Annotated in this window: 55 protein-coding genes and 3 pseudogenes (1 of these 58 running past the window's edge); 44 read left to right on the top strand and 14 right to left on the bottom strand. The window is 51.0% G+C overall.

Annotated elements, in window-relative coordinates; genetic code table 11:
• Positions 1-154 precede the first annotated feature (154 nt).
• The 5 genes and pseudogenes from ACTRXD_RS11175 (at position 155) to ACTRXD_RS11155 (ending at position 4808) form a co-directional block, all read left to right on the top strand.
• Positions 155-1132 carry a sugar phosphate nucleotidyltransferase gene (locus ACTRXD_RS11175; RefSeq protein ID WP_442431886.1) on the top strand — a complete coding sequence of 326 codons (978 nt, stop codon included), beginning with the start codon at positions 155-157 and terminating at the stop codon, positions 1130-1132.
• 439 nt (positions 1133-1571) lie between these two features.
• Positions 1572-1676 (top strand): annotated as a pseudogene (locus ACTRXD_RS11170) (DUF2934 domain-containing protein); the annotation flags it as partial.
• A gap of 722 nt (positions 1677-2398) precedes the next feature.
• On the top strand, positions 2399-2755 hold the full coding sequence (locus tag ACTRXD_RS11165; protein WP_442431885.1) for an STAS/SEC14 domain-containing protein: 357 nt from the start codon (positions 2399-2401) through the stop codon (positions 2753-2755).
• 369 nt (positions 2756-3124) lie between these two features.
• On the top strand, positions 3125-4105 hold the full coding sequence (locus ACTRXD_RS11160; protein WP_442431884.1) for a sugar phosphate nucleotidyltransferase: 981 nt from the start codon (positions 3125-3127) through the stop codon (positions 4103-4105).
• A gap of 397 nt (positions 4106-4502) precedes the next feature.
• Positions 4503-4808, top strand: coding sequence for a hypothetical protein (locus ACTRXD_RS11155; protein WP_442431883.1), 306 nt, complete (start codon positions 4503-4505; stop codon positions 4806-4808).
• A 694-nt stretch (positions 4809-5502) separates the two neighbouring features.
• On the opposite strand, the gene ACTRXD_RS11150 is transcribed toward ACTRXD_RS11155, so the two are convergent.
• Complete coding sequence (locus ACTRXD_RS11150; RefSeq protein WP_442431882.1) at positions 5503-6138, bottom strand: YchE family NAAT transporter; 636 nt, start codon at positions 6136-6138, stop codon at positions 5503-5505.
• Between the two features lie 364 nt (positions 6139-6502).
• Between ACTRXD_RS11150 and ACTRXD_RS11145 the strand changes: the two genes are divergently transcribed.
• From ACTRXD_RS11145 to ACTRXD_RS11110, 8 genes and pseudogenes are all read left to right on the top strand, one after another.
• Entirely contained in the window at positions 6503-7444 is a 942-nt protein-coding gene (locus ACTRXD_RS11145; protein WP_442431881.1) for a universal stress protein, read from the top strand.
• A gap of 194 nt (positions 7445-7638) precedes the next feature.
• Positions 7639-9747, top strand: a pseudogene (locus tag ACTRXD_RS11140) (acetate--CoA ligase family protein); the annotation flags it as partial.
• Between the two features lie 81 nt (positions 9748-9828).
• Positions 9829-10344, top strand: coding sequence for a GNAT family N-acetyltransferase (locus ACTRXD_RS11135; RefSeq protein WP_442432016.1), 516 nt, complete (start codon positions 9829-9831; stop codon positions 10342-10344).
• Positions 10345-10447: 103 nt separating this feature from the next.
• Positions 10448-11218 carry an STAS/SEC14 domain-containing protein gene (locus tag ACTRXD_RS11130; protein ID WP_442431880.1) on the top strand — a complete coding sequence of 257 codons (771 nt, stop codon included), beginning with the start codon at positions 10448-10450 and terminating at the stop codon, positions 11216-11218.
• Between the two features lie 114 nt (positions 11219-11332).
• On the top strand, positions 11333-12847 hold the full coding sequence (locus tag ACTRXD_RS11125) for an efflux transporter outer membrane subunit (protein WP_442431879.1): 1515 nt from the start codon (positions 11333-11335) through the stop codon (positions 12845-12847).
• Between the two features lie 51 nt (positions 12848-12898).
• Positions 12899-13897, top strand: coding sequence for an HlyD family secretion protein (locus tag ACTRXD_RS11120; protein WP_442431878.1), 999 nt, complete (start codon positions 12899-12901; stop codon positions 13895-13897).
• 9 nt (positions 13898-13906) lie between these two features.
• On the top strand, positions 13907-16669 hold the full coding sequence (gene rbbA, locus ACTRXD_RS11115; RefSeq protein WP_442431877.1) for a ribosome-associated ATPase/putative transporter RbbA: 2763 nt from the start codon (positions 13907-13909) through the stop codon (positions 16667-16669).
• A 2-nt stretch (positions 16670-16671) separates the two neighbouring features.
• Positions 16672-17796, top strand: coding sequence for an ABC transporter permease (locus tag ACTRXD_RS11110; RefSeq protein WP_442431876.1), 1125 nt, complete (start codon positions 16672-16674; stop codon positions 17794-17796).
• A 551-nt stretch (positions 17797-18347) separates the two neighbouring features.
• Here the strand turns inward: ACTRXD_RS11110 and ACTRXD_RS11105 are convergent.
• The 3 genes from ACTRXD_RS11105 to ACTRXD_RS11095 all read right to left on the bottom strand — a co-directional run bounded on the left by ACTRXD_RS11105 (position 18348) and on the right by ACTRXD_RS11095 (position 20838).
• Entirely contained in the window at positions 18348-19526 is a 1179-nt protein-coding gene (locus ACTRXD_RS11105; RefSeq protein ID WP_442431875.1) for a hypothetical protein, read from the bottom strand.
• Positions 19527-19862: 336 nt separating this feature from the next.
• Positions 19863-20360 carry a ferritin-like domain-containing protein gene (locus ACTRXD_RS11100; protein ID WP_442431874.1) on the bottom strand — a complete coding sequence of 166 codons (498 nt, stop codon included), beginning with the start codon at positions 20358-20360 and terminating at the stop codon, positions 19863-19865.
• A 187-nt stretch (positions 20361-20547) separates the two neighbouring features.
• Positions 20548-20838, bottom strand: coding sequence for a hypothetical protein (locus ACTRXD_RS11095; RefSeq protein WP_442431873.1), 291 nt, complete (start codon positions 20836-20838; stop codon positions 20548-20550).
• On the opposite strand from ACTRXD_RS11095, the gene ACTRXD_RS11090 reads away from it, so the two are divergent.
• The 13 genes from ACTRXD_RS11090 (at position 20783) to ACTRXD_RS11030 (ending at position 31633) form a co-directional block, all read left to right on the top strand.
• Positions 20783-20998 carry a DUF2934 domain-containing protein gene (locus ACTRXD_RS11090; RefSeq protein WP_442432015.1) on the top strand — a complete coding sequence of 72 codons (216 nt, stop codon included), beginning with the start codon at positions 20783-20785 and terminating at the stop codon, positions 20996-20998. The genes ACTRXD_RS11095 and ACTRXD_RS11090 overlap by 56 nt on opposite strands.
• A 157-nt stretch (positions 20999-21155) precedes the next feature.
• Entirely contained in the window at positions 21156-22094 is a 939-nt protein-coding gene (locus ACTRXD_RS11085; RefSeq protein ID WP_442431872.1) for a PepSY domain-containing protein, read from the top strand.
• Between the two features lie 263 nt (positions 22095-22357).
• On the top strand, positions 22358-22687 hold the full coding sequence (locus ACTRXD_RS11080; RefSeq protein ID WP_442431871.1) for a cupin domain-containing protein: 330 nt from the start codon (positions 22358-22360) through the stop codon (positions 22685-22687).
• A 26-nt stretch (positions 22688-22713) separates the two neighbouring features.
• Positions 22714-24516 (top strand): 2-oxoacid:acceptor oxidoreductase subunit alpha, encoded by a 1803-nt coding sequence (locus ACTRXD_RS11075; RefSeq protein WP_442431870.1) that lies wholly within the window; start codon positions 22714-22716, stop codon positions 24514-24516.
• A gap of 15 nt (positions 24517-24531) precedes the next feature.
• Complete coding sequence (locus ACTRXD_RS11070) at positions 24532-25407, top strand: 2-oxoacid:ferredoxin oxidoreductase subunit beta (RefSeq protein ID WP_442431869.1); 876 nt, start codon at positions 24532-24534, stop codon at positions 25405-25407.
• On the top strand, positions 25404-25922 hold the full coding sequence (locus tag ACTRXD_RS11065) for a ferritin-like domain-containing protein (protein ID WP_442431868.1): 519 nt from the start codon (positions 25404-25406) through the stop codon (positions 25920-25922). Before ACTRXD_RS11070 ends, ACTRXD_RS11065 begins: the two co-directional genes overlap by 4 nt.
• Before the next feature lie 705 nt (positions 25923-26627).
• A complete protein-coding gene (locus tag ACTRXD_RS11060) occupies positions 26628-27062 on the top strand; it encodes a CBS domain-containing protein (RefSeq protein ID WP_442431867.1) in 435 nt (144 codons plus the stop codon).
• 169 nt (positions 27063-27231) lie between these two features.
• Positions 27232-27522: a hypothetical protein gene (locus ACTRXD_RS11055; protein WP_442431866.1), complete on the top strand. Its 291-nt coding sequence runs from the start codon at positions 27232-27234 to the stop codon at positions 27520-27522.
• Between the two features lie 347 nt (positions 27523-27869).
• The gene (locus ACTRXD_RS11050) at positions 27870-28430 is read left to right on the top strand and encodes a hypothetical protein (RefSeq protein ID WP_442431865.1); all 561 of its coding nucleotides are present in this window, start codon (positions 27870-27872) and stop codon (positions 28428-28430) included.
• Between the two features lie 561 nt (positions 28431-28991).
• Entirely contained in the window at positions 28992-29333 is a 342-nt protein-coding gene (locus ACTRXD_RS11045; RefSeq protein ID WP_442431864.1) for a cupin domain-containing protein, read from the top strand.
• Positions 29334-29924: 591 nt separating this feature from the next.
• On the top strand, positions 29925-30233 hold the full coding sequence (locus tag ACTRXD_RS11040) for a hypothetical protein (protein WP_442431863.1): 309 nt from the start codon (positions 29925-29927) through the stop codon (positions 30231-30233).
• 212 nt (positions 30234-30445) lie between these two features.
• Entirely contained in the window at positions 30446-30763 is a 318-nt protein-coding gene (locus ACTRXD_RS11035) for a phosphoribosylpyrophosphate synthetase (RefSeq protein ID WP_442431862.1), read from the top strand.
• 141 nt (positions 30764-30904) lie between these two features.
• Positions 30905-31633 (top strand): ZIP family metal transporter, encoded by a 729-nt coding sequence (locus tag ACTRXD_RS11030; protein WP_442431861.1) that lies wholly within the window; start codon positions 30905-30907, stop codon positions 31631-31633.
• 1184 nt (positions 31634-32817) lie between these two features.
• On the opposite strand, the gene ACTRXD_RS11025 is transcribed toward ACTRXD_RS11030, so the two are convergent.
• The 4 genes from ACTRXD_RS11025 to ACTRXD_RS11010 form a co-directional block, all read right to left on the bottom strand.
• Complete coding sequence (locus ACTRXD_RS11025) at positions 32818-33888, bottom strand: cytochrome-c peroxidase (protein ID WP_442431860.1); 1071 nt, start codon at positions 33886-33888, stop codon at positions 32818-32820.
• Between the two features lie 34 nt (positions 33889-33922).
• On the bottom strand, positions 33923-34711 hold the full coding sequence (locus ACTRXD_RS11020) for a hypothetical protein (RefSeq protein ID WP_442431859.1): 789 nt from the start codon (positions 34709-34711) through the stop codon (positions 33923-33925).
• A 73-nt stretch (positions 34712-34784) separates the two neighbouring features.
• Positions 34785-35738 (bottom strand): rhodanese-like domain-containing protein, encoded by a 954-nt coding sequence (locus ACTRXD_RS11015; protein WP_442431858.1) that lies wholly within the window; start codon positions 35736-35738, stop codon positions 34785-34787.
• A gap of 75 nt (positions 35739-35813) precedes the next feature.
• Complete coding sequence (locus ACTRXD_RS11010; RefSeq protein ID WP_442431857.1) at positions 35814-36188, bottom strand: MBL fold metallo-hydrolase; 375 nt, start codon at positions 36186-36188, stop codon at positions 35814-35816.
• 537 nt (positions 36189-36725) lie between these two features.
• Here ACTRXD_RS11010 and ACTRXD_RS11005 point away from each other — a divergent pair.
• The 3 genes from ACTRXD_RS11005 (at position 36726) to ACTRXD_RS10995 (ending at position 39845) form a co-directional block, all read left to right on the top strand.
• Entirely contained in the window at positions 36726-37073 is a 348-nt protein-coding gene (locus ACTRXD_RS11005) for a SnoaL-like domain-containing protein (protein ID WP_442431856.1), read from the top strand.
• A 664-nt stretch (positions 37074-37737) separates the two neighbouring features.
• The gene (gene gap, locus ACTRXD_RS11000) at positions 37738-38739 is read left to right on the top strand and encodes a type I glyceraldehyde-3-phosphate dehydrogenase (RefSeq protein WP_442431855.1); all 1002 of its coding nucleotides are present in this window, start codon (positions 37738-37740) and stop codon (positions 38737-38739) included.
• Positions 38740-39533: 794 nt separating this feature from the next.
• Positions 39534-39845, top strand: coding sequence for an HAD family hydrolase (locus tag ACTRXD_RS10995; RefSeq protein ID WP_442431854.1), 312 nt, complete (start codon positions 39534-39536; stop codon positions 39843-39845).
• On the opposite strand, the gene ACTRXD_RS10990 is transcribed toward ACTRXD_RS10995, so the two are convergent.
• Positions 39754-40209, bottom strand: a complete 456-nt coding sequence (locus ACTRXD_RS10990; protein WP_442431853.1) for a hypothetical protein — start codon at positions 40207-40209, stop codon at positions 39754-39756. The two genes, ACTRXD_RS10995 and ACTRXD_RS10990, sit on opposite strands and share 92 nt — an antisense overlap.
• A gap of 115 nt (positions 40210-40324) precedes the next feature.
• Positions 40325-40567 (bottom strand): annotated as a pseudogene (locus tag ACTRXD_RS10985) (ATP-grasp domain-containing protein); the annotation flags it as partial.
• Positions 40568-40922: 355 nt separating this feature from the next.
• Here ACTRXD_RS10985 and ACTRXD_RS10980 point away from each other — a divergent pair.
• From ACTRXD_RS10980 to ACTRXD_RS10965, 4 genes are all read left to right on the top strand, one after another.
• The gene (locus tag ACTRXD_RS10980) at positions 40923-42371 is read left to right on the top strand and encodes a phospholipase D-like domain-containing protein (RefSeq protein WP_442431852.1); all 1449 of its coding nucleotides are present in this window, start codon (positions 40923-40925) and stop codon (positions 42369-42371) included.
• Between the two features lie 132 nt (positions 42372-42503).
• Positions 42504-42695, top strand: coding sequence for a hypothetical protein (locus tag ACTRXD_RS10975; RefSeq protein WP_442431851.1), 192 nt, complete (start codon positions 42504-42506; stop codon positions 42693-42695).
• Between the two features lie 196 nt (positions 42696-42891).
• Positions 42892-43620: an alpha/beta hydrolase gene (locus ACTRXD_RS10970; RefSeq protein WP_442431850.1), complete on the top strand. Its 729-nt coding sequence runs from the start codon at positions 42892-42894 to the stop codon at positions 43618-43620.
• Positions 43621-43718: 98 nt separating this feature from the next.
• Complete coding sequence (locus ACTRXD_RS10965) at positions 43719-44687, top strand: universal stress protein (RefSeq protein WP_442431849.1); 969 nt, start codon at positions 43719-43721, stop codon at positions 44685-44687.
• Between the two features lie 260 nt (positions 44688-44947).
• On the opposite strand, the gene ACTRXD_RS10960 is transcribed toward ACTRXD_RS10965, so the two are convergent.
• The 4 genes from ACTRXD_RS10960 to ACTRXD_RS10945 all read right to left on the bottom strand — a co-directional run bounded on the left by ACTRXD_RS10960 (position 44948) and on the right by ACTRXD_RS10945 (position 47996).
• Positions 44948-46168 (bottom strand): 5-(carboxyamino)imidazole ribonucleotide synthase, encoded by a 1221-nt coding sequence (locus tag ACTRXD_RS10960; RefSeq protein ID WP_442431848.1) that lies wholly within the window; start codon positions 46166-46168, stop codon positions 44948-44950.
• Positions 46165-46665: a 5-(carboxyamino)imidazole ribonucleotide mutase gene (purE, locus tag ACTRXD_RS10955; RefSeq protein ID WP_312745416.1), complete on the bottom strand. Its 501-nt coding sequence runs from the start codon at positions 46663-46665 to the stop codon at positions 46165-46167. The genes ACTRXD_RS10960 and purE overlap by 4 nt, the downstream gene beginning before the upstream one ends.
• A 167-nt stretch (positions 46666-46832) precedes the next feature.
• On the bottom strand, positions 46833-47087 hold the full coding sequence (locus ACTRXD_RS10950) for a hypothetical protein (protein WP_442431847.1): 255 nt from the start codon (positions 47085-47087) through the stop codon (positions 46833-46835).
• Between the two features lie 405 nt (positions 47088-47492).
• A complete protein-coding gene (locus ACTRXD_RS10945; protein ID WP_442431846.1) occupies positions 47493-47996 on the bottom strand; it encodes a ferritin-like domain-containing protein in 504 nt (167 codons plus the stop codon).
• 494 nt (positions 47997-48490) lie between these two features.
• On the opposite strand from ACTRXD_RS10945, the gene ACTRXD_RS10940 reads away from it, so the two are divergent.
• From ACTRXD_RS10940 to ACTRXD_RS10890, 11 genes are all read left to right on the top strand, one after another.
• The gene (locus ACTRXD_RS10940) at positions 48491-49477 is read left to right on the top strand and encodes a sugar phosphate nucleotidyltransferase (protein WP_442431845.1); all 987 of its coding nucleotides are present in this window, start codon (positions 48491-48493) and stop codon (positions 49475-49477) included.
• On the top strand, positions 49477-49758 hold the full coding sequence (locus ACTRXD_RS10935) for a DUF2934 domain-containing protein (protein WP_442431844.1): 282 nt from the start codon (positions 49477-49479) through the stop codon (positions 49756-49758). The genes ACTRXD_RS10940 and ACTRXD_RS10935 overlap by 1 nt, the downstream gene beginning before the upstream one ends.
• A gap of 275 nt (positions 49759-50033) precedes the next feature.
• Complete coding sequence (locus tag ACTRXD_RS10930; protein ID WP_442431843.1) at positions 50034-50552, top strand: DUF1264 domain-containing protein; 519 nt, start codon at positions 50034-50036, stop codon at positions 50550-50552.
• Between the two features lie 147 nt (positions 50553-50699).
• Entirely contained in the window at positions 50700-51188 is a 489-nt protein-coding gene (locus tag ACTRXD_RS10925; RefSeq protein WP_442431842.1) for a hypothetical protein, read from the top strand.
• A gap of 185 nt (positions 51189-51373) precedes the next feature.
• Positions 51374-51703, top strand: a complete 330-nt coding sequence (locus ACTRXD_RS10920; RefSeq protein ID WP_442431841.1) for a cupin domain-containing protein — start codon at positions 51374-51376, stop codon at positions 51701-51703.
• A 124-nt stretch (positions 51704-51827) separates the two neighbouring features.
• The gene (locus tag ACTRXD_RS10915; protein ID WP_442431840.1) at positions 51828-52262 is read left to right on the top strand and encodes a CBS domain-containing protein; all 435 of its coding nucleotides are present in this window, start codon (positions 51828-51830) and stop codon (positions 52260-52262) included.
• A gap of 168 nt (positions 52263-52430) precedes the next feature.
• Complete coding sequence (locus tag ACTRXD_RS10910) at positions 52431-52724, top strand: hypothetical protein (RefSeq protein ID WP_442431839.1); 294 nt, start codon at positions 52431-52433, stop codon at positions 52722-52724.
• Between the two features lie 462 nt (positions 52725-53186).
• The gene (locus tag ACTRXD_RS10905; RefSeq protein WP_442431838.1) at positions 53187-53660 is read left to right on the top strand and encodes a hypothetical protein; all 474 of its coding nucleotides are present in this window, start codon (positions 53187-53189) and stop codon (positions 53658-53660) included.
• Positions 53661-53848: 188 nt separating this feature from the next.
• A complete protein-coding gene (locus tag ACTRXD_RS10900) occupies positions 53849-54487 on the top strand; it encodes a carbonic anhydrase (protein WP_442431837.1) in 639 nt (212 codons plus the stop codon).
• A 40-nt stretch (positions 54488-54527) separates the two neighbouring features.
• Positions 54528-56078, top strand: coding sequence for a SulP family inorganic anion transporter (locus tag ACTRXD_RS10895; protein WP_442431836.1), 1551 nt, complete (start codon positions 54528-54530; stop codon positions 56076-56078).
• Between the two features lie 1016 nt (positions 56079-57094).
• Positions 57095-57340, top strand: partial view of a response regulator gene (locus ACTRXD_RS10890; RefSeq protein WP_442431835.1) — the start only. 318 nt of this gene lie beyond the right edge of the window; only the first 246 of its 564 coding nucleotides appear in the window; it begins with the start codon at positions 57095-57097; its stop codon lies beyond the right edge, outside the window.

Below are 57340 nucleotides of genomic sequence, written 5' to 3'. Positions count from 1 at the left end.
TCCCAAAGTCCGACAGACTCCTAGGAAAAATTTCCTGGTTTCCTAGGAAAATACCCAGTATCCCTCACTCTTTTTTCACGATATAAGGGACCGCGTAGGTAGTAATTCATAGCTTTCATACAATTTTTTCGTGCAAAGGAAGGAGCTCCGCCCTATGTCTCAATTCCATGCCTTATGGTCCATTATTCTCGCCGGAGGGGAGGGGGAACGAACGCGTCCGTTTATTGAACGATGGTTAGGCTATCCCAAACCCAAGCAGTACTGTACCTTCGTGGGAAACCGGTCGATGCTCCAACACACCTTAGACCGGGCGGATCGCCTTGGAGCTCCTCATCAAAAAATCACGGTGGTGGCCCAAAGCCATCAAGGGTTTGCAAGTGAAGCCTTAACGGGGCAGGTGGCAGGACAAGTGGTTCTTGAACCGAACTATTGCGGCACAGCTCCTGAGATGTATCTCCCTCTCACCTATGTGCGGGCATGGGACCCACATGCCACAGTGGTCATCTTCCCTTCTGACCATTTTGTGTTTCCGGAAAATCGTTTTCTGGAAACGGTTCAGCGTGCCATAAGCGGGAGTCGTATTCTTCAGGATCGCCTCCTGTTGTTGGGGGTACGTCCCACTCATCTCGAATTGGACTATGGCTGGATGAATGTGGGTGGGGTGTTGGGTTGGAGTGGAGGATCCTGCGTTCGGCAAGTCGATTCCTTTGTTGAGCAACTCGACCCTATTCAGGCCCTCAATGCCATGGCCAAAGGCGCACTTTGGAACACGTCGGTGATCGTGGGGAAAGTTTCGACCATCTGGAAGCTGGGCTGGCAATACGTTCCTGTCATCATGGAACGGTTTGAGCGATTAGGAAAAGCCATCGGGAGCACTCAGGAAGGTCGCATGCTTCGTCAGTTATATCAGAAAATGCCCAGATTAGATGTGTCTTCCGAATTACTCCAGCGCGTTCCGGAACGCCTGGGGATGATTGAGCTGGAAGACGTGCTTTGGAGTGATTGGGAAGGCTCAGACCGCATTCGTGACACGCTGAATGTTGTTGGAAAGGAGCCTGTGTTCCCCTCTGAGCTTATCACCATGCCCTGTTCCTCTCCTCAGGCACTCTCTTTTCTTGAGGTGACCCGATGAGTCGCAAACGCATATCAACAACGAGTGACCGCCAGGAACCGGAGGAACAGTCGGGCGCAACTCGTCAAAGCAGGAGAATGACAGATAAGCAGCCACGCGCGAAGACATCTCCCAGGGGCAGGAATCGCAAACCTCTTCGGCCGGAGGAGGAACATGCGGGGGAGACTCCATTCGCGAATGAGGGTATGCAGCCGCGAATTGCTGTACGGGAGTGTTGAATAAAACCAATTTCCAAGGGCATATTGCCCCACAGGCACGTTGCATATTAGAGGTCTCGGGGCGGTTCAAAAAAGCATGCCCTGAGTCTTCCCGAAGGGTCCGTCCAGCAAGGCCGCAGTCATTTTTGCGCGCAGAGCGTATTTCCAGTACGTGAGCACGGAAAAATGGCGAGAACGCCGCTGGCGGCTTTTTTCAACAGCCCCCTGTACGGGCCTTTGAGCTCTACCGGCGGCGGGGAGGCCACCACGGCCAGGACCTCGATGATTGGTTCCTCGCGGAGCAGGAGGTCATGGCTGATGAATCATGGGGAAATATTGAACCATAGAGCGAAACGCTGGAAAAGCCATCCTTGCGCCGTTATCGAGCGGAGGCCAGCAGAGCCCCGTTCCAAATGAAGACTTGATGGATTTCCGAAGTATAGAGTCAGGGATGTCCCCGAGGAGACTTAATTGTTGATATACGATATCAATTGTGCCGACTTTCCTCCGGTTTCCCCCGCCAATCCTGATGGGTTCCTCATAATCCTAAAAACGGCAGTTACAGGGCCGAGAGCCCGTTCATGCTTCGAGAGCCTCAGCACGAACGGAGTGTCGAAGTGGTCACCCGTTGGGTGAGAGTCCGTTCGCCCTGAGCGCCGCGCCTTCCGCGGCAGTCGAAGGGTTCCGAGATGGCCAACTGCCGTTTTTAGGATAATAAATCCTGAGAATGACCAATGGGCCTAATTTCCGCTTTTCCACCCTTGTTGTTGCAATCTTCAACAGTTCTCCATTCATCCCTGTAGCTTTTTTGGCCAAGGGACCTTTCCCGGCGTGGTCCGTTTCCTCAGAACCCATTGCGAACAGAGAGAATTGGTCCGAGGCCCCCTTCTGGCATAACCCTCGCTAGAGAAAGGAGAGTGGGTCTATACCATCAGGGGCTGGTGAAATGCTTTCAGGGCAAAGGAGATGCGGGTAAAAAATGATATTAAGCCATTAACCGGGTTTTTCTTCGCTGAAAAATGGGCCGTAAGCGCCGATTACGACTTTTTGCCAGGGGGAAGGTAAGGGTATGTATCGGATTTTAGATGAAAGTGAAGACAGAAGTGTGGGTATACGGGTTATGAGTAAATTATCAGCCGAAGAGTATGATCTCTTGAATGCGTACCTGGAGCATCTGATGCAGGAGGTTGGCCCGATTAATTTCTTATGCGATATGGCAACCGTTGAAGGCGAAAATGGGCAAGCCTTATGGGAGGAGATGACCGATAACCTTAGGAACGCTCAAGAATATCAACGAATTGCGGTGGTGGGAAGCCGACAATGGTTGGAGGGCGGACAAAATGTTTCTGTTCCCTGGCCCAGTACTCAATTCAAATATTTCACACCAGACAAGACAGACAAGGCCTGGCGCTGGGTAAAGGGATGAGTTGATCAAAACCCACTGCTAACGGGCTTCATCCGGATTCCGAAGAGAGGGTGGCCGTGAATGAATGTGCGGCGATTTTGGTTAAATAGCCATTTGAGTTGAAATCCCTCATTCTCTTCACTCAACAAGGCCATGCTCATCTTCGGAACCACTTCCGTTAACCCCCTGGCGTCTGATGAAGACGTGAGTCTGGCAGCCCCGATTCCATTTATTGGGATTCACTGCTGAATCCTAGGGACTTTTTCCTCCTTGACTAGGGAAATTCCTAGTTCCTTCCTTGGGTAAAATGTTTTACAAAGAACATTCCATAATGGGGTAAGACCCTCATTGTACTTTGGCATACATGACCCAGGGAGGGAGATGAAGAACATGCTGAGAGCCGGGGCTCATCCGTTGTGGTCGATTATCTTAGCTGGTGGGGAGGGGGAAAGGACACGCCCGTTTATCGAACAGTGGTTGGGCGGGCATAAACCCAAGCAGTATTGTACCTTTGTCGGAAAACGATCCATGCTTCAACATACGCTGGATCGAGCAGACCGATTGGTCAGACCTGAACATAAGGTCACGGTGATCGGTCGGAACCATCGGGAGTTTTTGAATAAAGCCATTGATGGAGATACGTCCGGACACGTGATTGTTCAGCCACAGAATTGTGGAACGGCGGCGGGAGTATTCCTTCCCCTGACCTTTGTTCGAGCCTGGGATGCTGATGCCACAGTCGTTATTTTTCCATCCGATCATTTTGTCTTTCCGGAAGCTCGTTTTCTCGAGACGGTCAGGCGAGGGATTCGCGCAAGCCACTTTCTCCAGGATCGTTTGATCCTGTTTGGCGTGTCTCCTTCCCATCCCGAATTGGACTATGGGTGGATCAACCTGGGCGAAGTCCTGGGTTGGAGCAATGGGTCATGTATTCGTCACGTCGGTTCCTTTCTTGAAAAACCGGACCTCCGTGAAGGGAAACAAGTCATGGCAAGTGGCGCGCTTTGGAATACGTTGGTGATTGTGGCAAACGTGACCGCTCTCTGGAAACTTGGTTGGCAAAACCTGCCGGTTATGATGGAGCGGTTTGAACAGTTAGGAGCGACGATTGGCACTGTGAACGAAAATAGGATGCTGCACGAGATTTATCGAGACATGCCTGTCCTAGACTTTTCTCGTGAATTGCTACAACGGATTCCTGAGCATCTGGGGGTGATGGAGTTCGAAGAAGTGCTGTGGAGTGATTGGGGACAACCCGAACGCATTGCCCATACACTCCAAACTCTCGGAAAAAAACCTGCATTTCCTTCCGAAATTTTACAAAGGTCCTTGGCTCCCACCGATGCCATTTCTCACATAGAGGTGATGTGATGGCGAAAAAGCCGTTCGTTCAACCATCCGATACACCTCAAACATCCACCTCAGCCGGTAAGTTCAAGGGCGTAGTGAGAAAAAAGACGTCATCATATAAGAGAGGTTCCTTAAGGAGTTCGGGAGAGCATGATCCCTGGTGGCACCGATTCCATGAACTCTCAATCTCCCGTTGGGAAGGTGCACGCGGGTATCATCCCGCGGGCGTACGAATGAATTCACTCAAGAGTTCTGTTCATCAGCTGAATGCCAGGAATTCCGTTGGCACATCTTTTCATTTTGTTCTGAATGACGGCGCGGTTTTCTGAAATAATTTTCCCTGTTCGTGTCAATAAATTGCCGCCGGCTCACAATCATGTCGCCTATACTGTTTCTCAAAAGAAGGTGTTTGTATGACATGCACGAACATGTTCTGTGGTTTCATCTTCATTTCGTTAGTCGTACCAATCGATGGGCTTTGCAGGTTTTAGTTGGTCTCAAGATCAATGACATGACCAACTTCAGGTTCCGGATGACCTTCAACAACCCAAAAAAAACAACACTGGACGGCACAAACGGGATCGAGAAAACGATCAGCTTAAAAAATATGAAAGGAAATTGGCGCGAAAGGCCAAAAGGATTCATTCCCACAGTCCAACCGGGGAATATCAATCTCCATCAATGGGAAAAGGATGCGGTATGGGTCGGCAAGGACGGTAGGTAGCAAGACCCATCTCCGGCTGCCATGGATGAAGAAAATCCATGAGCCAGAGCTCTATTAGCAGAACAACCAGAGCCCAGCGTTCATCAGGTAGGCATTGGTCCAGCCACCGTTCACCGGTTTCCTTTTCCATGTGTTACTCCCTTTGGGATTTTGTGGGACTGTTTGAGAGTTTGCCTCGTGAGATAGAATTAGAATGGGTTCTTCTTAAGAGAGAAATAATGCGTAGTTCATCAAGATGGGCTTTGGTCATATTGGGGATTTGGGGGTATCCACGTTAGGGTGTTTGCCCACGCCATCAGTGAGTAGAGACATCAGTCCTTCAGGGGAGTGGTATGGTAGGGCGCGACCGGTCTATATACCGCTCTCTGGGCTTTTAACTACAACATCATGACTTCGCTCTTTTCTCCGGTCAGCATGGTTTAAGAATCGACCTCTCATACTTTCCTCGAAGAGCGTTCTAACCCCACATGTTTATCATATGGGACAATACCTACCGAATCCTGGGTAGTTTCCGGTAATTCACAAAAGGGTCCGTTAAGGCAAAAGGCCTTTACGTCTAAAGGTTAAAAAGGCAGTGGATTGAGAACGATCCACACGTAATTTTTTGTTGTGTCGAGCGGGATAGGGCTGAGGAAATACGAGTCGGTCTTGGTCTCAATGCGAATGTATGCCGATCCACCGGACTCCTTTTGTCTCATCCCGCCAAAGCCGGGAACAACCCTTTTATCCCGTTGGCAATAATCTCCACGGCGATGGCGGACAGGATAAGGCCCATGATACGGGTAAAAATATTAATGCCGGTCACCCCGAAACGTTGTGAGATCCGCGGAGCCAGGTGTAAAGCCATCCATAGGCATATGCCAACAATTATGATGGTCAAACCAAGTAACAATTCATGTCCCAGGTTGGTGCCTTTATGTGCTTCAACCACAACTGTGCTCATTCCACCTGGCCCGGCCAGTAATGGGGTTGCTAAAGGGACGACGGCAATATCGTGCTTTCTGTTGGATTCTTCCGCTTCCTCTTTTGTTTGCACTGTGGGACTCAATTCTGCCTGAAGCATGGAAATAGCCATCAGGAGGATGAGGATCCCGCCGCCAACTCTAAAAGAACTCACACTGATCCCGAAAAATACGAGCATCCATTCCCCGGCGATTAAGGCGACTATCAGAATCAGGGTCGCGGAGAATGATGCTATTTTGGCAATTTTCTCCCTGGATTTCCTGTTTTCATCAGGGGTTAACGCGATGAAAATGGAGAGAGCGCCCAATGGATTGATAACGGCTAACAGCGCCACAAAAATTTTAAGGTATTCAGTATAATCAAGCATCGGGTATCCATTTGTTTGTTCCTCTCATACACCTGCTATCAGGGATGTGGCACTTCCTAAATTCTCACTGGCCACAAAAGGCATGAGCATTGATGGGGTGTGACAGGGAAAACCTGTATAGTCATGTGACTATTCTCATCATAAAAATCAAAGAAAAGTTTCACCTCATTTCATACTGCCGGATTGTCATGCTTGGGCTGAACGTTCCACTGGTCTTGCAGCCATCATCTGTCGTTGGTTCGGCTATCTGTCATTCATCTACCCGGGGGAAATGGAATTGAGAAAAGAAAATACAGGAAAGAGAGACATAAGGTAAACTGGAATTGGGAAGTTGTTTTTTTCGTTATGGGTTGAAAGGAGCGCAATGATGAAAGTGTTGTTGGCGGTAGAACAAACTCGTATTTCTGAAGGGGCCATTCAGATTCTCAGCAAGTTGACACTGCCCGGTGGATCCGATCTGTTTCTTCTCCATGTGAACCCTGTCCCTCAAAAGATTACAGGTCTGGCGAAGGAACGGATTTTGAAAATCTCCCAGCGGGTACAAGAGGTTCAAAAACAGGCGCTTGACCAGGCGCGTGAGTTTTTGGGTAAGGTCGAGAAAAGGTTGAATCTTCAGGATGTGCATGTGGCTTCTCTTGTAAAAAAGGGCTTTCCCGGAGAGGAAATTTTAAAAACCATTCATTCGAAAAACGTCGATCTGGTGGTCCTCGGATCACGTGGCTATTCCAAAGCGAAGGGGTTTTTACTCGGGAGTGTGAGTCAATGGGTGTTACAGGAAGCGCCCTGCTCGGTGTTGATCGCTCGCCCCATGGCTCGCGAGAAAAAGGAGGTTCGAGGCATGAACCTTCTGCTGGCCACTGACGGATCTTCCGATTCACGGGCGGCGGTCGACTTCGTCAAAACCGTGGAGCTACCGCCTTCCTCCCAAATCACCATTCTTCATGTAGTCAAAAAACATGTGTACGAAACCGAACGGGCATTGACGGCTGATAGCAAAGATGAGAGCGAATTTGCCAAATTGGCCGAAGAAATTCTGGAGATTCGGGGCCGGGAAGGGGCGAAACTTCTTGAACAGACTCGAAAGGCATTGTCTTTTCCTAACCTTCAGATTCAGGAGCGGTTGGTGTATGGCAATCCGGCCGATGAAATTCTTAAAGCCGCTCGCTATGCGCGAGCAGATCTCATCGTGATGGGATCTCGTGGATCGACCGGGGTCAAGCGGGTCTTCTTGGGGAGTGTATCGAATAAGGTGGTCCACAGAGCCGGTTCTTCTGTGGCGGTCATTCGAAATAAAACGAAGAAATGATTCTCCGAAACGCGGGCAGAAAACCCTGTTGGCTATGGGCAAAAATGGCCCTGGTTCCGCTTTCCTTGTGATAGAAGGAAGGTGGCCGCAGGATATGCCGATCTCTCACTTCCACGCCCGGGAACATACCCCTTGAATCATCGGGCATTGCAGATTTATTGGACAATCTTCATCTATGAATAACGGGACGTGTCATGAGCATTCGAAATTTCAAGTACCTGTTTAAGCCTCGGTCTATTGCGGTGATCGGTGCGTCAAATCGGCCTCATCGAGTGGGAAGTGTGGTGATGCAGAATCTTCTCAAGGGAGGGTTCCAGGGTCCTATTATGCCGGTCAATCCAAAGTATCAGGCGGTGTGCGGGGTGCTGGCATACCCCGATGTGCAGGCCTTGCCGATGAATCCCGATCTCGCCGTTCTGTGTACCCCTCCCCACACCGTCCCGCCGTTGCTTCAAGAATTAGGCGAACGCGGAGTCCGGGCCGCGGTTATTCTGACAGCCGGCATCAGGCGAGAATCATCAGGGAAGGAGGGCGCGACCGATTGGACGGACATGCTGGAAACCGCAAGCAAATTCGGTATACGACTTCTGGGTCCGAATACCGTTGGCATGCTCATTCCCCGGCTGGGACTCAATGCCAGTTTTGCCCATGTGGAAGCGCTCCCGGGGTCGCTGGCGTTTCTTTCTCAGTCAGGCGCTCTTTGCACGGCAGTGTTGGATTGGGCCCGGTCCAAGGGAATCGGCTTTTCGCATTTTCTTTCCCTGGGAGATAGTCTGGATATCGATGTTGGCGATGTTCTGGATTATCTGGGCAGCGACCCTGATACCCGGGCCATTCTTTTGTACATCGAATCCATCACGCAGGCCAGAAAGTTTATGTCGGCGGCCAGAGCCGCCGCTCGGAATAAACCGGTCTTAGCGATTAAAGCGGGACGACATCCGGAAGGGGCCACCGCCGCCAGTTCCCATACCGGGGCACTCATCGGTCGTGATGAGGTGTACGATGCCGCATTCTGCCGGGCTGGAATCCTGCGGGTGTTTGAAATTGATGAATTGTTCGATGCCGTCGAAACCCTGGAGCGAGCCCGCCCATTACAGGGAGAACGATTAGCGATTGTGACGAACGGAGGAGGGCCGGGTGTTCTGGCCGCCGATGCCTTTGCCGAAGGCGGTGGTGCCCTCGCCGGCTTGTCAGAGGCCACCATCCAAGAATTGACCGCCCTGTTGCCGGCAAGCTGGTCGCACGGAAATCCTGTTGATATCGTCGGGGATGCGAGAGGGGACCGCTATGCGCAGGCCTTGACCAGTATCCTGAACGCGTCGGATGTGGATGCGGTCATCGTGACCCATGCTCCCACAGCAGTCGTCACCAGTGAGGAGGCCGCGCTGGCCGTGGTGAATGCGGTACGCGCATCGTCCTCCAAGAAAAATGTGTTGACCAGTTGGCTTGGTGGCCACACAACGCTTCAGGCCCGGCGCCTGTTCGCCGAGGCCAATATCCCCACCTATGGCACACCTGAAAAGGCGGTGCGCGCCTTCCTGCATCTGATTCGATACTCCCAGCGGCAGCGCATGCTGATGGAAATTCCCCCATCCATTCCACGTGAATTTCAACCGGCCACGTCTTCCGCACGATACGTGATTGAACAGGAGTTAGCGCAGGGGCGTTCTCCGTTGAATGAGCCGGAGGCAAAGGCCATTCTGGCTGCCTATGGCATTCCCACGGTGGAGACCCATATCGCGTCGACCCCCGAGCAGGCCATTCGTTTCGCGGAACAGGTGGGGTTTCCCGTAGCATTGAAAATTCTTTCTCCTGACATTAGCCATAAAACCGATGTCGGGGGAGTCGTGCTTGATGTGGAAAACTCCAAGGCCGTTGCCACAGCGTTTCAGGGAATGAAAGACCGGTTGCAGCAGTTTCATCCGGGAGCGGAGATGCGTGGTGTGACCGTCCAACCGATGGCCCGACGGCCTGGTGCGTACGAATTATTGGCGGGGGTGACCGTCGATGCCGCGTTTGGCCCGGTCATTGTGTTCGGTCAGGGGGGCATTGCCGTTGAGTTGTTGGGGGACCATGCCATGGCTCTCCCTCCCTTGAACATGAAATTAGCCAAAGATCTGATTAAGGCGACGAGGATTGCTTCCTTATTGCAAGGCTTCCGGACTCATCCTGCCGTCGATCTGGAAGCGCTCTGTCTGACCTTAATGCAAATTTCTCATCTCGTGCAGGATTTTCCTGAAATTGTTGAGCTGGATATTAATCCCCTTCTCGCAGACCAGAATGGGGTATTGGCGTTGGACGCCAGAATGAAAATTGCCCCTTCTCGCATTTCCGGTCCGCACCATTTGGCCATTCGTCCCTATCCGGAAGAACTTGAGGAATGGATGACACTGGGATCGGGGAAACGGATTCTGTGTCGGCCCATTCGTCCGGAAGATGAACCGGCTCATAACGAATTTTTTTCACGGTTGTCCCAGGAGGATATTCGATTCCGGTTTTTCGGACTCATTCGGGAATTACCCCATTCACAAATGGCCCGCTTTACCCAGATTGATTACGACCGGGAAATGGCGTTCATTGCGGTAGGCAAGGATGAGGGGAACCGGTCTGAGACCCTTGGTGTGGTTCGCACGGCTAATGATGCCAACAATCACACGGCCGAGTTCGCCATTATCGTCCGGTCGGATATGAAGGGACAGGGTTTAGGACGACTGTTGTTGGAGAAAATGATCCGGTATTGCCGGCAGCGGGGCATGGCACAGATCATCGGCCAGGTCTTAACGGACAACTCCGGGATGCTGGAGTTGGCGCGGCGCACCGGATTTACCAAAAAACTTACAGCAGAAGGAGATGCGATTGAGATTACGCTGAATCTCACCTCCGGAAGGCCGTCTGAATAATGGAGAGAGGTTGGTGGCAAGAAACCTGCTCCAAGGATAAATTTCATCCTATGAAAGTCGAAGTAACCGATTCCCACTTATTCCTAAGCATCTGGAGATCATTATGTATCAACGAGTAGCCGCACCGGATCACGTGATTGCCATGCATCTCAGCGGGAAACTTACGGGCGACGACATCAAAACGTATAAGGGTATTCTTGATGAAAAACTGCTCAACCATGATCAGCTTAGCATGGTGGTGGACTTCACAGGCTTGTCGGACATGAACGCCGATGCATTTGTCGAGGGTACGAAGGCCGATCTCGAGCTTCTCAGGCATATCAATCAATTCACCCGTTTTGCCTTTGTTTCGGATAAGGAATGGCCCCAAGCCCTGATCGGGTTCATGAGCGCTTTATTTCCGACTGTGGAGATGAAGATATTCCCGTCCGATGAGCGCAATGAGGCCATGAAGTGGGCCTCCGAGCTGCCGAAAGCAGGCAAATTGCAACCTCCGGCTTTCCGGTTCCTCCCCACATCAAAAGACGATGTCCTGGCCTTTGAGATTAATGGAGTGATTTCAGGGAAGGAAATGCCCGAGGTCATCAAAAAATTCGAAATATTTCTGGAGCAGCATCAGAAGGTGCGGTTACTGAACCGGATCAAACACTTCGGTGGGATCGATCCGGCAATATTTATGCAAAGCGGCCTTCTTTCGATAAAGCTGGCGGCCATACAGAAGGTCGAGCGCTACGCCATCCTCGGTGCGCCAGGCTGGATGTGCAGGGTCATTGAGACTGTGAATCCCGCGTTTGCGGATATGGAAATGCGGACATTCCCGGAAGATCAGGAAAGCGAGGCATGGGCTTGGCTGGGAGCAGAACCCCCTCAATAAACTTACCGGCAGCTTGGCCATGACAAGAATACAGGTTCGTTATGGTACAAAGAACAGTTCAATCGCATGACCTGCCGGCATTCGATCAACGCTATTGGTTTGGGATCATCCATCATGAGGTCAATCCGTGCACTGATCACGTTCCTGCTCAGCTTACAGGTCATAGGCTGTACGACCGTGGGTCCGGACTATGTCCCGCCGGAACCACAGACGCCCAAGACGTTTAGCAGTGAGCTGACGGGTGGGCTGCGCGCAACTCCAGACGATAAAGCCACTCTGAGTCAATGGTGGATGACCCTGAACGATCCGGAACTGAATACGCTGATTGAAAGGGCCGTCGAGGGGAATCTTGATTTGCGCCAGGCCGCGGCGCGCATTCGCGAAGCGCGCGCTCAACGGGGCATAAGCGAAGCTGACCGTTTTCCGACCATTGATGCCACCGGGTCAGTGGCCCGTAAACGCTTTCGCTTTGGGACGAGTCAGGAAAACGTGCTCTCGGCTACGACCTCGTACTACCAGGCCGGGTTTGATGCCGCATGGGAGATTGATCTGTTTGGGCGCCTCCAGCGACAGGTCGAATCTTCCGTAGCGGAATTTCAAGCCACTGAGGAAGAGTATCGGGATATCCTGGTCACCTTGCTCGCAGAAGTAGCACTGAATTATGTGGAAGTGCGGTCCTTTCAGACACGGATAGCGGTCGCCAAAGCCAATCGGGATGCCCAGGCGAAGACCTTTGACCTCGTGTTGGCCAACTTCGAAGGCGGAGAAGTTTCGCGGCTTGATGTTGAGCAAGCCCGCTCCAATCTCGAGGCGACCCGGTCCCAAATTCCCACCCTGGAGACGTCTCTCGCCCAAGCCAAGCATCGGCTGGCGGTTCTGCTCGGCCAAGAACCGGCTGCATTGAATGAGGAGCTCAGGAAGCCGGGACATGTTCCACTCGCACCCCCTCAGGTCGCGATCGGGGTTCCGGCTGATCTGTTGCGCCGGAGACCGGATGTTCGAAAAGCCGAGCGTGAACTCGCGGCGCAGACAGCTCAAATCGGCGTGGCGACGGCGGAGCTGTATCCCAAGTTGACCCTGGTTGGATCAATCGGCCTTGAGTCGTTTAGTGCCGGAGACCTCGTGGCCCCGATCAATCGTGTGTACAATCTTGGCCCAACCATTCAGTGGAGAGTGTTTGATGCCGGCCGAATCCGCCAAAATATTGAAGTCCAAAATGCCAGACAGGAGCAGGCGCTGATTGCCTATGAAGCGTCCGTGCTCACCGGGCTCCAGGATGTGGAGGATGCTCTGGTGGCCTATGGCAAGGAACTCATCCGTCGTCAATCATTAGTCGAGGCTGAACAGGCCACGCGCCGCATGGTTGAGGTGGCGGACGACCAATATCGTGCAGGAGAAAACGACTTTCTCACCGTCCTGGATGCCCAGCGGTCTCTCCTCACCATTCAGGATCAGTTGGCGGCCAGCAATGCCCAGGTCACAACGAACATCATTAGTGTGTATAAGGCGCTTGGTGGAGGATGGGCGACGTTAGCGCCGGAAGACGTTCGTGAGTCGAGTCCGGATGAAGGCCATCATAATCAGGCAGAAGGGGAAAAAAGTGGCAAACAGGAAAACCGCCCACAATGAAACGGGCCAAGGCCGTGACCACGTGAATCGGAATTTGAGTGGAGGCGGCATATGACTCGGACAACCATACAGGTTGTGATTCTAGGAGTGATCGTGGTGGGAGGTGTGATTGGAGGTTGGCAATGGTGGCAGAATCAACCCCCTCCTATTCCACAAGGCATCGTGTTCGGCAATGGTCGAATTGAGGCAGACCAGGTCGATATTGCTTCGAAGTTTGCCGGGCGTGTGGATGAAATTTTTGTCCATGAAGGTGATTTAGTCCAGCCGGGTGAGGTCCTGGCAAAAATGGAGACGTTGGAGCAGGAGGCCGAACTGGCTAAAGCCAAAGCCGAACTCGCCAAAGCGCAGGCTGCCGTGAAGGAGGCTGAGGCGGTGATCGTCCAACGAAAAAGTGAGCTCAAGCTGGCCGAGCAGGAATTGGCGCGTGCCGTGCCCCTCGTCCGTAAGGGATCGTTGTCGAAGCGGATTCTTGATCAACGGCAAAGCCAGAGGGATACCGCCGTTGCTGCCTTGAATGCGGCGACAGCCAACCTTCGAACGCAAAGCCGTGGGATTGATGCTGCGCGCGCTGAGGTGAAGCGAATTCAGACCCAGATTGATGATGCGTTTCTGAAGACCCCTGTGGTGGGACGCGTCCTGTACCGGTTATCCCGGGAGGAGGAAGTCTTGGCTGCAGGGGGCAAAGTCCTGACGCTTGTAGATTTGAGTGAAGTCTATATGGAAATTTTTCTGCCCTCGCGTGAGGCTGCACGCCTGACCATTGGGGCGCAGGCACGAATTGTGGTTGATGCAGTGGCCACTCAATTCGCAGTTCCGGCCACAGTCAGTTTTGTGGCCCCGGAAGCGCAATTTACTCCCAAGCAGGTGGAGATTCTGAGTGAGCGTGAAAAACTGATGTTTCGGGTGAAAGTCAAGATCCCGCGTGAGTTGGTCATGAAGCATATTGATCAGGTGAAAACCGGGGTGAGAGGTGTAGCCTATGTGCGCCTTGATGACTCCATCCCATGGCCTGAAGCTCTTGAAAAGCGTTATCCGGGTGATCCACCGTAAGGCTCTGCCATGTCAACAATGACGGGAACGGTGGCCAGGATTGTGGGAGTCTCTCATCTCTATAGGAAGACTTGTGCGCTTCATGACATATCGGTGGATGTTCCGTCCGGCCGTATGGTTGGACTCCTCGGCCCCGACGGAGTCGGGAAATCAACTCTGCTGGGCCTTATTGCCGGAGCGCGCAAGATCCAGGTGGGAACGATCCAGGTGCTCGGGGGGGACATGGCCGAGGCACGGCATCGCAACGCCACCTGTCCGCGTATTGCCTACATGCCGCAAGGGCTCGGAAAAAATCTCTATGCGGAGCTGAGCGTCTTTGAGAATTTGGACTTTTTCGGTCGACTGTTTGGACTATCGGCGGGCGAACGTCACGCGCGTATCGGTACGCTCTTAAAGGCGACAGGGCTTGACCCGTTTCCCGATCGGCCGGCCGGGAAGCTCTCAGGGGGAATGAAGCAAAAGCTGGGTCTCTGTTGCGCGCTCATCCACGACCCCGATCTTCTTATTCTCGATGAGCCGACAACCGGCGTGGATCCCCTCTCCCGCCGGCAGTTCTGGACCCTTATCGATAGCATTCGAGCGGGGCGCGCTGGGATGAGTGTGCTCCTGTCAACGGCCTATATGGACGAGGCTGAGCGGTTTGACTGGCTCATCGCCATGGATGCCGGCAACATTCTGGCGACCGGCTCGCCCGAAGAACTCAAAACCAAAACTGACTCGGAGAGTCTTGAGGACGCCTTCGTTGCGCTTTTACCCAAAAGCAAGCGTGGTGGTCGGCACACATTGACGATTCCACCCCGCAAGCACGCCGGTGGTGAGCCGGCCATCGTCGCGAAGGGCCTCACTCGCCGCTTTGGCAAGTTCACGGCGGTGAACAATGTCAGCTTCTCGATTGAGCGTGGAGAGATCTTTGGCTTTCTGGGGTCAAACGGTTGTGGGAAAACCACGACGATGAAAATGCTCACGGGGCTTTTACCGGCCTCAGAGGGGGAAGCACATCTGTTTGGACAGCCGGTTGATGCCGGTAACCTTGAAACACGAAAACGTGTCGGTTATATGTCGCAATCGTTCTCGCTCTATGGTGAGTTAAGCGTCAAACAAAATCTTGTGCTGCATGCCCGTCTCTTTCACCTTTCCCAAGAGGTGAGAACATCCCGGATCGCCGAGCTCATCGACCGTTTCAACCTCGCCCAGCATATTGACCAATTGGCTGACCAGTTGTCGCTTGGAGTACGCCAGCGACTCTCACTTGCCGTTGCCCTCATTCACCAGCCGGAGATGCTGATCCTTGACGAACCCACCTCGGGTGTCGACCCTGTCGCTCGCGATGAATTTTGGCAGCTCCTCATCGACATTTCACGTAACCAGAATGTCACCATTTTCATCTCGACCCATTTCATGAACGAGGCCATGCGTTGCGACCGTATCTCGCTGATGCATGCGGGTAGGGTGCTTGCGTGTGATACTCCGACTGCCCTACAAGCGGCTCGGGGTGCCTCCAATCTGGAGGAGGCCTTCATCAGCTATATTGAGGAGGCAGTAGGCCCACCCGCAGGGGAACCTGCAGAGGTGACGGCAATCCAATCTTTGGAGCAACCGACTTCCCCAATTCCCGGGGCTGACGTTCATGCCGAACCGTCCCTGCTCAATCTGAGCCGTCTTGTGGCCTACAGCTATCGAGAAATATTAGAGGTGTTCAGAGATCCGATCCGACTGGCTTTTGCGTTTGTCGGATCGGTGATCCTCATGCTGATTTTTGGCTTCGGAATCACGACCGATGTCGAACACCTCCGCTATGCGGTTTTGGATCTTGACCGGACACCGGCAAGCCGAACCTATCTGCAGAGTTTTGCCGGCATTCCACGGTACTTCGTTGAGCAGCCACCGCTCCACTCTGAACCGGAAATCCAGGAGCGATTGAAATCGAACGATATCTCCCTTTCGATTGAGATTCCTCCTCATTTCGGTCGGGACTTGACGCGAGGGAGCAGACCGGAAATCTCAGTTTGGATCGATGGAGCGATGCCCTTTCGAGGGGAGACGATTCAAGGCTATGTGGAAGGGGTTCATTCGAAGTATCTCGAGGATCTCATCCGCCGAAACCCCGGAAATGCGTCCTCATTGCTTCAGGCAAACATTGTGACCCGTTACCGGTACAATCCCACCTTCGAAAGCGTGTATGCGATGGTTCCCAGCGTCCCAGCCATCTTGCTTTTTATGATTCCTGCCATCCTCATGGCCGTAAGTGTCGTGCGGGAGAAGGAACTTGGCTCGATCACAAATTTTTATGTTACGCCAACGACCCGCCTGGAGTTTCTGGTTGGCAAGCAATTTCCCTATGTGGCGATTGCGATGCTCAACTTCGGGCTTTTAACCTTCCTGGCGACCGTGGTCTTCCAGGTGCCACTGAAGGGAAGCACGTTGACGCTGACCTTTGGCGCCTTGTTGTATGTCACGGCGGCGACCGGCCTGGGACTGCTGATGTCGGCGTTTACGTCGAGTCAGGTGGCTGCCGTTTTCGCGACGATGATTGTGGCCACATTGCCAACCATTCAATTCTCGGGCATGTTTCAGCCGGTATCGACGTTGGATGGCAGCGCCAAGGCTATCGGAATTCTTTGGCCTGCCACCTATTATATGCATCTCAGTGTCGGGGCGTTTACGAAGGGATTGGCGATTCGTGATTTGTGGTCGGATCTTGTGGCTCTGGCCACGTTCATCCCTGTCTTTACCCTCTTAAGTGCCATGGCCTTGAAGAAACAGGATCTCTGAGCATGAAACGGCTTCTGAACATCTTCTGGCTTGGGACAAAGGAATTGCGTAGTTTACAACGCGACAGCGTAGTTATCGTCCTTCTGTTCTTTGCCTTTACGTTTAGCGTCTATTCACGGGCGACCGGCACATCAGCCGAAGTGCATCATGCGTCGGTGGCGTTGGTTGACGAAGACCGTTCAACTCTTTCCCGACAGATTGCCAATGCCTTTTATCTGCCGTATTTCCAGGAGCTTCAGCTGATTTCAGCTGATGAAATCGATTCGGGTATGGATCAGGGACGATTCATGTTCGTGCTGAACATTCCGCCGCGTTTCGAGGCCGATGTGATTGCGGGCCGTTACCCTGAGATTCAGGTGAATATCGATGCCACTGCAGTGATGCAGGCCAGCATTGGAGCGAATTACATCAACAATCTTATCTCAGATGAAATTGAGCGTTTTGGACAAGGCATGAGTGCGGAGCAAACCGGATCCGTCGAACTGGTTACCCGGGCGGCATTTAATCCCAACCGAAATCACCCGTGGTATAACAGCCTCGTCGGCCTCATCGACCAGATCACGATGTTAACCATTGTACTCACCGGTGCGGCACTGATCCGCGAACGGGAACACGGCACTCTTGAGCATTTACTCGTGATGCCCTTGACGTCCTTCGACATCGCCATGGCCAAGGTCTGGGCGAACAGCCTTATCATCCTGGTCGCCGCCGCACTTTCCCTGCAATTGGTGATTGAGGGACTTCTCTCGGTGCCCATTGCCGGTTCAAAATGGCTCTTTCTTGGTGGCATGAGTGTGTATCTTTTTTTTGCCACTGCGCTGGGAATATTTCTGGGAACGGTTGCACGATCCATGGCTCAGTTCGCACTGCTCATTGTTCTCGTCATCTTGCCCTTGCAGATGCTCTCCGGTGGGAACACTCCTGTGGAAAGCCAGCCCGATTGGTTGCAGACCGTCACGTTTTTCCTTCCGTCCCGCCACTTTGTCAGCTTCGCGCAGGCGATCATTTATCGCGGGGCAGGTTTTGACATCGTGTGGCCTGAATTTGTCGCGGTCACGGTGTTAGGCCTGGTTTTCTTTCTGTTCAGCCTCGGACTGTTCCGCCGGTCAATTGCGAGGAGTACGTAAGAACCCAAGCAATCCAAGGAACAGATCTATCATGAAACCTCACCATAATAATGTCACCGCATTTTCCTACTTTTCTAAACTGCCTCCGGATTTGAGGGATTGACGGATTTAGCCCTGGGGAACTTCGATGGACGTGGAGCCATGTTTAAGGGGGCTGTTGAAAAAAGCCGCCAGCGGCGTTCTCGCCATTTTTCCGTGCTCACGTACTGGAAGTACGCTCTGCGCGCAAAAATGACTGCGGCCTTGCCTTCGGCATGACTCAGGGCAGGACTGGACGAACCCTTCGGGAAGACTCAGGGCATGCTTTTTTGAACCGCCCCGAGACCTCTAATATGCAACGTGCCTGTGAGGCAATATGCCCTTGGAAATTGGTTATATTCAACACTTCCTTAAGGCATATGGCTATAGCAGAGACGCTCCGGCTTACGTCCCGCGAACCACTACACTCCTCGTATTGTGCCATTTCATCTCCACGCGTCGGTGCAGTTGAAATGCGGTGAGATTCCTTTGGATGCGTTGAGTGGCGGGTGGGCTGTTCTTTCTGTTCAGCCTTACTTCGCAATTGTAATTCTGGGGACGTGTACTCCTGAAACCTCTGTGACGGTCATTTGAAACAGCTGATAGAGCAGGCGAAAGGACTCCTGATTCCAACTATGGGTTGAGTCGTCTTGGATGAAATAGTGAGTGCCGTTATAGTTCACCTCTAGCGCCGCAGCTTTGGGTGAGGTCTGCGTCTGGTGTATGTGAAGCGTGTGCGCAGGGTTCAAGGGAATCTGTCTGGTCCGCGGATCTTTCTGCACATCATACTCTGGTTCCTCCGCAATTCCTCTCGCTAGAAAATTCAAAATAGAATGAAAGCTTCGGAGTCGAAACTTTCCATGTAAAGGATACTCCCCGCCCGGAAAACCTGGACGAATGTCCACAAGCAGATCGTTCGCCAGTCCGGTATGCGCTTCCTCTTCAAGCTTGACACGCTCTGTATTAAGAAGAACCTCCGGATCATAATTGGTAATCACGACTCGCCCAGTGATATGTCGTCTTAGCAGGTACACGTCTTGGTCCGGGTCATACGTGATATGGTAGCCTTTTTCCACGGCTTCCAATGCTTCTTTAGGGCTGAAATGAACAATCCACGTTTGATCAAAGGTTAAAGGTTCGATGAACAACTGATTCGACTGCTGGAGTGACGCCAGGTGAAGGACTCGCCTCCGAAATTCTTCATACAACCCCTTCCGGCTTGGGAGATTTAAGAAACTTATTTCCTGTTCCCCATCGACGCTTCGAAGTTCTCCGGCCATGAGACGAAGGAGCATGTCGATTCCCGTTCCTTGTCGCACGAGTGAGATCAGCGTGGTTTCATTCATGGGTGTCAACAGTCGCTTCGTAAATTCTTGCCCCTCTATCGGGACGATGGTAATGGTCGGATTTTCTGAAATGCTCCCTCCAAAGATAGGAGAGAGGAGGAACCCACCGTCCAGCCCTCCAAGCGGAGGGGTTGCCCCGGCATTCACTTGGAAGTTAAAGGTCGCTGCCACATTCGAGACAGCCGTAAAATGAACGGGACGATGCGCATGAGCGCGGACAATATTCAAGAGCAGTTGTTCAGCGTGGGCTTGAATGACGGCATGATCATAGGCAATAACCGCACGGTGCATCGTGATAGGAGAAAGGCATCCTGAGAACACCAAAGGGAAGATGGCGGTCATGAAGAAGCGAGTTTTGCGATTCACCTGATGTTTTTTGCCGGTAATATGTTTGTTTCAGTCGAAACGACGATGGCATCAACAATGACGCCATGGCATGTCTTGCTCTCATTAAAAGTAAAAATAATAAAAGACGTCCTGATTTCCTTGTCGTGTACACCGGCATCTGTCTTTTTCGTCATTCCCCATCTCAGTCATTGGAAGTCCGTACACGGTCCCTCTTCATGCCGGATCGTGGTCAGCGGGGATGACAAAAGCCTTAGCTGAATATCTGAATCCAACGGCCGGCATGATGACCGGTGTTCTTTCTGTTTCGACTCCATTCTGAAACATCGCCATCACTACAATTTTCTATGATGGCTTTTATGAAACCCTCGGTTCTCTGTTATCGGGTCTTCGATGTCGACCGGGCCAACCGGCTCGTAATCGGCCAAAAGGCATGGGACCACTTCCGGTTTGACCGCCTCGAGCGACACAGCGCTCAAATGCTGGGAGATGGTGCTGGCGGGAAGCAGCCTGCAGGCGTTGAAATAATGCCCGAACTTCGGGCACCTTCGTCTGTCTGAGAAATCGTTCATACATCGCGATATTGTCGCGTTCGCCTTGAACGCTGGCTTGACAGGCTTCGAATACAGACGAGGGAGGCTCAAGCTTCCCTTCCCAGTCATCTTTGGGCAACGGAATTCCAAAGTGCGCGCACAGAAGTTCAAGCGCCTGCGCATGGGTTTCCTCCGCTTCCACAATATTGCGGAACGGCCGTATTTCACCGAATGTGTTGAGCACGAGGCGATAGGACGCCCGTGCTTTGTATTCATCGATCAGCGCTTCTATGATCATCGCTTTGGTGTTGTCGTCAATCATGGCAAACGCTTTCACTCTTCGTCCGGGTCGGGACGACGCGCACACGGCGCACAGGAGCCCTTTCCGGTAGTTTTCTCCTCACTGCCTGAGTGCTTAAACCATGCCAACGATATTCCTTGCTCGATATGCGTATTCCTGAATTTATGATGAACGGCGAGAACAACTGGGAATGGACTGAATCGCCATTTTATATTGGGCCGATCCTATTCACGCTCTCTATTGTTGTGCCAGGACTAGAATTGTAGATATTTGCCACTTTTTTGCTGGAAGATTTGTCGCTAAATGCCGCATCGGTCTGGAGATCAAAAATGGTATCTGGCGCCAAAAGCTCCCAATGACAGGAATTTTCCATGATGGCACCGAACTTGAAGAAAATTGGATAAGAAACCATAGGGGAAAATGAAACACAAAAGACCTGATCGATATGTAACCTGCTGGCTAACTCCGCACGGTCGGGCAATTCAGATAACATTCTCATCGCTGACTCCTCCGACCATGCGGAATCATTTTCGACAGAGGATCTCAATGCTCGGATTGCCCTGCGAGCGCATGAACTTTACAAGCAGCGAGGAGGCTGCCATAGGGAAGATCAAGCCGACTGGTTTGAAGCCGAACGCCAGAGATTGGCTACTTCATGAGAACCTTTGGACATTAAGAACCGAAGTTCTCATGCCTGCGTTTGTATTCAGATCCTTAACTCCAAATGCCAAGAGAGATCCCCGATTGAACGGTGGAGTCGGAAGTGGAAGTGTTAAAGGCTGTGAAGGCTAAAGGAAAAAATCAAAGGAGGGCATCATGCGGCTCAAGCATTTGGCATTATTTATGATGTTTTTCTCGCTGACTGGTAGTCTCGTTTTCGGTGCCGGGCAGCAGATGAAGAAAACACGAGTGCCGGCGGACAAGCTGGAGGAAGCTCGGGCTCTCAAGAATCCACTCCCTGATTCTCCGGATATTCTGGAAAAAGGAAAAACCATTTATGAGGGGAAAGGAACCTGTGTAAATTGTCATGGAATCAATGGGCGTGGAGATGGGCCCGGAGCGGCTAATCTGAATCCTCCGCCCAGAGTCTTTCGTTCACGTGGGTTCTGGAAGCACCGGACCGAAGGTGAAATTTTTTGGATTATCAAATACGGGTCACTGGGAACAGCCATGATTCCCTTTGGCGGTCTGCTCTCCGATGAAGAAATCTGGATGGTGATGCAATACGAGGCGAGTTTTCCAGGCGGTCATGGTGACCATCAAGATTCCGAGGGGATGGATGGACAGAAGGGAAAGCATGGACATGGACAAAAAAAAGGGCATGATGGAGAAGAAGGCCATGGTTCCGGTGGTGAAGGCCATCATGGAATGCCGCACGCCGACATCATGAAAAAAGCTACCCAAGCCGGTACTGCGGCCATCACGATGGAGCAAGCCGTCAAAATTGCCACTGAACACGTGGCGGGAACAGCCATTGAAGTGGAATTTGAGATGGAAGAAACGCAGCCGTATTGGGAGGTCGAGGTTGTGACTCAAGAAGCCAAGGTCATGGAAGTTAAAGTGAATAGTGAAAGTGGAGAGGTGATAGCTAGTGAAGAAAAGCACAGCGATGAAAAGCAGAAACATAAACGGAAACGAAAAGGGAAGGACAAAATGAGTGGACACAAAGAGGAAGGCAAAGGATGTTGCTCGAAGGGTGGGCATGCTGAACATGACGAACATGAAGAACATGAAAAGCACGACGAAGGGTCTTAAGGATAGAGTGCGTGAAGAATGGTGAGCATGTTGGGTGGTGAAAATGATAGCTTTCTCGTTATTCCCGACAGGTGTAATCGGAAATCCACATTCAGGAGGCGTGAATCGTAAGGGGTGAGGAGATTTCCCAGAGGAATAAACGGACGTTTCTAACGCTTGAATCAGGACATCTGAAACGAACGCGTTGTGCGAGGTTTTTCTAGGAAAGAAGCGATAATCATCCAATTTCAATACTTCTGTAGGAATAAAAGGAGGAGAGACCAATGAGCAAAGAAAAATTCCACCACACCGCTACAATGAAGTGGGAAAAACTGCAAGAGTTTCCAGGGCCCGCAGACGTCAAGGTCGTTCGGGAAGATTCTTCACTTGGGGCCAAGACCATGCTGGTTCGGATTCCTGCCGGCGGTCGGATTACACCTCATAGCCATCGAGGGATCGTTCAGCATTTCGTCCTTGAGGGACAGTACGAGGCGGACGGGCAGTTATGGGAGCCGGGCAGTTATCGAATGATGCCCGAGCATTGCGATGTCTCTCCTATTTCAACCAAAGCCGGCGTGACTATCCTCATGATCTATGACCCGGTTTCCAAGTAAAGAAAGGCAGTATCAGAAATGCGGGCATGAGATATCCTGACAAACTGGTGTGTGGGGGAGTGCCTCATTTTCAGACTGGAATTTCGGTAACTTGCATGCAAACAGCCACGGATGAAATAGGGATTGGCATTGTTGGTAGCGGTGGGGCTGGAGTCATGATGCTTGGGAATTTGCTCTTAGGCACCGCAACTCGTTGCGGACTTTATGGGCTGATGACGAAACAGTATGGCCCTCAAATTCGGGGGGGGGAAAGTCTGTGTGTGCTTCGACTCGGAATCTCTCCATTCGAAAAGCAGCCTGATAGAGTTGACATCCTGGCTGGATTGGATTGGAGAAATGCCTCGCGGTTTCAAGAGTTCCTTCTCGTGAACCCTGAGGGATGGGTTTTTTGTGAGCAATCAGAAAAACCCGTGATGACAGGATTAGCAAATGTGAAACATTGCGTGGCAGTCCCCTGGAAGGCCCACATCCAAGCTATTGAAGGGGGGAACCCCAATATCTTTCTTTTTGGTCTTCTGGCTTCCCTTTTGGAATTGGACAGCACAGCCTGTCATCTGACGTTGGAAGAGCGGTTCCGGGAAAAGGGGACGATGGTCGTTGACGCAAATCAAAAAGCGTTTGAGGTAGGGTGGGCTTGGAACGATCAGCATCACATGAGATGGCCGCTGGTCAAACCCACGGATCCCGTCTCGCGTTGGCAGCTCACCGGTAATCAGGCCATTGTCCTTGGGAGTCTGGTCGCGGGTTGCGATTTTTTTGCCGGGTATCCCATTACCCCAGCGACAGACATCATGGAGGAACTGAGTCGATATTTTCCACAGCAGGAAAAAATTATGGTCCAGGCCGAGGACGAATTGGCTGCGATTACTATGGCGATTGGAGCGTCCTTCGGGGGGAAAAAAGCTATGACGGCCACTTCCGGACCAGGCTTCTCGTTGATGGCTGAGGGGTTAGGCCTGGCCCTCATGACTGAAATTCCACTCGTCGTAATAAATGTTCAGCGGACAGGACCCTCTACAGGAATTGCCACAACGACGGAACAAGCAGACCTGTGGGCAGCCTTAGCATCGAGTCATGGGGATAATCCACGCGTAGTGCTGGCTCCCGATTCCGTTCTAGACTGCCTGACGATGACGGTCAAAGCCTTTAACATCGCAGAGGAATTCCAAGTTCCGGTCATTCTCCTGAGCGATCAATTCTTGGGAGCCCGGTCTGAAATTATTGAGCCAATCCCGCTTGAACAACTTCCAGTGTGTTCACGGCAGCTCAAAGGCAATCTTGAATCATCGCCCTTTTATCGTTTTGAGTCATTCAATGGAGCCATCGCTCCTATGACCATTCCTGGAATGCCGGGAGGTGAATTTTCTGTCACCGGATCGGAACATGATGTCCAAGGCCGACCGGATGCGTCTTTTCAGAACCATCGATCTCAATCGATTCGACGGTTGAAAAAGCTTGACCCATTGAAGACCCAAAAAGGTTGGATAGAATCGTGCGGGGCCCCTGATGCGACTGCTGCGTTCATCGCGTGGGGTTCAACGGGAGGGGTTGTGCGCGAAGCGGTGAACATAGCGCAGTCCGCAGGCCAATCAGTGCGGGGGGTCATCTTACACCTCCTGTTTCCTCCTCAAGTTGACTTAATGAACGAATGCCTTGCCAGCATGAAGGTGCTCTATGTTGTGGAACTCAGTTCCATGAAACAGTTTTATCATTACCTTCATGCCTTCTATCGGCTGCCTAACAAGGTGATACCCATCGCCCGTGCCGGAGGTGTGCCGTTTCGGACAGAAGAATTACTCTCTGTTTTTAGGGCAAAGCCAGAATTGTAGGGAGGAAGGAATCACATGCCTCGTCTGCAGGCTAAAGAGTATATGGCTAACCTCAAGCCGATCTGGTGCCCAGGCTGTGGGGATTTTGGCGTGCTGAACGCCTTATGTGCGGCCTTTTCCACCCTTGAGCTTCCTTCAGAACGTTTGGCCGTTATCTCGGGGATTGGCTGTTCCAGTCGACTGCCGGGATATCTTCATTGTTACGGACTAAACGGAATTCATGGAAGAGCGATCCCAATAGCCACGGGACTCAAGCTTTCTCGTCCTGACGTACAGGTGGTTGTCACGATGGGGGATGGAGACGCCTATGGGATTGGGGGGAACCATTTCATTCATGCCGCAAGAAGGAATCTCGATCTGACCTGCGTGATTATGGACAACCGCGTGTATGGGATGACCAAAGGTCAGATGTCCCCCACAACTCCTCTAGGAGCAATAAGCGCCACGACCCCATTCGGAGCTATTGAGCAGCCCATTCATCCTTTGGTTCTGGGTCTTGGGGCAGGGGCCACCTTTGCCGCGCGAGGCTTGAGTTGGGATACCAAGCGACTGGCTGCGCTCATCATTCGGGGAATTCAGCATCGAGGGTTTTCGGTCATTGATGTGCTGTCTCCTTGTGTCACCTTTCGCCCAGAGGACCGCTCAACATTGAGAGGCCAAGTCTCTTGGATGGAATCTGAGGTAGGCAGTCAGGACCGATTTGAGGCCATGCGATTAGCGGCATCTCAGGAAGGGCATTCTCTGGGAATTTTCTTTGAGGAGAATCGACCCACCTATGAGGACCAGTGGCACGACCAGGTACAGAAGGCTAAGGCTTGGGAAGGATCCGGCACAGGATTAGGGGCTATTCTGGCTACATGGGTTCAGCCACTCCAAGTGAAAAAGGGATGAAGTCACAGGATTTATCAGGCCTGACGGATCTTGATCTTCTGGATTTAGCTATTCAGGCTGAAGCAGAGGCCAGCGATCGTTATGGTGAATTTGCGGACCAGATGCAACTTCATCATAACCCTGAAGCAGCCGAATTCTTTCGCCGAATGCAAGCCCAGGAGTTAGAACACTTAGCACAATTGCAACTGCAGCGTACGCCCACCTTGCCTCCCCGAGAACCGTTCCAACCACTCCGGTTTTTTGATTCCATCGAAGCGCTTGCTTACGAAACTGCTCACTACAAAATGACCCCAACTCATGTCCTCGAGGCAGCCCTGCGTGCTGAGCTACGGGCTAGCGTCTTTTACAATCATCTAAAGACAACCCTCACCGATCCCAAGGCTCGGGAATTAGCTCACTCCCTATGGAGGGAAGAACAGGCGCATATGAGGGAAATTAAACTCGCACTTCACCATTTACCCACTTTCCCGAACAATTGGGAAGAGGATGATGATGAGCCGGCACCTCAAGATTAATTGAGGAAGTGTTGGTAAATCTTGCTGCGCCTGCGCCGGGCCTACGGCGGACAGGCCGGCGGCGTTCCCTGACTTTGCCAGAGCGTTTTGGCGTCCACGCGCAGAAGCCCTTCCAACCTTCGTGGCCGAAACGGCCAGGTTGGTGGAGTAGGTTCTACGCCCAAGCGCACAGGCAGGTCGTTCCCTGTCTGTGCTCACGTATTCCGCCTGCACTCCCTTCGTCCAAGCAGCAGTGGCCTTTTCTCTCGGGCACTCTTCGACTCATCAAAAGGTAAAGTCCTTAAACCTTCAAAAGACTCCTGAGTGGCGTTTCTTTTCAACGGGATTATAGCCGCCGTTACGCGTGACAAGGGCTCCGCCTGATGAGGCTCTCGCTTTAAATTGGTATGGGATGAACAGAAGGTTGGCGAATTTTTCCCCACTTCGTCTTCAGTGGTTTGTCCCAGATCACCACAAACAAAGCTCGATAATTAAGCTGAATAATTCTATCTAAGGTGGGAATTGGGTTTCTCGTGGCGTTTTAAAAAGCGAAAAGTAACGGGTTGAAAGATCAGCCAATCAGTTGGTGCCAGTTTTGCTTTAACTGAAAGATGTAATAGCCATTTCGGAAACCGGTCGGGTACATGTGGAAGAAAAAAGAAATATTTTGAGAAATCATTCCGCCAAAGGACTATTTGCTTTGGCACCTAATTTCAAGGAGGTCATATGGCTATTCAAGGAGTTCCCGCTTCAGGATTTAAAACCGTTGGGCAAATTGTTCCAACCAATGATTTGAAATTTGGTAGGAAATTAAATGCTCTGGCCGCCGCGATCGAATTACTCTCCCATCATACCCCGGGGGGACCGGTCGTCGACGAAAAAAACCAATTTATCGGCTTTATCAGTGAATTTGATGTCCTCCGTGCTTTGGAAGCGGGAAAAGACCTGAACAAAGTGACGGTCGAAGACGTGATGAAAAAGGATCACATTGCGATTGCCGATACGACGTCGATCAAGGATGCCGTGCATCTCATGGAAGAACAACGATTGTTGAGTTTGCCGGTAGAGCGAAAGGGGGAGGTAATGTATACCGTGACCAGGCATGATCTTTTGAGGGCTTGGATTGGATTAGGGTTGGGGATAGAAGATGGGAATGATTAGATACATGATCTCAGAGTGAGCGCTTAAATATGGGGAGAGTGAAAGACATCGACAAGACGAACATATTCATGGAGGAAGAAATCTCATCCATGTGCGTAGATGAAAGTTCTTCACATAGAGAGTGGAAAGTAGGATGCTCCGGTCCTCGTAAGGCTATAAAAGGTGGAACATGAATTCTGAATCGAGGGGGTATGTCACCGTTAGAGTCTTTGAGGCTTCGGATCCCTGTGATTGGGAACTTCTGGGGCCTGATGGAACGGTAATTGAGGGTTGGCATCTCATTTCGGTGGGACGTGATCATTCGGGGAGGTTCTCGCTTCATGTGACCTTCGATCAATTTCACTGTGTCGATGCGAAAGGCCAAAAGGTCAACGTACATCTGGGTGGGGTTTCCTCTCAGAAGTTGGAGAAAGGACCACTACCGCCGAGTGCTCGTACACATCGGCTACCACGGCATTGATGAAAAAAATGAGCTGATGGAAGAAGGGGAGGGGAGAGGAAAGTCATACAAGGGAAGGGGAATGGTCAACAAGGCTGAATCTTGATGAGGATATGACCTCAAAACCAATGTCGTTAGCTCGTGCCGGGACGGCTCCTGGTGGGATGAGAATGGGAAAGTGACGTGGATATCGTGTATGCCTAGGGCGAATGATGAACGTCTGGATAGAAAGGGGAGTGAAGTGTACCATTTTTTCAATTATTCCTAATTTTTAACCTACAAAAAAGAGGAGATCGAACATGGAAAAAAGAGACTTGGCGAGAAAAAGAATGCCTTACAAAATCCTCATAATAAGGCTTTCGATTTTTATGTTGGGGAGCCTACTGTTTCTTCCGAATATTGGTCCAACTCCTGCCTATAGTGCCGAAGAGACTCAGGAAGATGCCTTGAGTATTCTGTTTAAGGCGAATGGCCAATTAGACGTTGCCATGAAATACGGGGAACTGGCGCTTTCCCCAAATCAACCGGGATCAGGGTGGCATCGAGAAAATGTCCAGAGGGCCATGAATGTTTTAACAGGCAAGGGAGGTCCGGACTTTGACGAGAAGGTGGAGAATCCCGGAGATGGGCATGGGGCCATCAATTATTTGAAAGAGGCCCATGAGGCCTTAAAGGGCTGCCGACCTATTAATGCCTGCGATGCGATCCATAGCTCCCTTATCTATATCGAGGAGGCTTTAAAGCATGGCAAGGAAGCCTTGAAAACCGGGCATCGCCGAGGTATTTCGGAACGGCAAATACGGATATTTGGAGCATTGCTTGAGGCCGCCCGGGGCAATCGGAATACTGAATCTCCTATTCTGGGAGCCTTGGCTTATGCTATCCGGGTTGTTGAAATGGAAAAATATAGCAAGATGGGATCCTCGTAACGAAGTGGACTCACTCTGAAAGTGGGCGACATCTTTGCCTAAGAGATGCTTCCTGGAGTTTGGTATGTAGGCAATCAGAGAAAATAACCTGTCAGGGGGGCATGGTGCAGGGGGTCAAGCAAGGACTGTTTAAGATGGCTGAACCGGATCCGAATTCTGGAATTCACAAAGCATGGACTTTGTTTATGGGTTAGGGCCTTCACCACGACCCTGGCAATTGGCAGATGGCTTTGATGTCAAGAACTGAGTCAGAAAAAAATAGTCCCTTGAATCGAGGTTCGTTTCTAGGTTCCTGGCGCCCGCAGTGAGGGATTTTCCGGCGCCCGCGGCCTTGGCTCGGGCGCCAATTCTGATGTCCTTATCTCCGCAGAAGACATCACTGAGAAGGGTTCGGGCTACACGTTTGCTGTGGCGGGGGTCTCATTATCTTTCACTCAAAGTCTCACGTTCGATTCCGAAGTTGAGGGTTCGCTTAGTTCAGAAATATCAAGCCCTCAAGTCAGGAAGTTTTTTTCCGTGACCGTGAGATTGATGAATCAAACCTGGGAAAGGAAAGCCATCATGGCCGAAGAAATTGTCCATCACACTTTATACACCGGTTGGCGCGAACTGCATGAATTCCCGGGCACGGGAGAAGTCAAAGTTCTTCGTGAAGAATCCAATCGTGGGGCCAAAACCATCGTGGTCCGATTGCCGGCAGGCGGCCAGATCCTCCCACATAACCATCTAGGAGTGGTCCAACATTTTGTGATCGAGGGGCAATATGAGACTCAAGGAAAAACCTTTGAGCCCGGCTCTTATCGCCTTTTTCCCACAAACGCGGAAGTTGCCAAAATTTCCACCAAAAATGGCGTGACCATCATGATGATTTATGACCCGGTAGAATCAGAGCCCAAAAATTGATTGACCCGCTCAAGAGATTGATTGAGAGGGATAGAGGGATGGTTCAACTCGATGATCAGGAGGAGGTAGCGCTGAAGGGATTCTTGGAAACTCTTGAAGACCAACGTTTTGACCCTAAGGCAAAGGTCAACCAGGCCTCGTATTTACCGAGGCCTTGAAGGTCAGATAATCGTACCGGTCTTTCTTCAAGGTATATCCCCTTCTTTGAGCCTAGCCCTGTTGATGGGGCGAAAAACAGACCAGATCTACAAGCAAACAGCTTGTCGATTCGTTTTGCCTCAATCTCTGGAGAACGATGCTCAAATGCGGAAATACGTTTGGGTAGAAAATGCGTGGAAACAAATAACGTAAGAAATTTTCCTGGATATCTCCCGCGAGAAGAATAAAAACCAGGAATCGGTATTGGGAAAATACAATAATAATCGAAGGTAGAAGCCTATTTTTAACTTTTCTCCAACTGGGTTCTATGCCTGGCATCAGTTTTGGGAACACATTGATTTATCCACTCGTATTCCCCTCGAAATATTTTGAACGATATGGAAAGGTCTTTGAACTATTGGGCGCATTTTCAATTTGTTGAAGGGAATCAGAATGAACGTATGCACTGTGCTGGATGAAATTGAAAGATTGGCGGGTGGAATGGCAAATCTGCCCCATTGTGAAAGAACTGAGCGAGTTCGTAACTATGTCACTATTCGTGTCTTGATCCAAGACTTAGAAGAATTGGACACCAAAGAGAGCGATAGTCGTCATCCTCATGGGCCACTTCAGCAATTAAAACAGAGCTGTAAAAGCCTTGCAGGGTTAGGGGAGGAAAATTCTTCACCGGAAAAACAGGCGTATTCTGAGGCGAGAGAAGCCCTTAAGGCGCTACGGACACAATTTGGATTAGCAAAGTAATAATTAGGAAGTGTATCATTTTCCAATGATATGAAATTCCTCCAAGGGGCAATTGAAATGGATATTGTTGCTAGGAGTATCCAGAATGATCCATTTCTTCTTAAAAGGGTGACGTTGGAAATCGGCCAGCCGGAATGGAATTATTTTCGATTTAAAAGAACATTGCCACAACCCAACTACACAACTAGAAGAGTAAAAGAAGTTCAATTTCAATGATGCAAAGCCATGAATACACATCAATGACCGAAGCCCTTAAGGGACTTAAGGCGCGAGGTTTCACGACGAATTTCGAGTTTCTGAATAATACCTTTTGCGCCGTTGACAGCGGGAGAACCTTCAGAGCCGAGGAGCTTTCTATTTTGGAGCATCATCGCTTTGAAGGAGTCAGCGATCCAGATGATGAGTCTATTGTCTATGCGATTGAAACCAGCGATGGAATACGTGGAGCCATTGCTGATGCCTATGGTGTCTATTCCAATCCCGAGCTTGAAGTCTTTATGGAAAAGGTCAAAATGTGCGAAGAACAATGACCTAGCTGTTAGAGAAGATAGCCTTACCCACAATAATCAATGAATCAAAGAACGGTTGGTAGGTGAGGACTGCAGTGCTGAGCTGATCTCTTAAGGCTAAGGGATATAAGGATGAAAGGAATTGTTAGACAATAACGTGACATGATGGGTACTCACTTTTCTACAGCGCTGGGTGCCAGCATACTCGCTGGTCTCGTCACGACGATTGGCATCTATGTCATCCGGCATTTTGAGGCATGGGGTCGGAAGAATACCACCTATTTCTCGTGTTTTGCCGCTGGGGTCCTGATCTCCGTCTCGTTCTTACATATCATCCCCAAATCATTCGAGATGAATATTCATGCGCCATGGTACCTTCTTGGTGGCTTTTTGGCCTTGCATTTTTTCAACCGATTCATCACGGTTTTTGTGTGCGATAAAAACCCTGATTCGGCAATAGGCCTCGTCCCCTTGTTAGGAATCGGCTTTCACTCTCTCATTGATGGGGTCGTTTATTCCATTACTTTTAGTGTCAGTATTTTTACTGGTGTTGTAACGGCCATTGGGATGGTTCTTCATGAGTTCCCAGAGGGGATCGTGACCTATGTACTCCTCATTCGCGGGGGATATTCACAGAAACGATCCACGATCCTGGCCTTTTTGGCTGCAGCCCTGACGACACCCTTGGGAACCCTTATTTCCTTTCCCATGATTAGCCAAATCGAAAAGCCTATACTCGGGGCTTTGTTATCGGTTTCGGCTGGCGCTTTGGTCTATGTCGGAGCCACTCACCTGCTCCCGCATGCTGAACACGAACCACAAAAATATAGCCTGGTTGCGCTGCTAGGAGGGATTCTTGTTGCCGTGGGCATTGTTTTGAGTAAGGGCTAGTTTTCCTCTCACGGAGTGTTGAATAATAAGGATGTTCAAGGGCAAAATTGCCCAGGATTAGATAACTCATCAAAGGCTCCGGGTCGGTTCAAAAAAGCATGCCCTGAGTCTTCCCGAAGGGTCCGTCCAGTCCTGTCCTGAGGCCCCTCGAAGGAAAGGCCGCAGCCGTTTTTACGCGCGGAGCGTACGCGTAGTCCGTGAGCACGGGAAAATGGCGAGAACGCCGCTGGCGGCTTTTTTCAACAGACCCTCTCACGGAATGAGATCTTGGTAGAAAAAGCATAGGATGACGGCACACCTTGAGAAGCAAGGAGGAACGTTTGTAGGACTCACCTGCTCCTCTGCGAAAACCCTCTCTCCTCTTGATGGACCCATTGACACGGCCCAGGCAGTTGTGCGGCACAGTTAATTTTATACAGATCCGTAATCCGAACCATTACGTCCGCTCATTAGCGAGCGTATGGGGGTCCCTCAACAATTAGTTGCTCTCAATGCCAGTTCCGAGTTGATCCTGCGCCAGCTTTTTGATCGGCTGGGGCAGCAAGTTCATCTCCTCACACCCTCTTAAGGGCTTTTTCCGGAAATCGCAAAACGCTACACAGAGACTTTACTTTTACCAGAGCATGATTTTGGATTCGAATTGGCCAATTTTGAAATTCCCAAAGACACAACCCTCGTGGTCTTTGTCAATCCTAACAATCTCAACAGCCCTCCAGATTTGTTAGCAGTCCGAATAGCCATAGCTTTCGAGTTTGCTCTCCTCGTCAAATTTCAAATTACTGATCAGGTCACTAAATGGTTCGTATTAATATAAGACGCCGACATTCAGATATTATTCGACCCTTCCATCCTTTTCCGTCATTCCCGCATAGTCGTTAGCGGGAATCCATCTTGTCCAGTCCGGATGGATACTCGCCTAATACTGCGGGTATGACAGAACGGATCCAGATTTTGTGTATGAGGGTTGACCGGCCTCTATGCACTCTCAAGCTTAGCACGGAGGACCGCGTGGCGTGAGCCCGTGGGTCAACTTATCGACTTCCTCAGAGAATGAACAATACGATTAAAAAAAGTCTACATATTGTTATGAGATACTCTCTTGGCAAACGTGGATTGGAAGTATTCGCGCCGACCCGAGACAAAGAAATGTTTCCATGTCTGCCTACCATCTGATGGATGTTGTCTTATTCCGGCAACGAGGGAAATTCGAAGGGGATTTCTTCCCCTTTGAGCGCATGTAAGAAGGCCAGAAGCTCACCCTTTTCTGCTTTCGTCAACGCGAGAGGTTTCATAAGGGAGTGTTTGTTCGCATCGTCTCCCCCGCCGTTGTCTAAGAAGTCGATCACTTCTTCCAGCGTTTTGAATGCACCATCATGCATGTAGGGTGTCGTTTCGGTGATACTTCGAAGGGTTGGAGTTTTAAACGCCCGTTTGTCTTTTTCTAAATGCGTCACATTGTACCGCCCCAGGTCCTTCTTCTGGGGCCCAACTTGTGGCACGCCAAGATTGTAAAACCGGTTATTCGTAAAGTTAGGGCCGTTATGACAAAGGATGCATCGCGCTTTCCCTTTAAAAAGTGCCATGCCTTTCACTGCGTCCTCACTCATCGCCGTTGAATCGCCCAGGACATACTTGTCAAATGGAGAATTGGTCGAAATGATGGTTCGTTCATACGCCGCTATGGCCTCCACAATATTTTGAAGGTTGACGCCCGTGCCAAACACTTTTTGAAATAGATCCTGGTAGCCTTGGATTTTTCGTAACTTTATGACCACATTGTCATGCGTCTCCGCCATTTCCACAGGATTGTGTATCGGGCCCAACGCTTGTTCTTCGAGTGAACTCACCCGTCCATCCCAAAATTGCACGGGGTTGAAGGCTGTGTTAAACACGGTGGGGGAATTTCGTTCGCCTTGTTTACCTCCCACTCCAATGGACACTTGTTTAGGGTCGGCAAACCCAGCGGAAGGAAGGTGGCAAAACGCACAGGATATGGCGTTGTTACTTGAAAGCCGACCGTCAAAGTACAACTGTTTCCCTAACTTGACCTTCGCTTTGTAATTGAGGTTGGTTGCTGGAATGGGAACCATGGTTGGTAAAGGGCCAATATCAGGTACACGCACTCCATCGACCTCAATGATCTTGGTATTGAACATGGTTGGAGGAAACACTTGCTGAGCGAGTCCTGTTTCAAAAAGAAATAGTAATACCGCGAAAATTCCCATCATCCTGGTGGATGTCGTGCCCGGTTTCATGTATTTCCTCCCTTTACATTTGGTCGGCAATGATTTAATCCTGAACCTTAAACACCACGCGATCTATACCGGTATTCCCCGTCTGCGCGTCATAGGCATACACGTGAATCTCATACACACCAGATTTCCCGATTTCTAAATTTCCCGTAAAAGTATTCGGTTTATTGGCATACGCCAAAAAGACGCGTCCTATTGGGATGCCATTGTGTTTCACGATTCCCTGTATTTCATAACGGTTGGCATCCCACATACCTCCTGGTGTAATGGGGCAACCACACATCATCACGACATTGGCTGAAATGGAAATGACCCGGGTATCTGAAAGGCGAAAACGCTCAGAAGATTGAGGATAAAGGACGTCCACGGCAAAACCTGGAATCTCCAGGATCACGCCATCCCCATTGAGGTTTCGTCCAGGTAGAAGCCAGAGTTGGGTGCTCACTTTGATCAGTGCCTGCCTCTGACTATACGGAGCTAAGGCTTCAACACTAACGAGAGTGGGTTCCGCGAGGTCAAGGCTTGCTTCAAATTTTGCTGTGGAAGCATCTGAAAGGGAAGTACCTCGTTTCCGAGGTTCTTTCATAACAGTCGCAGGATTACCGGTTCCACCCTTGGTTGTGCCTTCTGCCAAGATGGCGCCACTCTCGACCTCACGAATGATGATTTTCGCGCCGCCCATGGATGTGCCAATGAACATGGCATCCTTGGCCAGGGCTCGAACAACAATCGTCGTCTCCGTGGCGTGGGCATTACTAATAAAAAGAAATAGGCCAACAAACATCACTAGCGTGACGCTACCATGAATGTTCTTGGATGATCCCATTCGAATTCCCTCATTCCTTAAAAACGGAAAGTGCAAAATCCAGGACACACGTCTTTAGTTCATTGGTTGACCATTATCCGGTTTGAGCAGCAGGGGCGGGTCGTACCTTTTCCCATGCATCGATCCCACCAACAAGGTCCATCACGTTTGTGATGCCATGCTTTTCCAAAAGACTCGCGGCCATCGACGAGCGATACCCTGAGGCACAGTGAACTACAATTTGCCGGTCCCGAGTCACCTCGTCGATTCGTTCCTCGAGATTACTGACTGGAATATTTACACTATGACCAATTTGCTTGTCCTTCCACTCCTGTTCCTTCCGGACATCTAGTACAAGTGGGGGTTCGACGGTTTGTAATTCTTCTGCCAATGTCTGAGCCGTAATCCGAGCCGTGCGTCCTACGAGATCAGGGCGATTCGACAAGGCTTCCATTCCCCCTTGCAAATACCCCGAGACTTGATCAAAGCCAATTCGACCTAATCGTGTTGCGGCTTCTGGTTCGCGACCCGGCTCCGCAATAATGACAATACACTTTTGCGGCGAAAAGATGATGCCCGCCCAGGTCGCAAACTTGCCACCCAACCCAATGTTCACACTCCCCACGAGATGTCCTCCGGCGAAATCCGCGGGATCGCGAACATCGACGATTTGAGCCCCGGAGTCTCGTAATTCGAGCACGTCCTCAAGGGATAAGGGTTTCAGTTCTTCTTCCAGGACCTGGTCAAGTGTGGGCCGTTCTTTTCGATTAAGCATCGCGTCATATCCGAAATACTGTGGGGCTTCAGGTTGGTTCGCCGTCACGAGTTGAATGAATTCGTCTTTCTTCATCGGCTGCAAGGCATAGTTGTACTTTCGTTGTGTCTCCATCGTGGAGAATGTGTCCGTACTCAAATTTTTCCCACACATCGATCCGGCTCCATGTGCCGGATATACCAGCGTCGTATCGGGAAGGGACAGAATTTTGTCGTGGAGAGAATCATAAAGCATCCCGGCCAATTCATTGGCGGTGATGCCGACAGATGCCATCAAGTCCGGTCGCCCGACATCTCCGATAAACAGAGTATCGCCTGTTAAGACGGCATGGGGGATGGTCGAACTTTTTTATAGGTCAAAAACGACAAGAGAAATACCCTCAGGGGTATGGCCAGGAGTTTCGAGTACTTTGAGTCGGATTCCGCCGAATTCCAGTAGATCCCCATCCTTGAAGGCCTGAAATGGGAAGTCAGCTTTGGCTTTGGCACCGAGGCAGATCTTCGCTCCCACGCGATCACGGAGCTCAAGATGTCCTGCCACAAAATCAGCATGAAAGTGCGTAAGAAAGACGTAGCGGATGTCTACCTTTTGGCCTTCCGCATCTTTCACATACTGATCGATGTCCCGTTGCGGATCAATGACGACCGCGGTACGCGTTATTTTATCACCGATGAGATATGAGGCATGCGCTAAACATCCTAAATAGTATTGTTTGAAAATCATGGGATCCTCCCAATTGAATTGTTTTTGACTGGCAGTGTACGTATGGGAAAAAGTTGTGGATGAACCAATAAGAATTAAAATAACAACGATTGTAAATTTAGAGAGCAACATAGGTGCCAAGTAATTGAGTCGTCCCACCCCGAAAAGATCTGTACCGAGCATTCTTGCTATTTAAAGGGATTCTCATGTGGTGTCTTGCCTGGAAGTGCATACAAAGAGTGTGGAAAAAATACCCATCTCAGTTTTTTGATAGTGAGGGGAAACGCATCATTTCCAGTTTTAGTAAACGAATGGATTGATACTCGTGTTGGGCTTACGGAGGGCCGCCCTAATCCCGAAAGGGAGTGGGTTGAAACTTTTTTCCCCCTGATGGTCACACTCAATTTTGGTTGTATTGAAAGCGTACAAAACAATGATCTTAAGGTTTGGCATCTGCTTTGCTCCCAAGTCTTCATAGGGGAATGGCGATGACCCGGAGGGTTCAGTCTTTTGTCTTTACCTAAGGAGAGGTGTAGTCATTCAGAGGAGGAACATTTTATGAATATTAAAAGCCAGGTTCACGCTGTGATCGATGGTATTTTGGCTGGAAAGCTTTTGGAGACATTTGACAAGTACTACGCTGACAACGTGGTGATGAGTGAAAATCGAAAGGACGAACGGGTTGGGAAAACGGCCAATCGGGAATATGAAGAAAAGTTTGTTGGGAATGTTCAGGAATTTCATGGGGCCCAAGTCGGACGGACGATCGTTGAGGGGGATCATGCTGCCGTTGAATGGACCTTTGACCTGACTTTTAAGGGAGGAAACCGGATAAAGATGCAGCAGGTGGCCGTTCAAACGTGGAATGATGGAAAAATTATTCGTGAAGATTTTTATCATGGTTAATCCACATTCATGTTGAATGTTATGGATAAAGAGAGCTAGTCGTTCTGTACATGCGTGGCCCGGATGGTGAGCCAACACTACCTTCCCGGTATGGGGCTGTTGCCAATCACCAGACTGAATGAACGCATGGATGAAAATGGAAATGTTCATTCAAGGGGGCCGAACCAGGAGCAGGGTGCTTATCGGTTAGTCTGGTAAAGGGGCTTGGTCATCCTCATTGGGAAAAGGAGAATAGGGGGAAGGCTGAGAGGAGCGGAGGGCGGTTGGCCACAAAGGCTATACTTTCCCACCTAACTAAAAGATGTTAATTCCTTTTCTCTGCGCTTTAAACGGGATAGTCTGAAAGACAAGAAAGACCTACATGGGAACAAGAAACAAGAAATTGTCGGACCTTGAAATAACCAACGAATTTCCGAGAATTGTTGAAAGGCACCGGCCAAATTATTCTTATTGCGCTATTCAGCTACACCGAGGTCTGTGGGCATAATTTTAAAACTATGTTGCTACGTACGACCCTGGTGGCGAAGCCTGGCGAATGAGATGTTTGGCTGTGAGAGCATTCTTTTCCAGGTCGGTTTCAATGTGTCATAAGCGCCAAAGTCAAAGTTTTTTCGAGAGCAAGATGATCGAAAACCGATAGACCTATCTTGAAGGAGTGAATGTGATGAAAAAGGTGGCCATCAACGGACTCGGACGTATCGGACGATTAGTATTACGACAATATTGTGAAAATACATCAAAGGATGTGGAGATCGTCGCAGTCAATGATTTGGTCTCACCGGAGAATTTGGCCTATCTCCTCCGGTTTGATTCCGTGCATGGGCGCACGCCATATCCTGTGACCGTGAAGGGAAATGAGATTCTCATGAAAGGATCTCGGTTTCCAATCTACGCGGAAAAGGATCCAGCCCGTTTGCCATGGCAGGAATTGGGCGTGGATGTCGTGCTTGAATGTACGGGGTTGTTTACCAAACGTGATCTTGGGGCCAAGCATTTGGACGCCGGCGCGAAGCGGGTCATCATTAGTGCCCCTTCTCCGACAGCTGATGTCACCATTGTCCCAGGGGTCAACGACCACCAGTTCGATCCGGTAAAGCACCAGGTCATTTCGTTGGCCTCTTGCACCACGAATTCTCTGGCGCCTCCCCTGAAAGTGCTTCACGACAATTTTGGAATTGAGCACGCCATGGTCACTACGGTGCACGCCTATACAGTTTCCCAAGCGTTGGTTGATGGCCCGGCCAAAAAGCAACGACGAGGCCGAGCGGCCGCCGTATCGCTGATCCCCACCACTACAGGGGCAGCCGTGGCCACCACGCAAGTGCTACCGGAATTGGAAGGACGGATGGACGCTATTGCCATTCGTGCCCCGGTCCTGGATGGAGCCATCACTGACATTGTTGCCCATCTTCGCCAAGAATGCAGTGTCGGAAAAGTGAATGAGGCATTCAAGGCGGCAGCCGATGGGCCATTGAACGGCATCTTAGGCTATAGCGAAGAGGAATTAGTCTCGGCGGACATTCTTGGGGACCCCCATTCCGGCATCGTGGATGCGCTTTCGACACGTGTCGTGCAAGGACGCGTCGTCAAGGTTCTCGTCTGGTACGACAATGAATTCGGGTATGCTCGGAGGCTGCTCGATATTTTCGTGCGGCTCCCACTCTGATCGGCTCGTGGAATGTTTGTTGGCAAGCGCTAATCTCCGATAGAGAACGAGCAAAGCCGAGGGATTAAGACCAGGAGTAAGATGGGAGTGTTGAATAATAAGGATGTTCAAGGGAAAATTTGCCCAGGATTAGATTACTCATCAAAGGCTCCTGGTCGGTTCAAAAAAGTCCGTCCAGCAAGGCCGCAGCCGTTTTTACGCGCGGAGCGTACGCGTAGTACGTGAGCACAGAAAAATGGCGAGAACGCCGCTGGCGGCTTTTTTCAACAGACCCAAGATGGATTCCCTCTTCCTATCTGTGGGAATGACGCCGTGAGTAGAGTCCTGTACAACGCTGATTCTCCTGCCTGTCATGCCTGACATTTTTTATCGGGCATCCATCTTCGGCCATTCCCCTATAAGAACAGATGAAAATAGATTCTTGCTTTTACCGACGGGAATGACGGAAAAAACATAAGGCGGAAAGATTCAAGATGGATCTTTGCTTAAAACTAGGAGGGATGATGGAGTAAGGTTGTGTGTTGATGCGATATTGGGATATAGGGAGATTGGAATTCGCAGATATCACCAACACTTTTGTTAATTCGGCATGACCGGAATGTTCGATCATGAACCCATGCGCAGAACAAAGGAAAGCTTGATTGCCACAACCGTTCCCAAGGGTCGCTCTCATGGGCATGAAGGGATGGAGACGAGCATGTTCCTTGTTTTATCTCAAGTGAAGGCCAGGGACATGTGACAGGAATAAACGATGAACCGAGGACTTCGCGACAATCCCGTAACCGGGGACAAGTATGACGCGGTGCTTTTTGACCTGGGCTGCGGGCATCGGAAATCTCTTTGATGTGGAAGTCGACGGGAATACCATTGTCCATCAACATTTGGCGGGGAAGCCCGCTCCGGATTCCTTTTTGAACGCGGCGGAAATGCTTGACGTCCAGCCAGCGCGTGCGGTTGTGGTCGAAGATGCCATCTCCGGTGTGCAAGCCGGAGCCAAAGGGGGCTTTGGACTTGTTATCGGCGTGGCCCGGAAGGGCAATGAGGAAGAACTGAACCAACATGGGGCCCATCTCGTGGTCGCCGACCTGGGCGAGTTCGTTCGGTGAATGCGGTGACTTGCCATGAAAAGAAGGAATTCCGTATGTCAGAGTCAAGTGTATCTGCCAGGACCTCAATGGACTGTTTTACCAAACATTTTTGAGGTCGTGACGCATGATTCACCATGAACCCCTGATTCCACCTTCCCACATTTATCCACCCGATGAATGGAACCTGATGGAAAAACAGTTTAATCCCGACTTGTTGGTAGGATTGATCTGGATTGTCCGCTATCAGAAGAAAATACCCCATTTTGCGTCCTGGCGCGGCGTGTGTTTTTCCATAAAGGTGAAGCCGGACCTGCGGATGAGCCAGAAGGCGATCCCACTTGGGCGGTCCGTTTCGCCATAGATCTCCGAGGAGATTCACCATCACGACGGGAGGTATCCCCCAATGGTAATCCGCAAATGGCGCGGAGATGTTGTTCGAATTGGGACGTCACGCAGGCCCCAAAGGTGAAATGTCCACTGTTATGAGGCCGGGGAGCGATCTCATTGATCAACAAGGTGTCGTCCTCGAGAAGAAACAGCTCCACCGCCATGACTCCGCAGTAGTCAAGCGCTTCTGAGAGGGAAACGGCAAGCTCCTCCGCCCGTAAACGGATCGTGTCTGCCACCCGGGCCGTGACGCGTGTGGTATAGAGGATGTTCTGCCGATGGGCATTCTCAGCCAGGGGATAGAGTTGAATATCTCCCTGAAGACTGCGGGCGAGCACGACCGATAGTTCCATCTTGAAGGGCGCACCGACATGGCCAAAGAACAGTCCTCTGAAACCGTCAAAGCCACGGTCCGCGACTACATGGAAATGTTTTATAATAGTCACCGGCTACACTCCACGTAGGGCTATCTCAGGCCAAATGCGTTTGAGGCGCAGGCCCAAGGTCTGACACCATAGCCTGTTGGCATATGAGGGGGGACCTAAGTATGCCCGACGAGGAGATCGAACGATAAAGGGGGGATTATGGAAGCCGATATTCAAAAGGAGACGGGGAAAACACTGAGACCGAGAAATTATTCACGCGCTTTTCTTTCTGTCCTTTTTTACTGAACCACTTCAATGGCGATGACGTGAAGGGACAATGACCATGGGCGCCACCGTACAACTCCAAAACCGTGAGCGCGCCGCGATATTACCCATTCGCTCACTTGCAAACCAGGCTTTCTCGCGCGCCGCCGGCGCACCCCTGATCGAAGGCAACACCATCCGACTGCTCCAAGACGCGTGCGAGAATTACCCGGCGTGGCTCGATGCCATCCGCGGGGCAAAACGGTACATTCACTTCGAAAACTACATCATTCGCGAAGATGATGCGGGTCGAATGTTTGCCGACGTGCTCGCTGGTAAAGCGCAGGAAGGCGTGCGCGTGCGTCTCATTTACGACTGGATGGGCGGATTCGGTAGAGCGTCGCGCGCTTTTTGGAACCGTTTGCGCGCGGGCGGCGTGGAAGTGCGCTGCTATAACCCGCCGCCCTGGGACTCACCTTTTGGCTGGCTCAGTCGTGACCATCGTAAGACGATCTCGGTGGATGGCGAGGTGGGTTTTGTCACCGGCTTGTGCGTTGGGCAGATGTGGGTCGGTGTGCCTGAAAAGAAGATTGAACCGTGGCGCGATACCGGCGTGGAAGTGCGGGGACCGTCGGTGGCTGTCATTGAGCAGGCGTTTGCAGATGTCTGGGAGATGATGGGAGAGCCGATTCCTGAGCGCGACCTGGTCAAACCCGCCGCGCACGCGCAGCAAGGCGAAACGGCCCTTCGCGTTGTGGCGAGTGTGCCGGCGACGGCGGGGATGTTTCGTGTCGATCTACTCATGGCGGCCCTTGTGAGGAAACGCCTCTGGTTGGTCGATGCGTATTACGCGGGGACGACTTCCTATGTGCAAGCGTTGCGTGCGGCAGCGAGCGACGGCGTTGACGTGCGCCTGCTTGTGCCGAACGCAACCGACATTCCGCTTCTTAGGCTCTTATCCAGAGCGGGTTATCGTCCTTTGTTGGAAGCCGGTGTGCGAATCTTCGAGTGGAACGGGACGATGCTGCACGCGAAGACGGCCGTCGCTGATGGACATTGGGCGCGCGTCGGTTCGACGAATCTCAACCTCGCCAGTTGGTTAGGCAATTGCGAGATGGACGTCGTCGTTGAAAACGAACCTTTCGCACGCCTTATGGAGCAGACGTATCTGCAGGACTTGGAGAACGCGACCGAGGTGGTCTTAGATGCTCAGCGGAAGGTGCGCGCGCCGAATGAGCCGCACCATCCGCATCTAATACTCACCAGCGGCGGAGGGAGCGGCGGGCGTGCCGCTGCAGGCGCTCTCCGCCTCGCCAACACGGTGGGCGCGGCGTTCACCAACCGGCGTGTGCTCGAACCCCTCGAAGCGCGTATCACGGTAACGGCGGGGGTGATGCTCCTGACGTTGGGAATTCTCTTCGCGTTCTTCCCGCGCCTGTTAGCCTATCCGCTCGTCCTGGTCTTCACCTGGATCGCCGGCGCGCTACTCTACAGAGGCTACAAGCTGTACCGCGGCAAAGCTCAGTGAGAGAGTGGAACGGTCCAGCAAAGGGGATCGTCGTCGATCCGCTCAGAAGAGGCGTCCAAGCGGGCGGGCCGAAGAGAAGTGTGATTCGGCTAGAGACGGAGAGGGTGGTAGTGGTTGCCGGCCACTAGATAGTTGACCCATATCACCACTGCAATCTTGACGCGATTGGCCCAACTCGTGGGCAGCGGGACAATCAAGGTTAAGTTGCAAGGTATTTCTCTTGGCCATGATCGTGCTGAGCCACGGGAGAACGACGATGTGGTGGACGAAGAAGACCTGCGCGGGAGAAAATTGGCATGGATTGTCAACACGGCGACGGGATAGGGGGAGCTTCACCGGGATCCAACAATCTCAAGAGATAGACAGGTTGCTTTGAGCACCCTGTTTTGTCGGTAACAAGGTCGATCTGTCCTTTTGCTCGACCTATCGGCGGCTCTCGAGCCCTGTCGTTCTTAGCAGGCGGGGCTCGAATTGACGCCGGTGGTGATTCTCCAAATATTAACGGATTACAGGAGGAAATATGTTCGGAACCATTCGCAACATCGAAGGTGAAAAGATCGACTACACCTTCCATCCGGGCAATAATAGTCGGAAGGTTATCGTGGTCCTCGGGCATGGGGTCACGGGCAATAAGGATCGCCCGTTTGTCGTCGCGCTGGCAGAAACCCTGTCACATGACGGAATTCCGACGCTCAGGCTGTCGTTTTCCGGCAACGGTGATTCGGAAGGTCGCTTCGAAGACTCCACGATTTCCAAGGAAGTAGAAGACCTGCGCTGCGTACTCGACGCGCTCGACGGATGGAACATCCTGTATATCGGCCACAGCATGGGTGGAGCCGTCGGCGTTCTGCTGGCCGATAAAGACACACGTCTTGTCGGACTCGTTTCACTAGCCGGCATGGTCCATACGGAAGCGTTCGCGCACCGCGAGTTCTGCGACGTCACACCGGGTGCGGGTTTCATGTGGGACGAGCCGGCGTGCCCCCTGTCGCAGACTTTCATCGACGACATTGCGGCCATCGGCACCGTCGTTACTCGTGCTCCGTCGATCCGGGTCCCCTGGCTGCTCGTCCACGGAACTGAGGATGACGTTGTTCCCCTCCAGGATTCGCTCGACATTTTCGAAAAAGCCAATAACCCCAAGCAACTCGTCCAGATTGAAGGTGCAGACCATGTGTTTTCCGAGCACACACCGGACATGATCAAGGTCGTACATGAATGGGTTCGAGAGCAGATCGGACGCGGGTAAACCGGTCTTATTTTGGATAAAGGAGTGATAAAACGTGGAGTCGTGGCTGTGTCGTCACGGCCATCGGATGTGTGATTAATTGTTTGATATGGGGGGCAATGACGATGAAACTCTTCAAGCATATTCTCTACGTATCCGAAGCATCCGTTGCACAGGAACCGTCGATAGCGCGGGCCGTGTCGGTGGCGGAAAACAATCAAGCGGACCTGACGGTCATTGATGTCATTCCTGCCCTCACGGCGGGCATCGGGATACTGCCTAGCGGACACACCTCCGGTGAATTACAGACAGCCCTGGTGAGCGAGCGCCGGAAAGGGCTGGAGTCCTTGGTTGAGCCTTATAAGGAACGCCTCAGCATCCGGCTGGATGTCCTGCAGGGCAAGACGTATCTTGAAGTGATTCGTGCCATTTTACGTCACCAGAACGATCTGCTGATCAAGCCGGCTGAAAATCCAGATTTCATCGAACGGCTGTTTGGCAGTGACGACATGCAACTGCTGCGCAACTGCCCCTGTCCGGTATGGCTCACACGCTCAGAGGAGAAGTCGGATTACGCGTGCATTCTGGCAGCCGTTGACATTGACCCGGATATCTCTGACGGAACAGAACAAAATCTCAACCGGCAGATTCTTGAACTGTCCAGTTCGCTCGCGACATCAAAATTTGCCGCACTGAATGTCCTTCATGTTTGGGATGCCCCATTCGAGAAGAAGGTGCGGTCATGGAGCGACCCTGAAGCTGTCATGGCTTATGTTGAGGGTGAACGTTCACGACATGACGGCGCGTTCAACCGCCTTGGCAAGGAGTTTAGAGACCAAATAGGCCCAGAGGCCTATGACCATCTTTCCCCGCAATTCCATTTGCGCCGTGGTGCACCCTCCACGGTCATCCCGCAAACGGTGAAGGAGTTGCAGGCCGATCTGGTGGTCATGGGAACGGTCGCTCGGACTGGCATCGCCGGATGGCTCATTGGAAATACCGCGGAGGCTATTCTCGAACAGTTGCAATGTTCTGTGCTCGCAGTGAAACCCTCTGGCTTTGTCTCCCCGGTCAAGCTGGCCGAGTAAGAGGCGCCAAGCCTGGCCTCACGATATAGACCATGGCGTTGGGCGGCACACTACGAATCGTGCCCCATTATGAAGCGAATATTTTCTGACTGGTGCCACTCAAATCGGGCTTGAGGTCAATGGATCACTGCAACTCCATTTATGCCACTTTTGATATGGAGGGTATCGAGCGACTTCTCGTGGTGGGCATGATTTTCCTGCCTTATGATATTTATCCGGGGAAGCCCGCATGAGAAACCCTGAGTGAAAATCGGCGGCAGTCATGCCGGAGTCCCCAATGGCCTGGATTGTTTTTGGAAAGGCTCTTTGGCTGCATTTTTGATTGGAAAATTTTTCTCTTGAGAAGCTTCATCCATCATGTCCTGAAGAAGACATTCGGCTTGTTGGTAGGATTGATCTGGATTGTCCGCTATTAGAAGAAAATGCCCCATTTTGCGTCCTGGCGCGGCGTGTGTTTTCCCATAAAGGTGAAGCCGGACCTGCGGATGAGCCAGAAGGCGATCCCACCTGGGCGGTCCGTTTCGCCATAGATCTCCGAGGAGATTCACCATCACGACGGGATGCATGAGGGAGGTATCCCCCAATGGTAATCCGCAAATAGCGCGGAGATGTTGTTCGAATTGAGACGTCACGCAGGCCCCAAAGGTGAAATGTCCACTGTTATGAGGCCGGGGAGCGATCTCATTGATCAACAAGGTGTCGTCCTCGAGAAGAAACAATTCAACCGCCATGACCCCGCAGTAGTCAAGCGCTTCTGAGAGGGAAACGGCAAGCTCCTCCGCCCGTAAACGGATCGTGTCCGCCACCCGGGCCGGAACGCGTGTGGTATGGAGGATGTTCTGCCGATGGGCATTCTCAGCCAGGGGATAGAGTTGAATATCTCCCTGAAGACTGCGGGCCAGCACGACCGATAGTTCCATCTTGAAGGGCGCGATGGCTTCCAAAACACACGGGACTTCCTTTAATTCTCGCCAGGCCTCATTCAGATGGTCCACGCCGATAACCCGGATTTGGCCTTTACCGTCATATCCTGAACGGCGCTTCTTTAAAATAGCCGGGAATGTCACGTGTTGAGCCGCAGCGGTCAAGGTGGCGTGATCTTTGACCGAGGCAAAAGGAGTTTGTGGAAAGCGGTGATCTTGAAGAAATTCTCGTTGAACCAGTCGATCCTGGATGAGAGCGAGCACGGAAGAGGATGGACGGGTCGCTTGGCCGGCTTCAATGTCGGCAAGAAGCATCCAAGGCACCAGTTCGGTCTCAATGGTCACCACATCAACCTGAGAGACAAAGTCCACCACGCGTTGCGTATTCGTCAGTTCTGATTGCACACAAAAATCCGCAACCTGGGCGGCCGGACAATTCTCAACGGGATCTAACACGCCAATCCGATACCCCATCCGGCGGCCTTCCATGGCCAGCATGCGCCCAAGTTGGCCTCCGCCCAATATCCCGATCGTTCCACCAGGAAGGATGATAGTCATATGAGTTTCTCCAGTGCAGGGGTATGTCGTTGGTCATAATAGGCCTTGAGTCGCTGCCCGATGCCGTGATCAGATACGGCAAGAATGGCTGCTGCCTGCAAGGCGGCATTGACCGCTCCATCCTCGCCGATCGCATGGGTTGCAACCGGAATGCCCTTTGGCATTTGGACAATTGATAAGAGCGAATCAAAGCCTTGCAAGGCTCGAGACCGAACCGGCACTCCGAGAACCGGAAGAATCGTTTTTGCTGCGGCCATTCCCGGCAAGTGTGCGGCTCCTCCTGCCCCGGCAATGAGCACATGGATGCCACGGCTTTGGGCCGAGCCGACATACTCAAAGAGAAAATCCGGCGTGCGGTGGGCTGACACAATCCGGCATTCATGGGGAACGGCCAATTCCGTGAGGATCAGACTTGCGTGCCGCATGGTCTCCCAATCACTGCTGCTCCCCATGATAATCGCCACGAGTGGATTGGAATTATCAGATTCAGAATTCATCGAATAGGTTGCCTCCCCAAAAATATTCCCACTTTAACAGCATCCATACTGAAAACACCCGGTTCCGTGAACAGATCAAGCCTCCGCCTTTTTCCCCGGCTCCTGCTCTGACCGTATTTGTCGCAAGGCCCTCTTCTCAGTCCGCCCTACTGTACCCCGCTTCACCATCATAATTCCATAATTTCTGCACCGCCGGCCACCACTACTTCCAGCTGAACGGTTCCAGGACCGTGGTCCCAGGCAATTTGGAAATCCTTTGTTCCCATAAACCCGCATCGGTACTCTTCATCAGCAGGTCCCGGCTTACATACCCTTGCCACGCTTTTGTCCCCCGATTGCAAATAAATTCGTATGTGAACGGGCCCAATACACAATCGCTGAAGGTCGTTAGCCTGGGATAGGGATTTGGTGTTGGTGTGCATTTCCCCATTTTTGGCACTATGCCGGCCAGGAAAACTCTAGGCCATTCGAGCTCACACGTTAAAGCCCGGCCTCTTGCCCCCGCATTTATTCGGCCTTGCGTCCCAGGTTCAGTGAACGTCCTACTCAGATTTTGAAACCTGATCCCGATGAAGGGGGGAGTGTGACGGGATTTTTGAGGCGCGAGGGTTGGCGAAACGCTGTCTTAATGTTTGAAAAATTCTGAGGTCTAATAACGCAAGCTCTAGAAGACCATGTCATCCAGAGTGAAACGAAGCATCCCGCAGGTTCTTAACGTCTTCAATGACAGGATCGTTTTTTCGCCGTTGGATCAAAATGACAGGGCGGTGAAGATTCGGTTTATCACAAATGGTTCATCCCCTCCCTTAATGGGAAAATTACAGCATTTACAAATGATGTGGACCCGGTTTGTCATCGCTTTGCCTTCCATGTCGACCGGGCCGACCGGGTCGTAATCGACCAAGCGACATCGCTCTTCTTCCGGTCTGACCGCCTCGGGCGGCACAGCGTTCAAATGCTGGAAGATGGTGCTGCCGTGAGGCGGCCTGCAGGCGTTGGAATAATGCCAGAACTTCGGGCACCTTCGTCTGTTTAAGAAATCGGTCATACATCGCGATATTGTCGTGTTCCGCTTGTATGCCGGCCCGACAGGCTTCGAGCACGGAGGAGGGAGGCGCAAGCTTCTCTTCCCAGTCATCTTTGGGCAGGGGAATTCCAAAGTGCCCGCACAGAAGTTCAAGGGCCTGCGCATGGGTTTCTTCCGCTTTTACAATATTGCTGAACGGACGTATTTCACCGAATGTGTTGAGCATGAGGCGATAGGACGCCCGTGCTTTATATTCATCAATCAGCGCTTCCAGAACCATCGCCTTGGTGTGGTCATCAAGCATGTGAAGCACCTCCCATCTTTTGCCAGGCGGGGAAACTCACAACCGACCCCCTCAAGCCACAGTGATTGCCTCCCTTCTCCCTTGGTGCTTAAAGCATGCCAACGCTTTCCACCCCTTGATGTGCATGTCCCTAGATGAACCTCCAGACGATTGTTGGAGGAAGACTCATTCCACACTTTATGTTGGGCTGATCCTTTTAACGTTTTCTATATATTCCATATTCCACGAAAATAACTGTAGATATTTGCCACGTCCATGCAAAAATTTTTGTAGCCAAATGGGTCATCGGTTTGGGGGTCGGTAAATGATGTCTGACGTCAGAAGCCCAATATAAAAGAAATTTTCATAATGGTACCGAACTTGAAAAGAGCCTAAGGAAACACCAATCAAGTGAGCGAAACTATTAGATGAACTGAAAGATCTTCACCCTGTTTGCATTCGCAGAACCAAAAATTTTGAGAAGGGTTTTTGGGTTTACTGAAAAAGGGGACTCCATGAAAGACCAAAACACGGAAAAGGGAGAACGCTGGTCAGTGATCTTGGCTGGAGGAGAAGGGGAGCGAACGCGTTCATTTATTGAGCGGTGGCTGGGGTATCACAAGCCCAAACAGTATTGTTCATTTGTGGGCCATCGTTCCATGTTGCAACATACGTGGGATCGTGCGGACTTCTTGACGCATCCTGAACATAAAATAACCGTCATTGCTCAGAACCACTTTCGAGAAGTGGTATCTCAGTCGGCGAATCGATCCTGTGGCCAGGTGATTGGACAACCTTGGAACTGTGATACCGCTGCAGGGATTTTCCTTCCATTAACATACATTCGGGCTCAGAATCCCCATGCGACGGTGGTGCTGTATCCAGCAGACCATTTTGTATTCCCCGAACATCAATTTATGGACACGGTTGAGAAGGCTATTCAGGCAACCACCCTCTTTCATGATCGAATCATGCTCCTCGGTGTCAGGCCCACGTCTCTGCAGCTCGAGTATGGATGGATCGAACCGGGAGGGCCGCTGGGATCAAGTGGCGGACTTTGCGTGAGACGGGTGGATGCCTTTCTTGAGAAGCCAAACGCTACCAAAGGGCTAGCCGCTCAGGCTAATGGGGCGCTTTGGAATACCTTTATCATGACCGCCAAAGTGGAGACTTTATGGAGATCGGGGTGGAAATGTTTGCCCGAGGTCCTGGAACGGTTTGAACAATTGGAAAAAGTTATAGGCACACCTCAGGAAAGTCGAACTCTTCGTGAAATCTATCATGATATGCCGAAGCGGAACTTTTCATCTGATCTTTTGGGTTGTGCCCCTGAATCGGTTGGAGTGCTTGAACTCAAAAATGTCCTGTGGAGCGACTGGGGTCGGCCCGATCGTATTGCTGACACTATTCGCGCGATAGGGAAAACCCCGGCTTTTGGATTGGAATGCCTGACGGAAACGCGGCATACACGCAATGAGAGTCAATCGACGGAGGTCTTGTGATGCGAACGAGTCAACAAACAGGTAGCCGTAAAGACGCAATGAATCCCATTTCCACCTCGGGCTCAAAAAAATCCGTTGCCTCTAAAAAGAGAGGCGCTAACCCCTTAAGGTCGGTCAACTCAGACAACGACACCGTCATCTGCCCTGATTCTTCTGTCCGGGATCTCGAAGCTCGGATTGCTCTGCGAGCGCATCAGCTCTATGAGGAGCGGGGGGGCTGCCACGGGGAAGATCAAGCCGACTGGTTCGAAGCCGAACGTCAGATATTGGCTACAGGATGAAGAAACTGGAGTGTTCAACACAAGGGATTTCATGAGAAAGGCTTCCTGCTGAGAATAAGCGGGAACGAGGTGTGTGAGGATGGATTCCTGATTGAACATGGGGAGAATGAAAATGTTTTTCTCCGTCATCCCCGCCGGTAGTATGCGGAGATCTATGCCACTGGATCCCAAAATGAATTTCCCGTCACAGATATCGGAAATGACGAGTGGTCAAACAAAAAACCCCAATATCTCAATTTGGGGAGTAATGGTTCACATTTAGCCGGGAGGTTGCTATGTCTCATTTTTATCGAATTCTTGGACTGACGAGTGTGTTGACTGCTGTGATGATGGGGGGAATGTCTGTGCCGGCGATGAGCGCTGGTCCCGGCCCGGCAGATGGCTATGATCTTCATGTCCAAGCGCCGCATCTCATGCACAATGGAGAGATTGGTGGTCCATTTCACCATTTTTGTAAGGGTATTTCAGACACCGTTTTTCAGTGTCTGTTGTTTGAAACTACTGATGCCAATGCTCCGCTCGTCGCCGTGGAATATTTCGTGGCCAAGAAGGCTTCCAGAACGCTTCCGTTAATCCAATGGCACCGGTATTTCCATGATCATCAGGAGGAGATTGACACTGGTCGCTTGTTTATCCTCGATGTCGATGATGAGAACAAGAAAAAAGAAATTGCCGAAGCTGCAGGTAAAACGGATGGGGTGATCTATCATCTGTGGCAAAAAGGACAGGCGTTTCCGGACGGAACCGTGACTTTCCCACAATCGATTGGTGTGCAGTTTCCCCAACCGAACTAATTGGCAATGAGCTGACGGGGGACCTTAAAAATCCCCCGTTCTTTCCGGATGTCGATGCCAAAACTAAAAATGGAAGCTTGCCTATCTCAAGCCAGGTTGTGATGGGAATGATGGGTCAAACAATTTATGCTTTATGAGGTATGGGAAATGAATACACGACAGTTTGGCATATTGGTCATGACGACTCTTTTTGCCGGGGTGATGGGTGGGGCTCTGTCCAACCTTGTTTTCATGAATTCCGCAGTATCGGCAGAGGAATCTGAGCAGCCAAAGAAAGTGGTTACGGCGGAGGAATTCCGCCTCGTGACGAAGGATGGCCAACCCCGGGCCACGCTGCTTCTGTGGAATGGTGAATTGCCGGCTTTGACCCTCGCTGATGAAACCTGTCATAACCGTGTGTTCCTCGGTGTTTTTAATGAGGCACAGCCGGCGTTAATTCTCAACGATAAAGGCTGTAAGCAACGAGCGGCTCTGGATCTGCAGCCGGATGGATTGCCTTCCCTCACTCTCAGAGACAAAAATGATGTTCCACGCGCACGGCTCCGTGTGTTGCTGGATGGAAGTCCTGTCCTGACCCTCTTTAATCAGAATGGCCAGATTGCCTGGTCACCGCCATTATCCTCCTCCGAGCCTTAGAGATCGTTGAAAGGACGGGCTTCCATTGTGTGGGAGGGACCAGGACATCGGCAAGGAACAAACGGACGTTTCAAACACTTGAACCAGGCCATCTGAAACGAATGCGTTGTGTGAGATTTTTCTTGGAAAGAAGCGATAATCATCCAATTTCAATACTTCTGTAGGAATCAAAGGAGGAGAGATCAATGAGCAAAGAAAAATTCCACCACACCGCTACAATGAAGTGGGAGAAACTTCAAGAATTCCCTGGGCCCGCAGACGTCAAGATTGTTCGAGAAGACCCGTCCCTTGGCGCCAAGACCATGCTGGTTCGGATTCCTGCCGGCGGCCGGATTACGCCACATAGCCACCGCGGCATCGTTCAGCATTTTGTTCTTGAGGGACAATACGAGACGGACGGCCAGTTATGTGAACAGGGCAGCTATCGGATGATGCCCGCGCATTGTGATATTTCTCCTATTTCCACAAAAGAGGGAGTGACCATCCTCATGATCTATGACCCGGTTTCCAACTAAGCCTGGTATATACGGTCCCTGCACGACGGGGGAACTTTATAAAAGAAATTTTATGGACAATGTGAAAGTCTTGTCGTCTGTCGATGAATGTTGAAGGTTTTCCATTTGAATGGGAGGGGGGTATATGACTATTCAAGGGGTCCCAGCCACAGGGTTTAAGACTGTCGGACAAATTGTGCCAACCAATGAATTGAAATTCGGTAGGAAGCTGAATGCCCTGGCCGCGGCAATCGAGTTACTTTCTCATCATACACCGGGGGGGCCGGTCGTCGACGAAAAAAACCATTTTATCGGGTTTATCAGTGAATTTGATGTCCTCCGGGCTTTGGAAGCGGGAAAAGACCTGAACAAAGTGACGGTCGAAGAGGTGATGAAAAAAGATCATATTGCGATTGCGGCTACGACGTCGATCAAGGATGCCGTGCATCTCATGGAAGAGCAACGATTGTTGAGTCTCCCGGTAGAGCGAAACGGTGAGGTGATGTATACCGTGACACGGCATGATCTATTGAGGGCCTGGATTGGATTGGGTTTGGGCATAGAAGATGGGAATGAGTAGATAAATGGATTGGCGTTCACTCCTAGTATGGGAAGCCACGTCACTAATATGACCGACATGTTTATTGAGGATGAAATCTCAGAGATGCGGGAGAGGGTGAGGGGCTGGATCATACTGAGAGTGGAAAGTGAGGCATCCTGGTCTTTGTGAGGGCATGAGGGGTGGTGCATGAATTCAGAATCTAACAGCTATGTCACCGTCAGGGTTTTTGACCCTTCAGATCCCGGTGAATGGGAACTTCTCGGGCCGGATGGAACGGCCATTGAAGGATGGCATCTTCTGTCGGTGGGGCGTGACCATTCAGGGAGGTACTCGCTTCATGTGACCTTTGATCAATTTCATTGTGTCAATGCGGAGGGCCAAAAGGTCAACATACATCTGAGTGGAGTTTCCGCTCAGAAGTTGGAGAAAGAACCACCCCCTCCGAGTGCCCGTACACATCGGCTACCACAGCATGGATGAAAAATTGAGCCGAAAGAAGAAGGGGAGGGCAGAGAAAAGTCACATAGAACCTAAATGAGGATATGAGCTCAAATCAATGTAGCTTAGTCTGGGCGGAATGCTCCTGATAAGAAAGGAAAATTGACGTAGAGATCGTTTATGTCTAGGCGGATCCAGAGCGTCTGGGTCGAAAGGGAAGCGAGGTGAAATGTTTTTTTAACCTTCACGACACTCTTCGTATTTGTCATCCCATACATACATTCAGAATAATTTGCAAGTCGATAATTCCAGGAATCAAGGGTTTTTCACAGCTGCATTAGAAGGTGCTTTTTTATAGGTTGAATAAAAGGAGCACTGAGAGGGTAACTGTGCCGGTTTTCGTGGGAAAGGGAAGATATTGAAATTTGAGCAAAAGAGAGAACTGTTTTATTGACTTCTTCTCAGGTTGCACGAGGACCAGCGCTTTAATCAGGAGGGATATTTATGCGTACATTGGCATATGTGTTGATAGGAGTGTTGGGTGGAATGGGAATGATGAGTCTTGGCCAGGAGAGCGGACCAAGTCCTACGACTCTGTTGGCACCGGTAAGTTATGCGATGACCTCTACAGAGCCAGCTTCTGAAATAGTAGATGAGAAACCCTGGACAGGCGCCGATTTAATAGAGATGGCGCAGGTCTATGATCAACAGGCTGATGAGCTTCAAAGTGAGGCGGTCCGATTGGAACAGCGAGCCATAAACCTTGCAAAAAATCCACATATGGATCCCAAGGGGTTTACCAGGTCGGGGTGGATGCTGATTGCCTCAACGCGGTGGAAGTCGGCAAAAGAATTACGAGAAGTGGCCGCCATGCATCGTTCGGAAGGACAACGTCTCCTGGCATTGGAAAAAAACGGAGAGGTCTCTCCTGAAAATTTAGATAAGGAAAGTAATGCCTCTCCGAAACATGGCACATGAGCGGTGGTGTTGTTCACGTGTACGGTAGGTCAGGATCTCCCTGGTTTGTGTTGCGGTCTCGTCCATCCTGCTCACGCATAATTTATCGGTACTGACCGGCTGGGCTTTTTTCGTCGTGAAAAAGACATTCTTTTCAGACCATCTTTTTCTTCAGCCTAACCTTGACGGCGGGAAGAGGAGCGGCGAGTATGCCAGACCTTATCAAAGGATTCGAGAAATTTCACGAGGAAATCTATCACCACAAGCAGGGGTTGTTCGAAAAACTTGCCCACCACCAAGAACCTCAGGCCCTGTTTATCACCTGTTCTGATTCCCGCATTAATCCGCATCTGCTCACGCAAACCGAACCAGGAGACTTGTTTATCTTGCGAAATGCGGGCAATCTGGTTCCACCGTATGGAGCCGCGATCGGCGGCACCACGGCGACTATCGAATTTGGTGCGTCGGTCTTACAGGTCAAAGAAATCATCGTTTGCGGTCATACCGATTGTGGTGCCATGAAGGCGTTGGTTCGGCCGGAATCGCTTCAAGATCTTCCAGCTGTCAGGGATTGGCTCCGCATGGCTGAAAGTACACGTCAAATCGTGAGGGAAATGTATGCGGAACTCAAGGGCGAGGAACTGTTTGTCGCGACGATAAAAGAAAATGTATTGGTTCAACTTGAGCATTTGAAGACCCATCCTGCCGTTGCCAAGCGGTTGCGCATGGGAAATCTTACGCTCCATGGATGGATCTATTCTATCGCGACAGGAGAGGTCTGGCTGTACGATCCGCATCAAGAAACGTTCGTTTTCCCAAAAGACGTCAAAAAGGTCAAGGATGCCTAGATGTGGAAGCTCTTCCTCAATTTGGCATGTGGGATGATTCATGATGAAGCAGCTGCGATATAACGAGCTTTTCACGATGACGTGGAAAGATGTGCAACGCGATTTTCTTGCGTCCATTGTGGTGTTTCTGGTGGCATTGCCATTGTGCATGGGGATAGCCATTGCTTCGGGCGCCCCTCCCGTGAAGGGGATTATCACCGGTATTGTCGGTGGCCTCGTTGTCGGACTTCTTGCCGGTTGTCCGCTGCAGGTCAGCGGCCCGGCTGCCGGTCTGAGCGTGATCGTCTTCGATGTGATTCAGCGTTTTGGCCTAGGCAAACTCGGGATCGTGGTTCTGGTGGCAGGAGGAATTCAAATCCTGGCGGGATTTCTCCAGTTAGGCCAATGGTTCCGGGCCGTCTCCCCTGCAGTGATTCAAGGGATGTTAGCGGGAATCGGCGTGCTCATCCTGGCAAGCCAATTTCACGTTATGATTGGGGACACGCCGAAAGGAAGCGGGCTTGAGAATATTTTGACCATTCCCGAGGCCGCGTGGAAAGGGTTGATCCCTCAAGAGGGAGTTGACGCGAGTCATTTAGTGTCGGCCCGCATCGGGATCCTCACGATCGCAGTCATAATTCTTTGGCAATTTCTGGCGCCTAAAAAGATTCAATTTATTCCTGCTCCATTGGTGGGTGTATTGGTCGCGAGTGGAGAAGCGTACATGCAAAACCTCTCCATCGAATATATTGAATTCCGGGACAGCCTCGGTAGCTCGATCCATTTTCTGAGGATGGGGGATTTTGCCTCCCTTCTCGATCCGTCCATATTGTCCATGTCCATCGCCATTGCCTTTATCGCCAGTGCGGAAACCCTTTTATGCGCCACTGCCGTCGACCAGATGCATTCGGGACCCCGAACCCGATACAACCGTGAAATGTCCGCCCAGGGCATTGGCAATCTTTTGTGTGGATTCCTTGGGGCCTTACCCATGACCGGCGTAATTGTCCGAAGTAAAGCCAATCTTCAGAGTGGCGCCAGAACGCGTGTCTCAGCCGTGCTCCACGGTGTCTGGTTACTCTTGTTTGTCGGACTCTTTCCTGAAATACTCGAGTTGGTTCCCATCGCAAGTTTGGCCGCTCTCCTCGTATACACCGGCTATACTCTCATCAATGTCCAGGCTATTCGGACACTTTCAAAATTTGGCCGGGGAGAGGTCGTCGTGTATGCGGTGACTGTTGTGACCATTGTGACAACCAACCTTCTAATTGGAGTGCTTGCAGGGCTTGGTGTGGCACTTGCGAAGTTAATTTATTCAACCAATACCCTTCAGGTTTCGGTGGACCGCAACAAGAACAACAAATCGATTTCCATTAAATTTTCAGGTACGGCCACGTTCGTGAATCTTCCCAAATTTGCCAATGCCCTGGACGACGTTCCGTTGAAGAAAGACGTTCATCTCGATTTTGATGATCTACGGTGTATTGATCACGCCTGTCTGAACTTACTGAATTCCTGGAAGAAATTTCATGAAACCCAAGATGGAACAGTGTCCGTTGATTGGGAAAAGTTGGAATCAAAGATGCTTGAGAAGCAGACAACTCCTACCTAATCTTAACGGGTATTTGCACGCAATTCCCCAAAATGTTCAAGACATACGTGGAGGGCTGTTGCTCCGCGTCCTTTGGGCATTTGATCGTGAAAGACAAATGTTTTGTCAGGATTTACCCTCTACCCATTTTCTTTTGCTTTTTGTTAACTGAAAGCACATACGCAGAAACGCTTGTTCCCCGTCCTCGTCGGGTTCTTGCGCAGGTGCCCATGGCCATAAGGAGGTAACTGTTCATCTATCCATTTCTCATATTATGATTTGGATTCCATTATGACATCATTTCACAAAATTTTATGTTTTGAAGTCTGGCTCCTACTGCTTCTGGTTGCCGGATGTTACGAATCACCGACTGAAACGGGGTCCGAAGATGCGGTGTTGAGCAGCCAGGATTCATAGGAAAGGTCTCCGGGACTGTGAATGCTGACCTATCCGGACCGGCGATACCTGCCCTGAGTGTTTGTCCAGTCATTGACTTAAATGATCTTTTCCTGATTTTGCATGTCGCGCATTTCTCGCCTCAATTGCCAGGAAGGTTGAGGAGAGGGTTGTGCTCAAACGTGAGGAGACAAATAAATGGATGCTTTAATGTTACTGGGTGGACTCGCGCTCATCATCGGGGTGATCGGCTTTGTTGTTTTGGTGAAAGGCTGGAAAAAAAGACCTCCTGGACCTGAATAAGCCAGTGGCGCAGAGGCGACCCTTTGCCCATTGAGAATCACGGGCTGGCGGCAGTGGTGTTTGGTGGGCGGAGTATGGGTCTGACAAAAATAAATATCCGGGCAGGAAAATTGTGTGGAGTAATTCCTCTACAAGGGGTTCCAGCACTATCCTAATATGGGGCAATATACCTCTATGAGGATTTTTCCTTTCTAGACAGCCACTCACAGTGCTGTATGAGTGGCCGGGAAAGTTCATAAATGTATTTACGAAATGAAAATGGTATAGAATTTGTAGTCTGTACTATGGAAGCGTGCCTGAGTCGATCCTTGGGTTTGTGATGGGGAGGTTATATCTCGATGATTATGATTGTGACATTTCACGAAGAAATTCGAGGAAAAATTTCCGCTTTTCTCTCTGAGAAAGGCTATGAAGTCTGTGTTCCTCCTCATAGACAGGATGTGGTGTCCCTGGTAAAGGAAAAATCCCCCTTAGTGGTCGTGTTGGATATGTATGTGGCGGCACCAAACGGACTAGACGTGCTAAAGGAACTACGAGCCCAAAATTATCACGGAGGAATTGTGGCGCTGGCCGGAACCTCGGTG

Source organism: Nitrospira sp. T9, from assembly GCF_052156535.1.
GTDB lineage: Bacteria > Nitrospirota > Nitrospiria > Nitrospirales > UBA8639 > Nitrospira_E.
This window is presented reverse-complemented; position numbering and strand designations above follow the sequence as displayed.

Bases quoted from the DNA above. Each gene is read 5' to 3' on its own strand.
- ACTRXD_RS11175 (WP_442431886.1), top strand. From the start codon at position 155: ATGTCTCAATTCCATGCCTTATGGTCCATTATTCTCGCCGGAGGGGAG.
- ACTRXD_RS11165 (WP_442431885.1), top strand. From the start codon at position 2,399: ATGTATCGGATTTTAGATGAAAGTGAAGACAGAAGTGTGGGTATACGG.
- ACTRXD_RS11160 (WP_442431884.1), top strand. From the start codon at position 3,125: ATGCTGAGAGCCGGGGCTCATCCGTTGTGGTCGATTATCTTAGCTGGT.
- ACTRXD_RS11155 (WP_442431883.1), top strand. From the start codon at position 4,503: ATGCACGAACATGTTCTGTGGTTTCATCTTCATTTCGTTAGTCGTACC.
- ACTRXD_RS11150 (WP_442431882.1), bottom strand. From the start codon at position 6,138: ATGCTTGATTATACTGAATACCTTAAAATTTTTGTGGCGCTGTTAGCC.
- ACTRXD_RS11145 (WP_442431881.1), top strand. From the start codon at position 6,503: ATGATGAAAGTGTTGTTGGCGGTAGAACAAACTCGTATTTCTGAAGGG.
- ACTRXD_RS11135 (WP_442432016.1), top strand. From the start codon at position 9,829: ATGACACTGGGATCGGGGAAACGGATTCTGTGTCGGCCCATTCGTCCG.
- ACTRXD_RS11130 (WP_442431880.1), top strand. From the start codon at position 10,448: ATGTATCAACGAGTAGCCGCACCGGATCACGTGATTGCCATGCATCTC.
- ACTRXD_RS11125 (WP_442431879.1), top strand. From the start codon at position 11,333: ATGAGGTCAATCCGTGCACTGATCACGTTCCTGCTCAGCTTACAGGTC.
- ACTRXD_RS11120 (WP_442431878.1), top strand. From the start codon at position 12,899: ATGACTCGGACAACCATACAGGTTGTGATTCTAGGAGTGATCGTGGTG.
- rbbA (WP_442431877.1), top strand. From the start codon at position 13,907: ATGTCAACAATGACGGGAACGGTGGCCAGGATTGTGGGAGTCTCTCAT.
- ACTRXD_RS11110 (WP_442431876.1), top strand. From the start codon at position 16,672: ATGAAACGGCTTCTGAACATCTTCTGGCTTGGGACAAAGGAATTGCGT.
- ACTRXD_RS11100 (WP_442431874.1), bottom strand. From the start codon at position 20,360: ATGATTGACGACAACACCAAAGCGATGATCATAGAAGCGCTGATCGAT.
- ACTRXD_RS11095 (WP_442431873.1), bottom strand. From the start codon at position 20,838: ATGAGAATGTTATCTGAATTGCCCGACCGTGCGGAGTTAGCCAGCAGG.
- ACTRXD_RS11085 (WP_442431872.1), top strand. From the start codon at position 21,156: ATGCGGCTCAAGCATTTGGCATTATTTATGATGTTTTTCTCGCTGACT.
- ACTRXD_RS11080 (WP_442431871.1), top strand. From the start codon at position 22,358: ATGAGCAAAGAAAAATTCCACCACACCGCTACAATGAAGTGGGAAAAA.
- ACTRXD_RS11075 (WP_442431870.1), top strand. From the start codon at position 22,714: ATGAGATATCCTGACAAACTGGTGTGTGGGGGAGTGCCTCATTTTCAG.
- ACTRXD_RS11070 (WP_442431869.1), top strand. From the start codon at position 24,532: ATGCCTCGTCTGCAGGCTAAAGAGTATATGGCTAACCTCAAGCCGATC.
- ACTRXD_RS11065 (WP_442431868.1), top strand. From the start codon at position 25,404: ATGAAGTCACAGGATTTATCAGGCCTGACGGATCTTGATCTTCTGGAT.
- ACTRXD_RS11060 (WP_442431867.1), top strand. From the start codon at position 26,628: ATGGCTATTCAAGGAGTTCCCGCTTCAGGATTTAAAACCGTTGGGCAA.
- ACTRXD_RS11055 (WP_442431866.1), top strand. From the start codon at position 27,232: ATGAATTCTGAATCGAGGGGGTATGTCACCGTTAGAGTCTTTGAGGCT.
- ACTRXD_RS11050 (WP_442431865.1), top strand. From the start codon at position 27,870: ATGTTGGGGAGCCTACTGTTTCTTCCGAATATTGGTCCAACTCCTGCC.
- ACTRXD_RS11045 (WP_442431864.1), top strand. From the start codon at position 28,992: ATGGCCGAAGAAATTGTCCATCACACTTTATACACCGGTTGGCGCGAA.
- ACTRXD_RS11040 (WP_442431863.1), top strand. From the start codon at position 29,925: ATGAACGTATGCACTGTGCTGGATGAAATTGAAAGATTGGCGGGTGGA.
- ACTRXD_RS11035 (WP_442431862.1), top strand. From the start codon at position 30,446: ATGATGCAAAGCCATGAATACACATCAATGACCGAAGCCCTTAAGGGA.
- ACTRXD_RS11030 (WP_442431861.1), top strand. From the start codon at position 30,905: ATGATGGGTACTCACTTTTCTACAGCGCTGGGTGCCAGCATACTCGCT.
- ACTRXD_RS11025 (WP_442431860.1), bottom strand. From the start codon at position 33,888: ATGAAACCGGGCACGACATCCACCAGGATGATGGGAATTTTCGCGGTA.
- ACTRXD_RS11020 (WP_442431859.1), bottom strand. From the start codon at position 34,711: ATGGGATCATCCAAGAACATTCATGGTAGCGTCACGCTAGTGATGTTT.
- ACTRXD_RS11015 (WP_442431858.1), bottom strand. From the start codon at position 35,738: ATGGCATCTGTCGGCATCACCGCCAATGAATTGGCCGGGATGCTTTAT.
- ACTRXD_RS11010 (WP_442431857.1), bottom strand. From the start codon at position 36,188: ATGATTTTCAAACAATACTATTTAGGATGTTTAGCGCATGCCTCATAT.
- ACTRXD_RS11005 (WP_442431856.1), top strand. From the start codon at position 36,726: ATGAATATTAAAAGCCAGGTTCACGCTGTGATCGATGGTATTTTGGCT.
- gap (WP_442431855.1), top strand. From the start codon at position 37,738: ATGAAAAAGGTGGCCATCAACGGACTCGGACGTATCGGACGATTAGTA.
- ACTRXD_RS10995 (WP_442431854.1), top strand. From the start codon at position 39,534: ATGACGCGGTGCTTTTTGACCTGGGCTGCGGGCATCGGAAATCTCTTT.
- ACTRXD_RS10990 (WP_442431853.1), bottom strand. From the start codon at position 40,209: ATGGTGAATCTCCTCGGAGATCTATGGCGAAACGGACCGCCCAAGTGG.
- ACTRXD_RS10980 (WP_442431852.1), top strand. From the start codon at position 40,923: ATGGGCGCCACCGTACAACTCCAAAACCGTGAGCGCGCCGCGATATTA.
- ACTRXD_RS10970 (WP_442431850.1), top strand. From the start codon at position 42,892: ATGTTCGGAACCATTCGCAACATCGAAGGTGAAAAGATCGACTACACC.
- ACTRXD_RS10965 (WP_442431849.1), top strand. From the start codon at position 43,719: ATGACGATGAAACTCTTCAAGCATATTCTCTACGTATCCGAAGCATCC.
- ACTRXD_RS10960 (WP_442431848.1), bottom strand. From the start codon at position 46,168: ATGACTATCATCCTTCCTGGTGGAACGATCGGGATATTGGGCGGAGGC.
- purE (WP_312745416.1), bottom strand. From the start codon at position 46,665: ATGAATTCTGAATCTGATAATTCCAATCCACTCGTGGCGATTATCATG.
- ACTRXD_RS10950 (WP_442431847.1), bottom strand. From the start codon at position 47,087: ATGCACACCAACACCAAATCCCTATCCCAGGCTAACGACCTTCAGCGA.
- ACTRXD_RS10945 (WP_442431846.1), bottom strand. From the start codon at position 47,996: ATGCTTGATGACCACACCAAGGCGATGGTTCTGGAAGCGCTGATTGAT.
- ACTRXD_RS10940 (WP_442431845.1), top strand. From the start codon at position 48,491: ATGAAAGACCAAAACACGGAAAAGGGAGAACGCTGGTCAGTGATCTTG.
- ACTRXD_RS10935 (WP_442431844.1), top strand. From the start codon at position 49,477: ATGCGAACGAGTCAACAAACAGGTAGCCGTAAAGACGCAATGAATCCC.
- ACTRXD_RS10930 (WP_442431843.1), top strand. From the start codon at position 50,034: ATGTCTCATTTTTATCGAATTCTTGGACTGACGAGTGTGTTGACTGCT.
- ACTRXD_RS10925 (WP_442431842.1), top strand. From the start codon at position 50,700: ATGAATACACGACAGTTTGGCATATTGGTCATGACGACTCTTTTTGCC.
- ACTRXD_RS10920 (WP_442431841.1), top strand. From the start codon at position 51,374: ATGAGCAAAGAAAAATTCCACCACACCGCTACAATGAAGTGGGAGAAA.
- ACTRXD_RS10915 (WP_442431840.1), top strand. From the start codon at position 51,828: ATGACTATTCAAGGGGTCCCAGCCACAGGGTTTAAGACTGTCGGACAA.
- ACTRXD_RS10910 (WP_442431839.1), top strand. From the start codon at position 52,431: ATGAATTCAGAATCTAACAGCTATGTCACCGTCAGGGTTTTTGACCCT.
- ACTRXD_RS10905 (WP_442431838.1), top strand. From the start codon at position 53,187: ATGCGTACATTGGCATATGTGTTGATAGGAGTGTTGGGTGGAATGGGA.
- ACTRXD_RS10900 (WP_442431837.1), top strand. From the start codon at position 53,849: ATGCCAGACCTTATCAAAGGATTCGAGAAATTTCACGAGGAAATCTAT.
- ACTRXD_RS10895 (WP_442431836.1), top strand. From the start codon at position 54,528: ATGATGAAGCAGCTGCGATATAACGAGCTTTTCACGATGACGTGGAAA.